A 57671-nucleotide genomic window follows, 5' to 3' on the forward strand; every position below is an offset into this window, starting at 1 on the left:
GCCAGTGCTCTGGTGCCGGATCTGGAGCTGGAATATGCTTCCGGCACCCTGAACCGGGAGCTGCAACTCAAACAGGTACACTGGCAGATGGATGGTATCAGTGTCGGTGCGGATGCCTTGACCCTTGCCTGGCAACCGGCCTGCCTTTTGCAAAAACAGCTATGTGTCGACACCCTGGAGTTAACAACAACCCGGGTCAACATAGACACCCAGGCCTTAGCCTCAGATTCAGAGGCAGAGGAAGAAACGCCAAGCTCGGAAGAGCTGATACTGCCCTTTGGCATCAGCCTGAAACAAGCAAGCCTCACGGATATTCAAGTGCGGGTCGATGAGATGCACTTTGATGCTGCGGCATTGAATACCGCAGCCAATTGGCAGGAAAGTGGATTACAAGTCATCCAGCTTGAGAGCCGCGGGCTCAGCGTGCTGCTCCCGGAGTCAAATTCGCCAGAAGCGCAAGCGGCAGACAAAGACAAATCAGCCGCCGCGGCTAAGCAACAAAAAGCGGCGCAAAAAACCGAGACTGAACAATGGGTGCTGGCGAACATGCCAAAGGTTGCCATGCCTTTCCCCATCTATTTAAAACATGCCGAATTGCTGAACTCGCGTCTGCAAATTATGGGTAGAGATGACAACTTCCAGGAGCTGCGTCTCAGCGCCAGCTACATAGACGCCGAGCTGCGAGTCAACGAGCTTTATGCCAAACACACTGATGCCAGTCTGTCGCTGGAAGGTGAACTGACTCTGGATAAGCACTGGCCCATGGCACTGACGGCGCAACTGGAGTTACAGCGTTTACCTGAACTACCGGGACTCGAGCAGCAACAGCTGGATCTCACCCTCAAAGGTGATTTCAGCGACTTGCAGCTTAAGGCCAAACTCAGTGGCAAGCAGAGCCTGGCGCTCAATGCCAGTGTCAACCTCACCAAACCGGAACTGCCCTATTCACTGAATATCTCAGAAGGAGAACTGCACTGGCCCTTTGACCTTGCTCAGTACAGTGTCAACGGACTAGAGCTGGAAAGTCGCGGCGACCTCAAGCAACAAAGCGCCAGCCTGGTTACACAACTAAGTACCCCCTTCTACCCCGAACTAAACCTCAATACCCGCCTGGTACATCGAGGCCAAAGACTCAAGATTGAAGAGTTCAGCGGTGACAGCAGTGCCGGTAAAGTAATGCTTCTGGGGACGCTGGATTATGCCCAAGCCATAGCCTGGGATGCAAAGCTCGAACTTTCACATTTCAACAGCGGCGCGATAACTCTGCCGACAGCGAAGGAAACTGCCAAAGAAAAAGAAGCAAATAGCCAAATCACCCAAAATAATAACACCAGCGACAGCGAAGCAGTCAGTGCACAAAGCCAAGCTGACGAAAGCAAATCTGATGAAAGTCAGGCTGAAGATACGCCGGTGATCCCATCCAGCGATATTAGCGGCCAGCTTGCCACTCGTGGCAGTTGGCAGGACGGCAAATGGCGAGTGAGTCTCAAACAGGCTCAACTTCATGGCTTATTGGACCGCCTGCCGTTTGAACTGACTGGCGATCTGGAGATAGATGATTCGCTTGAGCTCAGCAGCCAGGGATTATCGCTGCGGGCACTCAATACCCGCCTGGACCTTTCCGGCAGCGCCAAAGAGCAATGGGATCTCAGTGCCACATTGGACGTGCCCGATTTCAATCTCTGGCATCCCGATGCGTTTGGTGCGTTAACTGCCGATATCCAAGTGGTGGGAGATGCCAAACACCCACAGGTACAGCTAAGGGCCCAGACCCAGAGCATCAGATTTGGCGATCTCAACCTCAGTGGCAGCCAACTCAAGGCGCTCTATGCACCACTGGATCTGCATGAGTTTGCCTTGTCGCTGAAAACAGGTGAGTTTGACGGCGCAGGAATTCATCTTGATGGCATCACTCTCAGGGCCAAGGGCAATGAACAGCGGCAGAAACTGGGACTGGAAACCCGGGGCGATTTGCAACTGGATACTGCCATCCACAGTAAACTGGATCTCACCAAACAAAAGGCCAACATAGAACTTAGCAAATTCAACTTGGGATCCGTTCTGGGACTCTGGCAACTTGAACAAACTGCGTCACTGGACTGGGATCTCAAGCAAAGCCGAGGCGAGCTCAGCGCCTTTTGTTTAAGCCATCCATCCAGCCGACTCTGCCTGACCGATAATGTCAGCCTGGCCGACAAGGGTGAAGCCAAGTTGCACTATCAAGGGCAACCTGGGCAACTGCTGGCCAAGCTGTTACCCGAGCGCTTCACTTGGCAGGGCGATGCCTCGATGGATGCCGCCGTCGCCTGGAAACCCGGCGCGCGTCCACAGGGCCAGCTCAACTTCCAGCTGGCCCCCGGAACGGTAAGCCTTAAACGCAAACAGCAAGCCAGCGCCAGCATCGACTATCAGGCACTTACACTCAAGGCCACCTTGGACGATGATGCACTGAGAAGCCATATTCTGTTCAATTCCGATGCTCTAGCCCGCTGGGAAAGCCAGTTGGATATCAAGGTAACTCCGGATAGAAGCCTCAGTGGTTACGTCAATATTGACCAGGTCAACCTGCAACTGCTTGGTCAGTTTATGCCGCAGCTCGAAACCATTGAGGGTTTACTCGCAGCCAACTTAACATTGGCTGGCAGCCTCAACAACCCCGAACTCAGCGGCCAGCTCAGTCTGCGTGAAGGTGCCCTGGCTAGCACAGCCAACCCGACTAAACTGGAGCAAATCTCCCTGGACCTGGCTTTTGTCGGCCAAACCGCCGAGCTCCAGGGCCAATGGATGATGGGCAGCGGCCAAGCCAATCTCAGTGGTCAGTTGCGCTGGCCACAGGGTCAATTCAGTGGCGATATCCAGCTCAAGGGACAAGAACTCGGCGTTATTCAACCGCCGCTGGCCATTGTCAATATCAGTCCGGATATTCAACTCCATTTCAGCCCGGACGCGCTCGATATCTCGGGCGAGATAAAGGTACCTTCCGGCAACATCAAGGTGGTGCAACTGCCAGCCGGCGGAGTGAGCGTATCATCCGATGTGGTGTTCAGTGACTCCATTTCGGAGCAGGAAGTCAAAGCATCGCCCATGGCCCTGAGTGCCAATTTGAACATAGATGTCGGTGATAAGCTGGCTATCGATGGTATGGGTCTCAAAGGGATGTTGGTGGGTACCTTGCGCATGCAACAAGCGCCCCAAAAGCCGCCGCAACTCTTTGGTGATATCAAGGTGGTTAACGGCAGCTATAAATTCATGGGTCAGACGCTGAAAATTGCCACAGGTGCGGTACAGTTTGTAGGGCCTATGCAGATCCCCAACCTCAATATCGAAGCCATTCGGGAGATCCGCGATGAAGATATTACCGCCGGGGTACGGATCACGGGTACCCCCAAAAAGCCAATAGTGACCCTATTCTCCAACCCGGCCAAGGAGCAGGCGGAGATCATTTCCTATATCGTTCAGGGGAAAGGTTTTGGTGCAGGAAACGAACAGAACAACTCACTGATGATGGGCGCCGCGCTGTCGCTGAGCTCCCAGGTTGATGGTGGCGCCATTTCTACCTTGGGTGACACAGCTGCTGGGCTGGTGGAGATGTTTGGTTTCTCCAATGTGCAGTTGGATACCAATGATGATGGTAAAGTCGCCATCAGTGGCTATATAGGCAAAGATCTAATGATCAAATACGGTGTCGGTGTATTCAACCCAGGCTATGAGATGACAGTCCGTTACTATCTGTTGTCGCAGCTCTATCTGGAAAGTGTATCCGGCACTCTGGGCCAGTCTCTGGATATCTACTACAGCTTTGATCTTTAAGCGGTAAACAGCTCTCGGCAGCAGATACCAACCTTGCAGGCCGCGGCGACTTACCGGACATAAACATGCGATTCTGACTTAAAAGTTAGAATACAGACATAAAAAAAGCGCCCATGGGGCGCTTTTCAACATCCAATTATCGATTAAGCGTAAACGAAGTCTACGTGCTCAATCATTGGCTTGAATACGTGACGCTGCATAGCCTGGGCACGTACTTTAACTTCTTTACCGTCCAGAACTATAGTCAGATCGCTGGTATAGAAGTCTTCGTTGGTTTGGATGTTGATGATATCTTTGTGTTCAAACACGATAGCAACGGCTTCTTTGCCGGCGCCATAGATAACACCTGGAACTTTCCCGTCACGACGCAGGCGGCGGCTCGAACCTTTCCCAATCTCAGTGCGGGTTTGTGCTGGAATAGTGTAAGACATAATAATACTCTTTAAATAGTCAATAACTGGCAACTATTTTCGACCAATAGCTGCCTTCATATAAAGCGGGCGAATACTAGCACAAAGACAACAAAACAAACAAGTTGATTTGGCCTTTACAGGTAAAAGCAAAACCTACTTCCCCACTATCCTGCTGTTGCTCATCTGTAACATCTGTAATCATTACGAAAAGCCATTGCTTAGCAGAAGTTTTACCCTGATCGAGATCACAATTTTTCCATCCAGCTGCTGCTACCCTGCTTTCAGTAATCTGGTTTTATTACATGAAGCAGGCCGATGAACGCCAATCTGCAGCAACTGATACGGGATGATAGCCTGTGCTATAAACTAGCCGCGGAACTCCATTACCTGATCGAACATGCTCCCTTTCAACAAGAGAAGCTCGACCTGATTTTATTGGAGTTTCTCGCCTGTAATCAGCAGAAAAGCGGCCATCTGTTACACCTGATGCGTGCCTGCAGTTGTCCGGATCTTATCGAGCAATTGAGCTCAGATGCCCTTTTTTATGACAGACTCAACACCTTGGTCGCCGACTGGCAGCAAACTCGCGAACTGTTACGTCTCAGATTCCAATTCAGCGAGTTGATGGCACTGCTGGAAGACAGAAAACCCCGCGAACAGAGCTTTATCCGCAGGGCAGAAACCGATCTTTCTATGGTAGAAAAACCTACCAACTGCGCACCGGCCCGCAGTCAATGTGGACAAATCCCGACTTCGGATAATAACCGACTCCCCCTAGTTTTAATGACAGGGCAGCCTCACGCAAAGTCTGAAGTTTAACACCGGGGATCGCGATATCCATCGCCATACCCCGCATATGGTAACTCTTCTTGGCTACACCGTTACTCTTACCGGCCAACATGGCGTTGGTTTTAGGCGAACGATAACCTGAAATCACGTGGATCTCTTCAGAAATCGACAACGTCTGCTGCAAATTGAACAGAAGATCAAACAAACGTTTATCCATGGGAGCCGCCAGGTTCTGCCTATGATCCCTAAGCAGATGGCTGAACTGAGACAGAGTGCTACTCTGATAATGACCGTCTTTCCAATAAGTCCCATCACCACGCTCCCCTGTATGGCGATTATAAAAACTCAGGTATCGACTACCTTTGGTAGACCGACTCGCCATCGCTTTTGAAGGAAGCATAGAAACCATTGCCGCGCCACCAAGACCCATCAACAACTGCCTACGGGCAGGACATACTACTGACACTTATTCACCTTGCACAAAAAACAACCACAAGGCGGCAAATTATACGGGTTTAACGCCAAGGTCAAGCGCCGATTTGGACCCAGCGCAGGTAAACTTTTCTCGGGGAACAGGCGAAAAATGGGATAATTCCTTGTGCTATATTAAGTTAATGCGACAGGCTTAACGTTCGGTCAATGCGGCAAAAAAATCAGTTGATGATAATGCCGGTATACCTCAAGGGCCTAACAAATGCGCTTCACTCCCCGACCGCAGCTCTGGCTTGTTAGCCCATTCAGTATCCAATCTCGTCTGTGCCTCAGTAGCCACCTTAACCCCCGGGCTCAACTGATAGATGTCGCTGCGAAATTGCGCTCTTTCCCGCTCATCTATCCAGGCTGTCCAATAAACCAGATGAACAGGCAGTCGCTGTTCAAATGCAAACCATTGAGTGGTGTGATAATCACTCTGCATCCGTTGCCAGCTTCTCTTATCCCGCACCAGATTATTAGCCATCCAGGACGCCAACTCTTCCACCTTGTCGACCCGAATACAACCTGAAGATAGGGCGCGATTGGCCCTGGCAAACAGATGCTTGTCCGGTGTGTCATGCAGATAAACACTAAAGCCATTGCTGAAATGAAATTTGTAACGCCCCAGGGCATTATCGGCACCCGGTTGCTGCACCAACCGATAAGGGAAACGGCCTCTCGCCTCTTTTTGCCAGGCTTCAGCACTCTCTTCAACTTTATTGCCCTGATAATCATAGACATTGAAATGCCGCTGCTGCAGATATTCACCGTCTTTACGGATCTGCGGCAGTAAGTCGCGCCTCAATATGCCCCTTGGCACAGTCCAGGTTGGATTCAAAACAATGTTGGATATCTCACTGCTGAGCAGTGGGGTTTGACGATAAGGTTTACCGACTATGACTTTGGATCGTAGTTGCACCTGGTTGTCATCCACCAGAGTCAACTCAAACGCCGGGATATTCACCAACAGGTAACGCTTCCCCAACTGCTGTTTATAAACGGTGCGAGCGACGAAATTGCTGGCCAGCATGCGGGCACGTTGCAATGGTTCAGTATTGAGCCAACGCAGTGTATCTGGTCCTATGATGGCATCGGTTTTAAGCCCGTGGCGGGACTGAAACACTTCTACCGCCGAAGCCAACTGCGGTGAATAAACCTTGTTTTCTCCCGGAGTCTCCTCAAGATCGCCAAGCCAATATAAACGCCTGGCAATCGTCGGGATCAGCAGATGGCTATCACCTGGGCGTAACCAACCTCCGGGATCCAACCTAGGCCATTGATGCCGCTCTGCGAGCCAGATCAAATAGCGTATCCGGCTGCTGGTTGCCAGATAATCATCCCCCTGAGGTTCCAGCGCCAGCGCTCGGCTGAGCGAATCCGCATCAGAAGCTAGCGTGTTGAAGGCCAAAGGAACGCCGCGGCGCTTCCAGAAATACGCAATATCCTGTTCTATGCCCTCACGCAACTCCAGCTGTAGATTGAGATCACCACGGCTCATGGAACGTAAATCTTCGGCAAACTCTTGCCCTTCTGGCAGCAGAGCCAGCAACTGCAACTGATTATTCAGGGTCCTGAGCGCGGCATCATCGGCTTTCACTGTAAAGACCGCACTGCAGAGGAGCACAATGATCAGTAAAGGCATTAACACGCACTTTGTCATATCGGCCTCCCGGGACATAAACTCAATTATGGCAAATATGCGCTGTGATTCGATGATATTTTGCAAACAACGGGCTGAATAGCCGTTGATTAACATGGAGCATTAACAGGCAACTTATTATTAGCGATTGATAATTAACCAGTTATCAGCACAAGCCTGTGATCATAGAGCTTATTCTGATATAAAATCCTGCCAAAGTAGTAACAGGCAATATAATGAACAGACAAATGCTCATTCGGCAGATGGCCGAAAGACAACAGATCTCAAAGGCTCAGGCCAAAGTACAACTGCAACATATTCTCGCCAGCCTTACCCAGGCTCTCAGTGAAGGTGAAAAGGTTTATCTGCCGCAATTCGGCACTTTCGAACTCAGATACCACCTTCCCCGCAACGGTCGTAACCCACAAACAGGCGAACCCTTGGAGATTGCCGGCAGCAATCAGCCAAGCTTTAAAGCTTCCCCATCACTGAAACAGGCACTACAGCAAGATTAATCCGTTCTCGGGGCAGGATCTCTGCCCCTTCACAAAAGGCGATGCCTGTTTTCAGCCAAAGGTAACGATACTGACGCTTGTATCTGAAGTTTGGGCCGGGATTGGATCTGATATAAGTCAGCCGCCATTACGGACGTAAGCTTGGCTTGAAAACAAGTAATAAGTTTGCTTGGAGTGACTTTAAGGGAATTCAATGAGGAGGACTAAATTTGGAGGCGCGACCCGGAGTCGAACCGAGATCGACGGATTTGCAATCCGCAGCATAGCCATTCTGCCATCGCGCCTTCTTGGGATCACAGCATCTGAGTGCCATGTAAGATTGGAGCGACATATCGGGTTCGAACCGATGACCTGTACCTTGGCAAGGTACCGCTCTACCAACTGAGCTAATGTCGCATCACTTTTCTTGCTTTGTATTCAGAGCCAGCCCTGACTACGGATTGGCATTCTACGCTTTTAACCCCGACTGTCAACGAAGAATTAGTGCTTAACTGTTTGCTTGAACACTAAATAATCTTATCGAAACATTATTGTGCAACCAGGTACAAATTAGCGCCTTTTAACCGGCTATCAGATCCTTCCAGGCGGCCTTGATATAGCTGATCATCGACCAGAAGGTTAAGAAAGCCGCCACATACAGCAAGGCGTAAGCGGCATATATCATCCAATCACCCTGCTTCCAGATAAGGCCGATAATTGCCACCATCTGAGCAGCAGTCTTGTACTTGCCAATCCAGGATACCGCCACAGCACCGCGTTTACCTATCTCTGCCATCCACTCACGCAGTGCCGATATCACCAACTCACGTCCTATCATAAACATCGCCGGCAGGGTCAGCCAGATAGTGTTGTAATCTTCGACCAATAGCACCAAAGCCGTGGTCACCATTAGCTTATCGGCTACTGGGTCAAGGAAGGCGCCGAAACGAGTGGACTGCTCCAGTTTACGGGCCGCATACCCATCCAAGGCGTCAGTAATAGCTGCAAGCCAGAAAACAAATGCAGCAACAAACGGTGCCCAAGTGTACGGAAAGTAAAATACCAGAACAAAAACAGGCAGTAAGAACAACCTAAACCAGGTAAGGGCGATGGGTATATTAAACGGCATGATAAAACCAAATAATCAAAAGCAGCGCCAATCTTGCCTGATTTTTACTACCCCCGCAATGCATCGTGTATCGTTTGAGCCATTTCTGGACTGATCCCGGGCACTTTTGCCAGTTCTGCCACACTTGCCCCCTTCACTTGTTGTAATCCGCCCAGATATTGCAGCAAAGCCTTGCGTCTTTTCGGGCCAATCCCAGGAATAGACTCCAAGCTTGAGGTGTTGCGGGTCTTTTGACGTTTATTCCTATGACCGGTAATCGCAAACCTGTGGGATTCATCGCGAATATGTTGAATAAGATGCAGCGCCGGCGAATCATCCGGCAGTGAAAAGCTCTCTTCGGTATCACCGAAGATAAGGGTTTCCAACCCGGGTTTGCGGCTTTCACCTTTGGCGACCCCGATAAGCGTGGGTACGGCATCTATTCCAACAAACTTCTCGTTGACCACTTCCTGAGCCATTCTGAGTTGTCCAAGGCCACCATCGATAAAAACGATATCCGGGATCTTACCTTGGGCACTGACCTTATCAAACCGGCGAGTCAAGGCTTGCTTCATCGCCGCATAATCATCTCCGGGAGTTATGTCCTTGATGTTGTAGCGCCGATACTCGCTCTTGTCCGGCCCTTCGCGATTGAACACCACGCAGGAGGCCACAGTGCTCTCCCCCATGGTATGACTGATATCAAAGCACTCCATACGTTTAATCGGGGTGCTTTGTTCAAGCGCCTCTTCAAGAAGAAGAAATCTTTGCTCCACCGTATTGCGGTGAGCCAGCTTGGTATTGACCGCATTGGTCGCATTGGTCTTGGCCAGACGCAGATAACCGGCTCTGTCGCCCCTGACCCGAGTGCGGATGGCCACTTTCTTGTTCAGCGCTTCCATCAGCACCTGTTCCAACTCTTCCAACTCCTCGTAGCTGTCACTCAGGAGAATTTCCCGCGGGATAGTACGTTGAATATCGACGTTGAGATAAAACTGCAGCATAAAGGCTCTGAGTACCTCGGCCATTTCAGTTTGCGCCGGCACGCTAGGGTAATAACTGCGACTGCCAAAAATCTTGCCCTCGCGAATGAACAACAGGTGGAAACAAGCAACTCCTGAGGCGTAGTGCACCCCAATCACATCAAGGTCACCATGGCTGGATGATACTTCCTGCTGCTCGGCCACTCGTCTGAGCGCCATGATCTGATCCCGATAGCGTGCCGCCTGCTCGTAAGCCATGGACTCGGCCGCCAGTTCCATTTTCTTGACCAAGGCGCTGAGCACCTGCTGATCCTTGCCCTTGAGAAACAGGGTCGCCAGCTTGACCTGCTCCTGATATTCCTCATCAGAGACCTTGCCGACACAAGGGGCACTGCAACGCTTGAGCTGGTACTGCAAACAGGGACGCGAGCGCGACTTGTAATAGAGATCGTCACACTGACGAATAGGAAACAGCTTCTGCATCAAATGCAGACTTTCACGCACCGCGCCACCATTGGGATAAGGCCCGAAATACAGCCCTTTCTCCCGCTGTGGCCCCCTGTGATAGGCGAGCCTGGGATGCCGGTGCTGGCTCAATAAGATAAAGGGGTAAGACTTGTCATCTCTTAGCAGCACATTGTATTTCGGCAAGTACTGCTTGATGTAATCATTTTCCAGTATCAGTGCTTCGGTTTCACTGTGAGTCAGTGTCACATCGATATTGGCGATATGGGACACCAGCGCCTGAGTTTTCACATTAGGGAGATTCTTGCGAAAATAAGATGCGAGCCGTTTCTTGAGATCTTTGGCCTTGCCCACATAAATCACGCTACCGCCGCTGTCGTACATACGATAGACGCCCGGTGCTGAGGTCAGATTTTTAAGAAAAAGCTTGGGATTGAATTCCTGCGGCATGAACCCACTCTATAAATAACGGCTGAAGAGATAAAGATTTCAGGGACAGAAAACAACAAAGAAAGAGGGAGCCGTGGCTCCCTATGTAAATCAGAACTGCCCGGTGTCGAGCATTTTATACCGAATCGCCAATCGGGTCAGCTCCACATCGCCGCTGATCCCCAGTTTGGCGAACAAGCGATAGCGGTAGCTGTTAACCGTCTTGGGACTGAGGTTCAACTGCTCGGAGATATCATTGACCTTCTCACCATTGGTGATCATCATCATGATCTGCAGTTCCCGCTCTGACAGCGACTTGAAGGGGTTCTCATCAGTCTGATCAAACTGGCTCAAGGCCATCTGCTGAGCAATTTCCGGTGACAAATATCGCTGACCGTGAGCAACTTGCCGAATGGCTTGAATCACCTCAGGCGGCTTGGCTCCCTTGGTCAAATAACCGGAAGCACCGGCTTGCATCACCTTGGTCGGGAAAGGATCCTCTGAGTGGATAGTCAATACTATGATTCTGGCATGAGGCTGATAACGCAGAATTTTCCGGGTAGCTTCAAGCCCCCCTATTCCGGGCATATTCATATCCATCAAAATCACATCGGCTTCATTCTGCCTGCTCCACTGCACAGCAGCTTCACCATCACCGGCTTCTCCTACAACTTTAATGCCTTTTTCATCTTCAAGGATCCGGCGGATCCCGGTTCTGACCAACTCATGGTCATCCACCAAATATACGGATATCAACTTCAACCCACCTTATTATTGTCGGCCTTATCGTGTAGCTCTGTTTCTTCGAAGCCTTTGGGATAATTTAGCCGATCTGCCAACAATAGAAAAGCGCAAGTTAACTTTATGATTATAAAAGAAACTCATTCGTATATCGGTACCAATTGTCATCAGTGTGCAACAATCTTGTTTTTTGTTGCCGAAGAATTTGCTTGCAAAGGCGATGAAACACCACCCAAAACAGTGTCATATCCAGCTAAGCAAATGAAGTTCAATCCTCATCTATCAACATATGTAAGTTTCGGCCAACTCGTTTCAGATCTCTCAGGGCAGTTGCTTGTGTAGCCATACGCAGCGGCCTTTGCTGAACTTTGATGGTATTGTACAAAATATCCATGTCATCGCGCTTGGTATGGGTAAATTCGATAGTGCCATAAGGAGTCTTGAAGATACCCTTTCGCCCCGTAGTCATCACAGTAAGATAGCTGATGGGGATCTGCGAAATCACCCCGTATTCAGACAAAGCCGATTCCAGCGAAACATAGTTATACTCACCGCGCCGCAGTGCACAGGCGATATGCTCCACCGCATAACTATCTCGTCGACTCAGCGCAAACAGGTATACACCACGGCAGGGCCTTTCCAGGATCCCCTGCTTTATCAACCTCGACAGGCTTTGTTTGAATGCTTCCTGGGTATCATCGAAAAACACTCGCCTGAGATTCCCTTTGGTGTAAACATAGATACCTTGAAGGTCAAAACGATGTAGCCGTTGCAAAGCAGTACTGATATCCATAACGCCATCAAGTCAACTTAAAAGTTAATAATAGAATACCTAAGTGTCCACTTAATACCTATTGATAACTGACTTTGTCCGACTAAACGGCCCTATTTATCGCGCTGAACGTTGCAATCCTTTGCCCGGAACAGCCTAAATCAGCCTTTGAATAATGGCGCAGGAATCCCCCAGCGTAGATGCGCAGCAAAAACGATAGATATCCCAACCGACACCAGAAAGAATCCTGTTATTTGATGAGCAAGGCCCTATTGATGCTCACAAAGGCAAGAAAGCTATCCGCTATTAAATGGTTAAGAAAGGTGCAAACCAGTCTCAAAATAGCCCCAGGCTGAGGAGCATCATATTCAAATCTGCTTTCAGGACTTGTATCACAACCACTGTTACTCACTTTAAAGGCATTGATGCCTAATACATTTACGGCGTCATATCGAAGAAAACCACAAAATACGGTTGATTCGGCTACACTCAAAACTGAACTCACCACAGGTTTGATAAACCAGGTTTAATCGCTAAAAAAGCGCGATTTCAGCCTCTCTGCTTCAGGAGAACCTATCGATGAACTCCCCTTTTACCACCCATGGAGCCTTAAGCTGGCACGAGCTGACCGCCAGTGACTCCGAACAGGCGATGCGGTTTTACGGTGAGATTTTTGGATGGAGTTTCAAAAAAATGCAGTTACCACAAGGCCCCTACCACATTATAGAAAATGACGGCATCAGCATAGGTGGCATCACTGACAGCCCGGCGCCGGCCATGCCAAGCAACTGGACCGGCTATATTACCGTGAAAGATGTCGACGCCGTCGCCATCAAGGCCAAAGAGTTAGGAGGCGATATTCTTTATGGTCCGGAAGATATTCCCCAAGTAGGCCGATTTTGCTGGATCAAGGATCCCTGCGGCGCCATTATCGCTGCCATCACTTACAACAGCACCAAAGGATAGGTAACGAACAGCAGCTATGGTTTGAGGTTTGAGGTTTGAGGTTTGAGGTTTGAGGTTTACGATGTTGACCCGCAACATCCCGAATATTTCCAAACTTGAATATCGCCCTTTTACGAATGAAATGTTCAGGGAAAAATTCTTGATTATTGCAGCTTTAATTAGCAATGTTTTCTTTTTGTATCATGCATGTATAAGGCCGGACAACAGAGATTATAGATTCAGAAGTGACTTACAAAGCATGCCGAATACGCGTTAGAATAACGCCAACTTTTTGCTGTAAACCTGCTTCAAGGGATCTCACACCGTTATGCCCAATGTGCTGACTCAGCTCTTTTCCCGCTTTCGCCGGGCACCACTCGCCATCAAGACAAGCGTCTATCTGCTCCTCGGGTATAGCCTCTACGCTCTGCTGCTTGGTGGGCTTGCTCCCTGGGTAATAAAGTCGCAAACCCCAAAGCAATTGCAACAGCTGCTCGGCCGTCAGGCCAGCCTGGGCGATATCAGCATCAACCCTTTCCTTCTCAGAGTCCGCCTGGATAATTTCGCCCTGCAGGAGAGCGACCCACAGCAAGTATTTATGTCTTTCACGCAGCTTGAGTTGGAGCTGGCATTTTGGCGCTCGCTGACCCAAGGGGCCATAGCCATAGATCACATCCACCTCGCTTATCCACAAGTGAAGCTGCAAAGGCTTGCGTCAAAGAATGGCCAAGCTCAATTCAACTTCAGCGATATACTCGCCCACCTTGAAGCCAAGCAAACACCGCAAGCCGAGGCTACAGAAGACGCCTCTGAACTGCCCAGAGTCATTGCCCGGGATATCCGGGTGACAGAGGGTAAGTTCGCTTATATGGATAAGGTCGCCAATACAGAGCTCAGTTACGACGAGCTTAATTTCAGCCTGCAAGCTTTGGATACCAAGGCCTATAGCCTCAGCCTGCCGGAAGACGAAAACAAACCGGTACAGGCGAAAGATGCCAACCGCTATGCCCTGTCATTGACCGGCAGCGATAACGGACAATTGCAGACTCAAGGCCAGTTTCAGCTGCAGCCTCTCGAAATCACCGGCGAGCTGCAACTGGCCAAAATTTCCCTGCTGCCCTTCTGGCCGTTTGCCGATGGGCTTATTGCCGCCAAACTCAGTGACGGTGAACTCAGCTTCCAAAGCCAGTACCAGTTGAAACAGCAACAAGACCAACTGCATTACAGTACCCACAAGGGCAGGTTTATTCTGGAAAACCTGCTGTTCTCCGACCAACAGCAAGCCAGAGTCAAGCTGCCACTGTTGGCACTGGATAACATTCGGGTGGACGGCGACAACCAGAGTGTTAATGTCGATGAACTGGCGCTGCAAGGCCTGTGGGCCTATGCCCGCCTGGATAAGCAAGGCCTGGATCTGCAACAGCTCTTTATACCCGCCATGCCTGCCACAAATGCCAAGCCCGATAACACCGCGGCCAAGGCACGAGTGGAACCAACGGTAGCCCAACCAGAGGCGGCAGATGAAACCGAGGCGCTAAATAAAGCTACAGTGCAAGATAAGGCCACAGCGAAAGAAAAAGCCACAGTGCAAGATAAGGCCACAGCGCATACAGCCGAAGAGCCAAACAAAACTCTGGAGCAAGACAAACAATGGCTACTGAGTATTGGCAAAATCAGTCTCAAGGATACAGATCTCAATCTGTTTGAGCAGCAGCAAAGCAATGGTGTCCACTGGCGTGTTTACCCTTTGGATATCACCACAGGTCCTGTGCGTTCCGATCTCGAAGGAAACATAGACTACCAGGTGCAACTGGCACTGAGTTCTGATGCCCAAAAACAGCCAGAGACCAGCCAGGGCCAGTTCAGCTCCACCGGCGCAATAGATGCCAATGCACGTACTGTCAATGCCGAGCTGACGCTGACCGAGTTGGAGCTGCAACAGTTCCAGCCCTATCTGGCGCCCTACCTCAATATGCAACTTGAAAGCGGCAAGTTGAGCACTCAGGGCAAGTTCACTGCCAACGCCGAGGGTAAGGCCCATTTTCAAGGACAAGCCGCAATTGGCAAACTGCTTATCAAGGATGGATTGGCATTTGAGCCTCTGCTGAAATGGCAGAATATGACGATAGATGCGATGAACTTTGATTCCGAAGCAAACAGCCTGAAAATCAGCAATATATTGCTGGAACAGCCATACGCCAAGGTGATGATCACCGAAGATCAGCGCACTAATATCGGCGAGCTGATCCGCGCCGAACCACTTGGTGATAACTCAGCGGCTCAGTCGCAGACAAAACAAAGCCAGGCAAACGAAGCGCCGCAGCAAACCGCCGCCAAGGAAAAAAACACCGCCAAGACTGCTGCAGATAAGGCATTTAAACTGGATATCGGCAGCATTGCCATCAAAAGCGGCTCGGCCTATTTTGCCGATAACTCCCTCACCCCTAACTTTGCTTCCGGTATCGAAGGGCTGGAAGGCAAGATAAGCCACCTGTCCTCTACCCCGGGAACCAAGGCCAGTGTCGATATCAAGGGCAAGATAGACAAGTATGCTCCAGTCACCCTAAGGGGAGAGGTGAATCCGCTGCTGGAGAAACCCTATCTGGATCTGGATTTGGTATTCAAGAGTGTCGAGTTGACCTCGGTAAATCCCTATTCGGGCACCTATGCCGGTTACTACATAGACAAAGGCCAGCTGTCTTTAGCGCTCAACTATCAACTGGAAGACAACCAGCTGAAGGGAGACAATCATCTGGTGATAGATCAGCTCAAGCTGGGTAAACCCAGTGATTCCGATCTGGCCACCAGTTTGCCGATTACCTTGGCTATCGCCCTTTTGCAAGACAGACATGGGGTAATAGATCTTGGCTTACAGGTTTCAGGAGATCTCGACAGTCCAAGTTTCAGCTTCGGCAGCATAGTGATGACCGCCATCACCAACGTCATCACCAAGGCGGTCACCGCCCCCTTCTCTTTGCTGGCCGGTCTGGTTGGCAGCGATGAAGAGCTGAATCTGGTCGCTTTCCAACCCGGTATAGCCACGCTGGACGCTGACGCCGAAGATAAGCTGAGCAAGCTGGCCAAGGCGCTGGATGACCGACCCAAGCTACAATTGAGCATTGAAGGCGGCGTAGCATTGCGGGAAGACAGTGAGGCGCTGGCAGAACAAAAACTGCAGCAGCAACTGCTCAAGGCCAGCAAGCTTGCGGCCCTGCCGGACGAGCTGAGCGCCAGTCGCTTCCCTACCAAAGGTAAGCTTGCTGATACCCTGGTAGCGCTTTTTGAGCAGCAGCTCAAACAGGATGCCGATGCGGAAAAAGACAAAGTGAAGCAAAAGCTTGCCGAAAAAGCCGGCAGTGAAACAGTCGATGAAGACGCTCTGCTGACTGTATGGCATATGGGCCTTTACAACCAACTGCTCAGCGCCCAAGAGATAAGCAATAATGAGCTGGCCAATCTGGCTCAGGCCAGGGCCCAGGCCATCAAGGCCTTCCTGGTAGACAGTGCTGCCGTTGCCCCCGAAAGAGTCTTCCTGCTGGACAGCAAGACAGAGATGAAACAGGATGCTTCTCAGGCAATTTTGTCGCTGAATGCCGATTAACCAATAGCGATAACCCCGGAACCAGGCGCGCACGCGCGCCTTTTTACCCGGATCTGAGCTCAGACTTTCTTATCAGGGGATTACTTGTTGCGACACTTTTCCTGACGAGCCATCAGACTGGAAGTATCCCAGCGGTTACCGCCCATGGCCTGTACTTCACCGTAAAATTGATCGACCATGGCGGTCAGCGGCAGATGTGAGCCATTGCGTCTAGCTTCATTGAGGGCGATGCCTAAGTCTTTGCGCATCCAGTCCACCGCAAATCCAAAATCATACTCACCCTTCAGCATGGTCTTGTGACGATTTTCCATTTGCCAGCTCTGGGCCGCGCCTTTGCTGATCACCTCAACTACCTTCTCGCCATCTAGCCCGGCGCTCTTGGCAAAATGCATGGCTTCAGCCAAACCTTGTACCACCCCGGCGATGCAGATTTGATTGACCATCTTGGTCAACTGCCCAGCGCCAACATCTCCCAATAGTTCGGCGCAGCGGGCATAGGCAGCCATCACAGGTTTTACCCGCGAAAATACCGCCTCAGAGCCGCCGGCCATAATGGTCAACACTCCATTCTCGGCACCAGCCTGACCGCCGGAAACCGGCGCGTCCATAAAAGCGATGTCCTTCTCGGCCAGCAATGCGGCCAACTCCCGCGCCACATCGCATGAGGCAGTGGTGTGATCGACAAAGATACTGCCCACAGCCATACCATGCACAGCGCCCTCTTCACCCAGTACGATCTGGCGTAAGTCATCATCATTGCCGACACAGGCAAAAACAATATCCTGTCCCTCGGCGGCTTGGGCCGGAGTCGCGCAGCAGCGCCCGCCAAACTCTGCCGCCCAGGCTTCAGCCTTGGAGAAAGTACGGTTATAAACAGTGACCTGGTGCCCCTGTTTTTGTAGATGCCCAGCCATGGGATATCCCATAACACCTAGACCGAGAAATGCGACATTCGCCATGATATTTCCTTGATTATTTATGCGCGGGAACAGATTGGCCCAATTGCCGACCATGCTGCAAAGCCTTTGGCGTAAAGCCAAGAGTGACAATTCAAGCCGATGTTTAAGCCGCATTTTGCCATGAGGCAGCATAAAGGAGAAGTTGATACGGGCAAACTCAGCATCCCGCATACAGAAAAGAGCCACGAATGTGGCTCTTGAAATCATCACTCAAGGATGAACGTGCGCTTCCATTTCCGCGCCGATTTTCTTGCGCATCTCCATCAACTTGATTGCCGAGTCCCTAAGCTCTATGTCTCTTGCCGATGTCGGCTGCCATTCAGGTACAGGCGTTGGTTTACCTTCATCGTCTACCGCCACCATGATGACAATACAGTGAGTGGTCAACTGACGTTCTGAATCCTTGGGATCGCCGGCTCTGACATCCAAACCTATATGCATGGAGGTGCTGCCGGTATAGATCACCTTGGCGCTCACCTCCACTATATTGCCCACATGTATGGGTTTGACAAACCTGATCCCCCCGGCGTAAACCGTGATGCAGTATTTACCACTCCAACCGGCCGCACAGGCATAGGCAGCCAAGTCAATCCACTTCATTACGGCGCCGCCATGTACCTTGCCGCCAAAGTTGACGTCTGCGGGCTCGGCCAAAAACCTCAGGGTTATCTGTCTCTCTGTTCCTGCCATGGGATCCTCTCATCAGGCTTGGCGGTCTGCTGACCGCACTTGGCTGAGAGTGTACGCGAAAATTTCGCGATCACCCAAACTTAGATACCAGGAAACTTCCGCCAATCACCAGAGGTAAAGCCAGCCGATAGATCCAAAGCTGCAATTTGCTGCTGATAAAACGGGACAAATGAAACAGTGAGTAAATTCCCATCCCCACCAGGAAGGTGCCCAGCACCTCTACCCCGGCCATCACATCGGCATCGCCACCGGCATAAACCGCCGCTGTCAGTAAGGCAAACCAAAGCACGGTATAGGCGGCTATGGCCAAACTAAAAGTGCGAACACCAATCTCCATCGCTGGTTGCCACCGGCTGTTTTCACCCCGTACCAACTCGGTCAAATTGGCAGCAATCGCCCCAAGCATGGCCATAACAGGAAACATTGCAGGATTGAGCATAATGAAAACTCCAGAATTATTTGGCGGGATTCTGGCGCTATATTCAAAGAATGCCAATAGAGATGAACAAAGGTTAATTCTGGATTTAGCTTTAAAATATGACTAACTGATTTTAAAGATAAAAAAAGCGCCATCAGGCGCTTTTACAAGTGGTAACCTTAAACTCGCTTCAGTAGCAAGGAGCCATTGGTGCCACCGAACCCAAAAGAGTTACATAGCACATGCTCCACTTTGGCCTGACGCGCGGTATGGGCAACAAAGTCCAGATCGCAACCTTGGTCCGGGTTGTCCAAGTTGATGGTAGGCGGAACCACCTGATCTTTAAGAGCCAACGCGGAGAAAATGGTTTCCACTGCCCCGGCAGCACCGAGCAAATGCCCCGTCATTGATTTGGTGGAGCTCACCATCAGCTTGTAGGCATGATCGCCAAAGATAGACTTCACTGCCGCCGCTTCGGCCTTATCGCCTGCCGGCGTAGAAGTACCGTGAGCATTGATATAACCTATGCTTTCGGGGGCCAGGTTTGCATCTCTCAGCGCATTTTTCATGGCAGACGCAGCGCCGGCACCATCGGCTGGCGGCGAGGTCATATGGAAGGCATCGCCGCTCATACCAAAACCAACCAGCTCGGCATAAATCTTGGCACCGCGAGCCTTGGCGCGCTCATACTCTTCCAGGACTAACACCCCGGCGCCGTCACCGATAACAAAGCCGTCTCTGTCTTTATCCCATGGGCGACTAGCCGCCTGAGGGTCATCATTACGGGTAGACAAGGCCTTGGCCGCGGCAAAGCCACCGACGCCCAGAGGACAAGTGACATCTTCCGCGCCACCGGCCACCATCACATCGGCATCGCCATAAGCTATGGTACGGGCTGCGAAACCTATGTTGTGCACCCCAGTGGTACAGGCGGTTGTCACCGCAAAGTTAGGACCAGTCATGCCGTACATGATCGACAAATGACCGGCAATCATATTGATAATGGTGCTGGGCACAAAGAAGGGGGAAATTTTACGTGGGCCACCGGCCATCAAGGCGCTGTGGTTTTGTTCAATCAACCACATCCCCCCCATACCGGCGCCGATAGCGGTTCCGACTCGACTGGGATCTTCTTTATCCATCTCCAATCCGGAGTCACGCATGGCCTGAATGCCGGCAGCCATACCATACTGAATAAAGAGGTCCATCTTGCGGGCGTCTTTACGGGACAGATACTGCTCTACGTCAAAATCTTTGACTGAGCCTGAAAAACGGGTGCTGAATTCGCTGGCATCAAACTTGGTGATAGGCGCGATACCGCTCTGACCTGCCAGCAAGGCTTGCCAGGTGCTGTCCACTGTGTTGCCGACCGGGGTCACCAGACCCAGGCCAGTGATAACAACTCGACGTTTAGTCACTGTGTCCACCTTAGATTAACGGGTGAGTTACCATGATAGGCTAGGCTGTTGCAGCCTACCATTGCCTCCGGCCAGCAGCCGAATGGTCACAAGACACGATAATGCATCGGCTGATACTGGTACAACCAGAAACTGACGGGGCGAAAACAAAAACAGGCGGCAATTATGCCGCCTGTTTTCTGGAATTCTGGATTACTGATTCTTGGAAACGTAATCGATCGCTGCCTGAACGGTAGTGATTTTCTCAGCTTCCTCATCAGGGATCTCGGTATCAAACTCTTCTTCCAGAGCCATAACCAACTCAACAGTGTCCAGAGAATCTGCACCCAGATCGTCTACGAAAGAAGCTGCTGGCTTAACGTCTTCTTCTTTAACGCCCAGTTGCTCTACGATGATTTTCTTTACACGTTCTTCGATGTTGCTCATTAGTTTTCTTTCCTATTCAAATTACGCACTTGCGTAAGATTGCGAGTAGTTTATTAGATTTGACCAACATTGCAAGCCTAGAATTTGTGGTCTAACCACGATTTTAAGCCCTCAATTGCTGCAGATCACCACCCAATTGCGACAGTATCCCTGCCATTCGCCCTTAAACCATATACATCCCGCCATTTACATGCAAGGTTTCCCCTGTGATGTAAGCAGCAGCATCAGAGGCCAAAAAGAGCACGGCGTTGGCAATTTCCTGTGCCTGACCCAAGCGCTCCATTGGAACCTGGGACATGATGGCCTGTTGCTGATCTTCTGTCAGCTCATCCGTCATATCTGTCTGGATAAAACCAGGAGCAATAGCATTAACTGTAATTTGACGAGATGCAACCTCTCTGGCGAGAGATTTTGTAAATCCGATCAAACCCGCTTTGGCCGCAGAGTAATTTACTTGGCCTGCATTGCCCATGGTACCTACCACAGAACCAATATTGATGATACGGCCATGACGTTTCTTCATCATTGAGCGCATCACTGGCTTGGATAACCTGAAAAGAGATGTCAGGTTGGTGTCCAGGATATCCTGCCACTCATCCTCTTTCATCCGCATCAATAAATTGTCACGGGTGATGCCAGCGTTGTTCACCAGAATATCAACATCGCCGGCTTTTTCTTTGATCGAGGCAAATAAATTTTCAACAGATTGTGGATCTGTGACATTCAGCACCAAACCCTGGCCCTTATCGCCCAAATAAGCCGAGATGGCTTCGGCGCCGCGCTCACTGGTTGCAGTACCGAATACTGTGGCACCAGCTTCGGCCAGAGTCGTTGCAATCGACTTGCCAATACCACGGCTGGCGCCGGTAACCAGGGCAATCTTGCCGGTTAAGTCTAATGTTACGCTCATGAAAAGCTCCTTATTCGATCAATGCAGCTAAAGAAGCGGCATCGTTGACTGCCTTGGCAGTAAGGGATTTGTTAATGCGTTTGCAAAGCCCGGTCAAGACTTTACCCGGACCCACCTCATAGAGCTCGGTGACGCCCATGGCAGCCATGGCTTCCACGGTTTCGGTCCAGCGCACAGGGCTGTATAGCTGACGAACCAAGGCATCACGGATATCAGCAGCATCTTGAGGCTGGGCGACATCCGCATTGTTGATTACGGGGATTTGCGGCTGGCTAAATTCGATATCTCCCAGAGCAGTGGCCAATTTATCGGCAGCGGGCTTCATTAAAGCGCAATGGGAAGGCACGCTCACAGGCAAGGCAACCGCCATTTTGGCGCCTGCAGCCTTGCAGGCTGCGGCGGCGCGCTCAACTGCGTTTTTTTCACCGGCAATCACCACCTGGCCTGGGCTATTGTAGTTAACCGGGCTAACCACAGCGCCTTCAGCACTGTCTTCACAGGCCTTGGCAATAGCGTCGTTATCCAGGCCTATGATGGCAAACATGGCGCCGGTTCCGGCAGGAACGGCTTGTTGCATCAACTGACCACGCAGCTCAACCAACTTAACGGCATCGGTAAACTTGAGCACCCCGGCACATACCAGCGCCGAGTATTCACCTAGGCTATGACCCGCCATCACGCTGGGCGCGGCTTTGCCGGCTGCTTGCCAGGCGCGATACAGAGCGACACTGGCACTCAGCAAGGCAGGCTGGGTCTTGTCAGTCTCGTTAAGAGTTTCGGCCGGACCTTGCTGGACAAGCTGCCACAAGTCGTAACCCAGCACTTCACTGGCTTCACGAAAAGTCTCGGTCACGACCGGATAGCCTTCGGCAAGATCAGCAAGCATGCCTACAGCCTGAGAACCTTGTCCCGGGAACACGAAAGCAAAATTTTCCATATTCATTTACCTATGATTGCAGGCAGCAAAGCTGATGCCGCTGCCCGAGTCTACTGATCTGCCCGGCAGATCAACTAGTATGCATTGAGACGTCCTACTCACTTGTGCGAAGCAAGTAGGCACTGAGTATCAGAAGCGAACCAAAGCGCTACCCCAGGCAAAACCGGCACCAAAGGCCTCAAGCAGCAGGAGTTGCCCGCGCTTGATGCGGCCATCGCGCACCGCTTCATCCAGTGCAATCGGCACTGAGGCAGCTGAAGTATTGCCATGTTTGGCCAGCGTCAGCACCACTTTATCAAGACTCATGTCCAATTTCTTGGCTGTGGCATTAATAATGCGGAAATTGGCCTGGTGTGGCACCAACCAATCTATTTCTGACTTGTCGACATTATTCAATCTCAGGGTTTCTGTCACCACATGGGATAACTGAGTGACGGCGACCTTGAAGACATCGTTGCCCTTCATGGTCATAAAGCCTACAGCCTCGGAGGTTTCTCCGGCTCTGGGCGGAAAGGCGCATTTGAGCAGTTCACCATGACGACCGTCGGCATAGATGTGGGTAGAGATGATCCCCGGTTCTTCACTGGCGCCCACCACGGCGGCACCGGCACCATCACCAAAGAGAATAATGGTGGTTCTGTCTTCCGGCTCACAGAGCCTGGAAAGCACATCGGCGCCTATTACCAGCACTTTCTTGGCCGCACCGGTTTTCACGAACTGATCGGCAACCGACAGCGCGTAGACAAAGCCGGAACAAGCGGCCGCGACATCAAATGCGGGGATGGTATGAACCCCCAACATGGCCTGCACTTCACAGGCAGCAGCCGGAAAAGCGTTTGCCGCACTTGTGGTGCCGCAGATAATCATATCGAGTTCGCCGGCTTCGATGCCTGCCATTTCAATGGCCTTCAACGCCGCCTGATAACCCATAGTGGCAACCGTTTCACTGGCATCAGCGATCCGACGCTCAGAAATACCCGTGCGCTCAACAATCCACTGGTCACTGGTTTCCACCATTTTTTCCAGATCCTGATTGCTACGCACCTGCGCCGGCAGATAACTGCCAGTTCCAAGAATTTTTGTATGCATAAGGAGAAATCAGCTGTTTATATCTAAAAGTATCGACTCGAGACGCTGCTTGATCATCTCTGGGAGTCGACGTCTTGCTTCAGTGACTGCCAAGCTAATCGCTTGTAAATAGGCAGTTTCATCCGCATTCCCATGGCTCTTGACGACTATTCCGCGCAATCCTATCAGACTTGCTCCATTATAGTGGTCGGGGTTCATCTGTTTGAGCACGCTTTGAATACTGGGAGCCAATAATTTGGCCAACATGCGTACAAAAAAGCCTCGGGTCAGCCCTTCCTTAAGCTGATGGATCAACAGTCTGGCAATGCCTTCTGAAGTTTTCAGGGTAATATTACCGACAAAACCGTCGCAGACAATCACATCGACTTTGCCGCGGTAAATCTCATCCCCTTCGATAAAACCTTGATAATTGATTTGAGGAGTATGTTGCAACAACTGGGCAGCCTGCTGCACCTGGTCGTTGCCTTTGATCTCTTCGCTGCCGACATTGAGCAGCGCGACCTTGGGTCTGGGTTGTTTGGTCACGGCTTCGCAGAGCACTGAACCCATGACGGAAAACTGGAACAAAGTATCTGAATCACAAGACACATTGGCCCCGAGATCCAGTAGATAGACTGGCTTATGGTTGATGGTGGGAAGACAACTGACCAACGCGGGTCTGTCTATGCCCGGCAGCGTCTTTAGTACCACCTTGGCCATCGCCATCAGCGCGCCGGTGTTACCTGCGCTGACACACGCCTGAGCCTCACCTTTATGCACAGCATCCAGCGCCCGACGCATGGAACTGTCACGCCGACAACGCAAAGCATGCACTGGCCTGTCAGACATACTGACCACTTCAGTGGTATGTCTAAGTTCAATTCTATCGGTAATGTCTTGCCCGCATTGGGCCAGGTATGGTTGTATCTGGTCTTGATCACCAACCAGAATAAACCTGAGATCTGGATATAATTTAAGTGCCTGCAGGGCTGCAGGCACAGTCACGTGGGGGCCATGGTCGCCACCCATCGCATCTAACGCAAGCGTCAGACTCGTCATAAGACAATCAACAACTTACTTGTTGATTACCTTTTTGCCACGGTAGAAACCGTCAGCAGTCACATTGTGACGACGATGCAGTTCACCGCTGGTAGCGTCTACAGACAGCTGAGCAGTGCTCAGTGCATCGTGTGAACGGCGCATACCGCGCTTTGAACGAGATTTTTTATTCTGTTGTACAGCCATTGATCTGTCTCCTGGATTACTTGCTCTTCAGTTTTTCTAACACTGCAAACGGATTTGGACGCTCCTCTTGAGCGGCTTCAATCTCGCCTATGGCCACATCCTTGGAACCTGTATAACATTTATCTATGTCATGGGTCGGTATCAAGGGCATAGCCAGTATCAATTCATCTTCAATCAATTGATGCAGACGAACTTCGCCAATTTCATTGTACTCAATAGGGTCATACGCATCCGGGAGCTCATCGATTTCAGCTTCATTCCGGCAAGGACTGAAACTAAACTCGACCGTAACCTCTGTGGTAAATAGTGTCATGCAGCGTTGACATAGCAGAGTGAGCTCCGTCACAGCCTTCCCTTTCAGGTAGACTATCCCCTGTAAATCCACACCACACTCAATTGACACTGTCACATCGGAACAGTCGCCGGCACATAATTCATTCAATCGCTTCAGTTGCGTACCAGGAACAACACCTTGATAGCTAAGGCGACTGGTCGCAGCACGAATGGGATCAATTGAAACCGGTATCTTTACTGTTTGCATAAGGCGCGCATATTATAGTTTGAAACCGCCGGAGTCAAAGGAAAAATGATGATGTGGCTCGCAAAGGAAATAAAACCTGTGCAGTCCTCGCCATCATAGGCCTGTTCCAACGGGTTCGAAATTGACGGACGCCGAATTCTACCCAAGCACAGGACTCTTCACAAGCCGTTGCCGCGCAAAATAAAGCCAGTCATCTCATCTCAAAGCCACTCTTGCCAGGCATTGGCAAATTTGGCGACAATATCCGGCTCTCACAACGCTTTGGAACCCAAGATATGACCCACCAAGATGACAATACCAAGGCTGCGGTTTCCCCCACAGAACCTCAGTTGATTTTAGCCTCAACCTCAAGCTATCGAAAGGCACTATTGGCAAAATTAGGTTTGGCGTTTGAGTGTGTGGCTCCCGAAGTAGATGAAACGCCCCGGCCTGATGAAACCGCCTTTGATTTGGTCAGACGTCTGGCAGCAGTCAAAGCACAGGCCGGGGCAAAGCAGCTAAGCAACGCACTGGTGATAGGTTCAGATCAGGTTGCCGTGATTGATGGTCAAATCGTCGGCAAGCCACTGACTGAAGAGAAAGCCTGCCAGCAATTGCAGGCCGCCTCGGGGAAAAGTATTACCTTTTATACCGGGCTGGCACTCTATGACAGCCGCAGCGACCGAACTCAAGTGGAAGTCGAACCTTTCATTGTGCATTTCAGAAACCTGAGCCAAGATGAAATCGTCGATTATGTTCGCCGCGAGCAACCACTCTGGTGTGCCGGCAGCTTTAAGTGTGAAGGCTTGGGCATCGCCCTGTTCCGAGCCCTCGAAGGACGGGATCCCAATACACTAATAGGTTTACCCTTAATCCTGCTCATCGAAATGCTCTCCCGTCAGGGGATTAAAGTATTGGGAGATACTGCATCGTCCGGAAGCTAAAGCATTCAAACACTGAATTGCACTCTTGCTTCTCTTTGCTTGTAGCTCGCTCGCCAAGATACATGCGCCATATTGAAACAATATGATATAGATGTCGGATGCGTCTGAATCTTATCTCAACAAGGTAAATTTACGTGCGACCACGGGGCTTTCACTCTACTATAATAACAATTAATCAACATATTTCTTTTGATGACCCCCTGTAGAGTGAAAAGATGACAGATACCGAAGAAGCCTTGGCTCTACTGGCTGCTCCCTGTACAGATAAGCGTTTTTTTCAACGGGCACTGCGCGCACTCGCCTTGGTGACCCAATGTCGCTGGGCAGGTTTTGGCCGACTTAAAAACGCCGCACAAGGTGAGGTCATTGCCTTTTGTGACAACAAACAGTCCCTCCCTGGGTTTGATTATGAACTGGCGGGTTCTCCCTGTGAGTCTCTCTATCAACAACAGGAAATCTGCACTCATCTACTCCACGCCCGTGATCTGCAAAAACGTTTTCCCCACTTTACCCTGTTCCGCGAGATAGGCGCCCAGAGTTATCAGGCCGAGCTGATCCTCGGCAGCGATGGCAAACCGGTCGGCCATATTTTTGTGCTAGATACCCTGCCCCAGGCCGAAAGTGCAAAGTCAAAAGAGTTTTTTCGGATCTTGGCCCAACGTATCGGTCTCGAATATCACAGGATGTTGGTCAGTCGCGAGCTCACCATGCACAAGCAGATGATAGCCACCACAGATCATCTGCTGGCATTTATCGGTACAGACTACTGCTACCATATGGTCTCCAAAGGGTATGAGCAGCTTTTCAACCGCACCCAAGAGGAGATAATAGGTAAGCAGATAGCTGAGCTGCACGGTGTAAAGACATTTGAGAAGAAGATCCGACCACTACTTGAACGGGCCTTTAACGGCGAAACACCGGAAGCCAATCATTGGTTGCATCCACCGCATCTAACAGCGCCGCTGCTGATGAGTGTACGACACTCACCCTGCATCAATGATGCTGGCGAAATTTGCGGTGTCGTAGTCTCGTCCCACGACATCACCCGCCTGTCGGCGCTGGCATTATCCAGTCTGGGCACTGAAGCATTGAACCTTAATACCGGGAGCCTTAATACAAAGAACCTAAGCCCAGAGAACCTAAACGCAGAGAACCTAAACGCAGAGAGCCTGAGCCCAAAATTATGCCCGGAGTTAAAAACCGCCAATTCCTGAAATTGCACGCCACGTTTTTAACAGTATACAGCAAGCAAAAGGCCTGCATCTGCAGGCCTTTCAAGGATGTGTTTAGGGAAAGGTTCCAATGAAAATCACAGATGGTGCAACAGCCCCAATGGACTATCGATAATGGCCTTTGGCGCCGCTTCATGTAAGCGTTCGCGGCTATGGGCGCCATAACTGACCCCAATGGCATCCATACCGGCACCGGTAGCCATATTGAGATCGTGTACCGAATCACCCACCATCAAGGCTCTTTCAGGCGCTATCTTTAATTCAGCCAATAGCTGTTGCAGCATATCCGGGTGGGGTTTACTTCTCGCATCATCTGCGCTGCGACTGGCATCAAAGAAATGTCCAAGTCCGGTTTCCCGCAGTACACGTTCAAGACCTGCCCTTGCCTTACCTGTCGCCACCGCCAGCAGATACTTCTCACTGCGAAGCTGTGACAACAGTGCCGGAGTTTCACTGAAAAGCGGTGTCGGCGTGGTATCAAGCATCAGGAACTGCTGCTTATATTCCTCTCTGAGCGCCTGATATTCGTCAACACTTCCTGCTGGATAGAGGCATTGCAGAGCCTCTGTCATCGACAGACCAATAATGTCACGTACAGCCTGCTCAGACGGAATAGGCAATGCCATAGCCCTTGCCGTATTTTCCATACAGCGGACAATCTTGCCTATAGAGTCCATCAGGGTACCGTCCCAATCGAATATCAGTAGCTCATATGCCTTCATGGGCGGTTTCCTTATTTCTTTCTATACCCGAGTGAGTTTGTCCAACAACTCAAGCAGTACAGGATCCAGGGGGGCCTGCACTGTCATTTCAGTCTCTGTGTCAGGATGAGTGAACTTAAGTTGCGCCGCATGCAGAAACAGGCGGTTCAACCCAAGTGCCCGCATACTGTCATCAAACTTTTGCTCACTGTACTTTTCGTCACAGGCGATGGGGTGACCGGCATACTGGCAGTGCACCCGGATCTGATGAGTACGGCCGGTTACCGGACTCGCCTGCACCAGTGTCGCACCATCATAACGCTGCAAAATTTTGAAACGGGTTTCCGAGGCCTTGCCTTCGGTATTCACCCGTACAATGCGTTCACCCGACTTAAGTGTCAACTTCAGCAATGGCGCCTTAACCACCTTGTCGTGCTTTTGCCACTCACCGCGAACCAGCGCCTGATAGTCTTTTTGCATCTGCTTATGTCTGAGTTGGTCATGCAGGTGCTTTAGCGCGCTGCGCTTCTTGGCAACCAAAAGCACTCCTGAGGTGTCTTTATCCAAACGGTGCACCAACTCAAGAAACTTTTGCTGCGGTCGCAGCGATCTCAGCGCTTCAATCACGCCGTAATCGACACCACTGCCACCGTGTACGGCGATGCCGGCAGGTTTGTTCAGTACCAGAATATGCTTGTCTTCAAACAGAATTCTGTCTTCTAAGCGCGACACCCGCTCCAGATTGGCAGAAGGCGCAGTGCGATAGTTATCTTCACTGACCCGAACCGGTGGAATGCGTACCTGGTCCCCTTCGGCCAACTTATATTCGGGCTTTATCCGCTTCTTGTTGACCCTGACTTCGCCCTTGCGCACTATGCGATAGATCATGCTCTTGGGCACGCCCTTGAGTTTGCTGAGCAAAAAATTGTCAATGCGCTGGCCAACATTGTCTTCATCAATGGTCACCAGGCGAACTTGCTGATTGGGTGATGGCGTCTCGGTATTCATAACACTTATGTTGCGGTTCGGGGCGCGCTATTGTACAACATGTTGAGGCTTTTGATTGCCGATTTTTTTGAATTCGGCTATATTTCAGCGGCGAACCCTGCGTATTGATGAGCCTTTGCTCAATCTATGAACGGTTCGAACGGTGGAAAGCGCTTGAGCGATGTCTGACCTCCGAGGTCGCAAATAATTGATTTGCAAACTGTATATAAAAGAACACTACTGAAAAAATTGTTTTTACGGTTAAACCTGGACGGAAACACGAAATTCAGACCACTTTCAAGCCGCCACTATGCTGTTTTCGAAAGTTAATGTTAACTCGTCATCAAACGACAAGGCTCGACTTCGGCATTACCGGATTATTATTGAAGAATTTATGGGGTTGGTTGATGTTTTACAACGAATTCCTTGTTTTTGTAATCATTGAAAAATAAGCCATAAATAGGATGCGACACGCAGCGAATGCGTCTAACAGCAATGCGCACCTCCCTGCCTGGAGGAACGCCGAGAGGCGTCGCCCGAATGAGACCAGGCCCGTAATGCAGCGACCTGTACGTTTGATGACCTCTTATTAAGAAGAATTACGTCATCATGAAACGGATGTTAATCAATGCGACTCAATCCGAGGAGTTGCGCGTTGCCCTGGTTGATGGGCAACAGCTTTATGATCTGGATATCGAAAGCCCAGGCCATGAGCAGAAAAAAGCCAATATTTATAAAGGTAAAATCACCCGCGTAGAACCCTCTCTGGAAGCGGCATTTGTTGACTATGGCGCCGAGCGTCATGGTTTTCTACCACTGAAAGAGATCGCCCGTGAATACTTCCCTAAAGGTTATTCCTTCCAGGGGCGTCCCAGTATTAAAGAAGTGGTCAGCGAAGGCCAGGAAGTCATAGTTCAGATAGATAAAGAGGAACGTGGCAACAAAGGCGCTGCCTTGACCACCTTTATCAGTCTGGCCGGGTCGTACCTGGTACTCATGCCCAATAACCCTCGCGCCGGTGGTATCTCCCGCCGGATTGAAGGTGATGAGCGCACCGAGCTGAAAGCGGCCATGGAAAACCTGGAAGTGCCCAACGGTATGGGGCTGATTGTTCGCACCGCCGGTGTTGGCAAGGCTGCCGCCGATCTGCAGTGGGACTTGAAGGTATTGCTGCACCATTGGACAGCGATTCAGGAAGCGGCCGAGAGTCGCCCGGCTCCTTTCCTTATTCATCAGGAAAGCAATGTTATCGTTCGCGCCATCCGTGATTACCTGCGCCGTGATGTAGGCGAAATTCTAATCGATCACCCACAAATTTATGCCGATGCCAAGCAGCATATCGCCCTGGTACGTCCTGATTTTGTCGACAGAGTCAAACCCTACTCATCTGAAGTGCCGCTCTTTACCCACTATCAGATTGAGTCACAGATAGAATCTGCATTCCAGCGCGAAGTCAGACTGCCTTCCGGCGGTTCTATCGTTATCGACCCCACCGAAGCGCTGACCTCTATCGATATCAACTCAGCCAGAGCCACCAAGGGCGGCGATATCGAAGAAACCGCACTGAATACCAATCTGGAAGCCGCCGACGAGATTGCCCGTCAGCTGCGTCTGCGCGACTTGGGCGGCCTGGTGGTTATCGACTTCATCGATATGACTCCGGTCAGACACCAACGCGAAGTGGAAAACCGTCTGCGTGATGCCGTTCACCATGACCGTGCCCGAGTGCAATTGGGCCGTATTTCCCGCTTCGGTCTGATGGAAATGTCCCGTCAGCGTCTGCGTCCGTCTCTGGAAGAGTCAGCCGCTCACATCTGCCCTCGTTGTAACGGTCAGGGCACCATTCGTGGTACCGAGTCACTGGCACTGTCGATTCTGCGCCTGATGGAAGAAGAAGCCATCAAGGAAAACACCTCTCAGATTGAGGCCATAGTGCCCGTGGATGTCGCAGCTTACCTGCTGAACGAAAAGCGCAAGGCCATACGCATCACAGAGCAGCGCCATGAAGTTGAAGTCTATGTGATCCCGGATCCACATATGATGACCCCGAACTACCGTGTGGTGCGTCATCGCAAGGACGACCAGATCTCTGAAGTCAGCTACCAGCGTGTGGAAGAGCCGGAGAACAAACTGTATGAACCACGTAAACTGGAACGTGCTGCTGCACCCAAGCCAGCACTGAGTGGTTTTGCTACACCTCTCAAGCAGGAAACTGCCGAAGCACCGCAGACAGCCAAACCAGCGGTCAAAGCCGCAGCGACTGAAGCGGCCAAGCCCGGGATAATTTCCCGTTTCTTTGCCGCCTTGGGTGCCCTCTTCTCCTCTTCCGAGCCACAAGCCGACAAGAAGCAGGAAAAGAGCACTAAAGACAATCAGGAAAGCAACGGCCAGAACAACCGCCGTAACCGTCGCAATGACCGCAACGACAGACGTCGCAAGAGTGGTGATGACAAAGACGCTAACCGCGATTCACGCAGCCGCAACCGCAAATCGGCCGCTAACGAGCGCCCTGCCCGTGATAAGGACGAACAAGGCAACAAGCGCCAGGCAAACGACTCCGGTAAACCAACCCGTAATGACCGTAGCGACAAGGCTCCCAAGTCTGAAGCTTTGGATGAACGCAAGAGCCGCAGCAAGGCCCGTGACGAAAGCGAGCAGGAACCAAAACAGGAAGCCGCCCGTGAGCGTCGCCAACGTCGCAACCTGCGTCGTAAAGTGCGCATTGAGGCCAACGATGCACAGGAAGCCGTTGATAACACAGCAGAGGCAACCAGCGCCGAAGTGAAAGCCAGCGCCCAGGCCAAACCTGAAGTAAAGGTCGAGACAAAAACCGAGACCAAGCCGACTCGCGCCAAAGAGACAGGTAACAAGGATAACGCCGAGCAAGCCGACAAACCACGCCGCAGCCGCCGTAAGCCTGCCGCAGCTCAGGCTGAGTCCAAGGAAATGGAAGTTCAGGCCAAAGTTGAAGCCAAGTCAGAAGCCAAGAGCGAAACCACTACCGAGCTGAAGGGTGAAGAGTCAACTCAGGTTGCCACTAAAGCCCAAGGTACAGAGGTTTCACAAGACATTCAGGCAAGCGCCGAAGTCAGCCCTGTTGTCAATGCTGAGCAAATCGCTGAAACCAGTGTTCAAGATAGTGGTGTTCAAAGTAATGCCGAAGCCATCGAGAGCGCTGAAGAAGACGATAAGCCCAAGCGCGAAGGACAACGCCGTAGCCGCCGCAGCCCTCGTCATTTGCGTGCTGCCGGTCAGCGTCGCCGCCGTACCGAACAGGAAGGCGAAGAGTCCGAAAGCCCTGAAAAGGTAAGCACTGAAAAAGCAGCCACTGAAGCAGCAAATAACGCTAAAGAAGTGGTTGTTACCGAGGCATCAGCGCCGGCTGCTGCCGTTGAAGTCGATGCTGAGCGAGCAAAGCCTGCCGACAAAGCTCAAGAGCCAGCACAAGCTGAACCTCAAGTTGTTGCCAAGCCGACTCCTCAGGTTGAAGCCAAAGCGGAAACCAAAGCCGAAGCTCAGGTTGAGACAAAGCCTCAAGCCGAGGTCGCTGCCAAGGTAGAAGCCGTTGCCGATGCAAAAGCCGCCGAAGTAGAGGTAAAGGCTGAGCCCAAAACAGCAGAAGCCGAACCAGCGCCTGAAGCCAAAGCTGAAAAAGCTGAAGTTGCGAAAGCTGAGCCAGTCGAAGCTGCGCCATCAAAGGCAGTAGAGAAAGCGAGCGAAGCACCCAAGGCTAAAACTGTTGAAGTCGCAGCAGCCAAGCCCAAGGCAGAAACTGCATCGGCAAGCGTCGCCGCCTCAGCCCCTATGGCCAAGCCGGCTGCTATCAGCCGCCCTGCGCGTCAGGCAAGCAATCAAGCCAAGGAAAGCCCGGCAGCAGCACCTGCAACAACCCAGGCAAGCGCCGCACCAAGAGTCAGTCGCTTCAGCACCATGGTTGGCTCAGATACAACCAAGCCACAGGTGGATCAACGTGCTCACGTTGAAGTGCCCAAAGGCCGAGAGTATCTGGCCAATGGCGAAACCGCGCCACGCAAGAGCCATGGTAACAGCGCCGAGTCAGATATGGCCCGTCCCTGAACCTAAGTGTTGCTGAGAAAAAACCATGCCCTCGGGCATGGTTTTTTTATTTTGATCTGCTTCACACTTCTGTCACAACAGAAATTTTGCTAGTATGCGCAACTTTGTTTTTAACCCTCAAGATGGGATCCCAAGCTGAATGTTTGAACTGATACGCCATAAAACCAGCAGTCACAAGGCGGATATACTCTCCGGCCTAACGGTTGCTATGGCGCTGGTGCCCGAAGCGGTAGCCTTTGCCTTCGTTGCTAAAGTAGAACCTATGGTGGGCCTTTATGCCGCCTTTATCATGGGACTGATCACGGCCCTCATCGGCGGCCGTCCCGGCATGATCTCAGGCGCCACCGGCGCCATGGCCGTGGTCATGACCAGCCTGGTGGTGTCTCACGGCGTCAGCTATCTGTTTGCTGCCGTGGTGCTGGCCGGGGTAATTCAAATTACCGCCGGAGCACTGCGTCTTGGCAAGTTCATCCGCATAGTGCCTTATCCTGTGATGATAGGCTTCGTCAACGGCCTGGCCATAGTGATATTCCTGGCGCAACTGGGGCAATTCCAGGTCAAAGTCGGCGAAGAGGAGATGGCCTGGTTGCCCGGTGCAGATATCTGGCTGATGCTGGCGCTGATAGCTATGACGATGGCCATCATACATTTTCTGCCTAAACTGACCACAGCCGTGCCTTCATCCCTGGTGGCCATACTGGCAGTAACCGCTCTGGTGGTAGGCCTGGATTTGGATACCCGCAACGTGCTCGATTATTTGCGCAATATGAGCGGTAATCCTGAGGCAACTATCGCCGGCACACTGCCAAGCTTTGCCATTCCGGCCGTGCCCTTCAACCTGGAAACCCTTTATATCATAGCGCCCTATGCGGTTATCCTGGCAGCTGTTGGCCTGATTGAATCTCTGCTGACTCTGACAGTGGTCGATGAGATGACCCAGACCCGCGGCCGTGGCAACAAGGAATGTGTCGGCCAAGGCGTGGGTAACGTCACCAGTGGCTTTTTCGGTGCCATGGGTGGCTGCGCCATGATTGGTCAGTCGATGATTAACATCAACTCAGGGGGCCGCGGTCGTCTTTCCGGGATCACCGCCGCCCTCACCTTACTGTGCTTTATTCTGTTTGCCGCCGCCTTTATCGAGATGATCCCGCTGGCCGCCTTGGTCGGGGTCATGTTTATGGTGGTGCTGGGAACCTTTGAGTGGGCCAGCTTTAAAGTGATGCGTAAGGTGCCCAAGCACGATGCCTTTGTTATTGTGCTGGTGACTGTGGTGACGGTATTTACCGATCTGGCGATTGCGGTATTTGTCGGGGTGATAGTATCTGCCTTGGTATTTGCCTGGGAGCATGCCAAACAAATCAGTGCTCAAAAGAGCATAGATGCCAACGGTTGGGCGGTTTACCGTCTCAATGGCCCACTGTTTTTCGGCTCAGCGGCTTCGTTCCTTGAGTTGTTCGATGCCAACAACGACCCCAAGGATGTCGTGGTCGACTTCCAGTCATCCCGGGTCTGTGACCACTCGGCTCTGGATGCCATAGACACCTTGGCCGAGCGCTATGTGAATCAAGGCAAACGCCTGCATCTTCGTCACCTTTCCAACGACTGCAAACAGTTGCTGCACAAGGCCGGCGATCTGGTGGAAGTCAATCTGATTGAAGATCCCAGATACAAGATTGCCGACGACAAGTTGGACTCGTAAATTAACACTGTCCAGACCTTAAAAAAACGGCAAGTTGAGGCTTGCCGTTTTTTTATTCTACTTCAGCTTGGCCCTGAAACGCCGCCTCACCTTATCCAGCTTGGGTTTGATCACCAAGGCACAATAAGGCTGCTCCCCATGAAGCGCAAAATAGTCGTTATGATAGTCCTCCGCCGGATAGAAACCATCATAGGCGGTCAACTCTGTCACTATAGGTGCGCTAAAGACACCTTCCTCATCCAGCGCCTTAATCATGGAGGACGCCGTCTCAAGCTGCTTATCCGAGTGCACGAAAATCACCGAACGATACTGAGGCCCCACGTCGTTGCCCTGGCGATTCAAGGTGGTGGGGTCATGACTGGCAAAGAACACCTCCAACAGCTCGGCATAGCTGATGACAGTGGGGTCAAAAACTATCTGCACCACTTCGGCATGGCCGGTTGCGCCGCTGCATACCGCCTTGTAGTTGGCATCTTTTGCCGCGCCGCCGGCATAGCCGGAAGTCACTTGCGTAACCCCGGCCAAGCTTAAAAATACCGCCTCTGAGCACCAGAAACAGCCGCCGCCCAGGGTGGCTGTCTCCAAACGCTTTTCAGTTGCCGGCTGCAAAGCCTCGGCATCATCTACGGCCTCAAAGACCATGGAGACAGAATTGACGCAATGTCGCAAGTTCTTGGCCGTTAACCCCTCTCCTTCAAACACATGTCCCAGATGACCACCACATTGACTGCAGACAATTTCGGTTCTGCGACCATCGGCGTCGGGTATCCGGGTGACGGCACCGGAGATTTCATCATCAAAGGCGGGCCAGCCACAATGGGCATTGAATTTATGCTCGGACAAATACAATGGGGCGCCGCATTTGCGGCAAAGATATCGCCCCTTGGCATTGTGTTGATACAGCTCTCCACTGAAAGGGCGCTCTGTGCCTTTTTCCTCGATGACATAACGCTCAAACTCGTTCAGGGGTTTCATTTAACGCTCCTCGATTACTCTGCGTAACCCATAAGACCCAAATTGCAGCGGTTACCCTTCACTCTAGTTACACAGAGCCATAAAAGTGACTTGGATCACTTTACGTTGCCCCTATAAAGACATCAAGGTAGACTTGCGCCCGGGTCACCCGACTGCCAACAAAATGTCCATAGAGACACAAGTATCGGGTCAATAAAAAATAACCAAGAAAGATGATGATGAAACTGGAAACCATAGACTATCGCGCCGCAGATGCTGCCGAGCGCTTTGTAGAATCCCTGCGCAGCACCGGCTTTGGCGTGTTGAGCAACCACCCTATTTCACAACACTTGGTGCAGGATATCTACCGCGACTGGCAGGAGTTCTTCAACAGTGAAGAGAAGCAGGCCTTCATGTTCAAGCCGGAAACCCAGGATGGTTTCTTTCCGGCGAGCATTTCAGAAACCGCCAAAGGCCATACGGTCAAAGACATCAAAGAGTACTTTCACGTCTACCCCTGGGGCCGCATTCCTGAGCAATTGCAGGACAATATCCTCACCTACTACCAAGAAGCCAATGCGCTGGCCGCCGAGCTTCTGGACTGGGTCGAGGTGCACTCGCCTGCCGAGGTGGCAGCCAACTACCGCACAGCGCTGTCGCAAATGATAGCCAATAGCCACAAGACGCTGCTGCGGGTACTGCATTATCCGCCGATGACTGGCGATGAGACCCCAGGCGCCATTCGTGCCGCTGCCCATGAGGATATCAACCTGCTCACCGTATTGCCCGCCGCCAACGAGCCCGGGCTGCAAGTGAAGAGCCTCGACGGAGAATGGTTGGATGTTCCCAGCGATTTTGGCAACCTTATCATAAACATAGGCGATATGCTCCAGGAGGCTTCCGCCGGTTACTTCCCATCGACCACTCATAGGGTGATCAACCCGGAAGGCGCCGATATGAGCAAGTCGCGGATCTCACTGCCGCTGTTCCTGCATCCTCGTCCCGACGTTGTGCTGTCAGAGCGCTATACCGCCGACAGCTACCTGATGGAGCGCCTGTGCGAACTTGGGGTTATCTAGCGCCTGCGGGCGCTTTTTTCAGTTCGGAATGCTACAATAGCGCTCTTTTTTCAGTTTTCAGCAGGATAAGCAATAGATGGCGATTCAATGGTATCCGGGACACATGCACAAGGCCCGCAAAGAGATAGAAGAGGTGATGCCTCAGATAGATCTGGTGATCGAAGTGCTGGACGCCCGAATACCTTACAGCAGTGAAAACCCCATGGTGGCCAAGCTGCGCCAGGACAAGCCTTGTATCAAGTTGCTGAATAAGTCTGATCTGGCCGATCCCGAGATAACCAATCGTTGGATTGAGTACCTGGAGCAGGAACAAGGAGTGCGGGCACAAGCCATCACTACCCTGCAACCTGCCATGGTCAGAAAGATCCCCGAGCTATGCCGCAAACTGGTTCCCGTGAGCGAAGGTGCGCTCAAGGATATTCGCACCATGATCATGGGCATCCCCAATGTGGGCAAGTCCACCATCATCAACACCCTGGCCGGCCGGGTGATTGCCAAAACAGGTAATGAACCTGCGGTGACCAAGGCGCAGCAAAGGATCAACCTCAAAAACGGCATAGTGCTGTCCGACACGCCGGGGATCCTTTGGCCCAAGGTGGACAATGAAGCCTCGGGTTATCGTCTGGCGGTCACAGGTGCCATCAAGGACACCGCCATGGAATATGAGGATGTGGCCCTGTTTGCTGCAGCTTATTTCCTGCATGCTTACCCGGAGGCGATGATGGAGCGTTATAAGCTGACCTCCCTGCCCGCCACCGATATCGAATTGCTCGAAGAGATAGGCCGCAGGCGCGGCGCCCTCAGAAGCGGCGGTCATATCGATTTGCACAAGGCCTCGGAACTGCTGCTGCATGAATTCCGCTCTGGGAAAATCGGCCAGCTGTCACTGGAAACGCCGGAAATGGCCCAGGCAGAAGAGGCGGAAGTGGCCAAGCTGCTGGCAGAGAAAGAAGCCCTGAAGCAGGCAAAGAAAGAAGCCGACAAGCTGAAGCGCGCCGGCAAACGCCATCAGGGTTAAGCTTCCCTCAAGAAGCAAGCTTAACGGAAACAGGCCACAAATCGTGGCCTGTTTTTGTTTGTCACTTATCCGACCAATTATCCAACTAAGTTCCGTATAAGCTTAATGTTAGTCCTTTGCAGAACCGCTCAACGCACTGGCGGGATACTCCTGGGCCTGGCGGCCTGGATCCGGGCAAACAGCCCGGCAATACTCAACTCCAACAGATCCAAAACCTGCTCAAATCCGCTGTCGCCACCATAGTAAGGATCCGGGACTTCCCTGATGGGGGTATCGGCAAAGTCCAGCATCAAGGCCAGCTTGTGTTTGTAAATCTGCGGACAAGCCTCATATAGGGCCTGAAGATTCTCACGGTCGGCCGCCAGAATAAGATCGAAATGAGCAAAGTCCTGCGCGCACACCTGCCTGGCTTTGATCCCTGAAAAGTCCAGCCCGCGCCGCTCACCGGCGGCGCGGGCGCGCCTGTCCGGTGATTCCCCAGCGTGATAGCCTATGGTACCGGCAGAATCCAACTCCAGTGTCAGCCCCATGGCCTGAGCCTTGGCCCGGGCCACAGCTTCAGCGCTTGGTGAACGGCAAATATTGCCCATACAAACCATTAAGATACGGTTGATTTCACCCTCATTGACACTTGGCACGTTTTGAAATTCCACCTTAAGGTTCCTTATTGGCTGACTCGGCAGGATTGCGTTCCGCAGCCGGGTCGGCGACAGAGACTTTTGCCTCAATAACCTCTGCCGGGAAACTGAGTCGATAGTCGGATCTTACCCTAAGGAAGCGGGCAAACCTAGGCTTGCCGCCCGAGGTCAGCCCGGAGAAAGCAAAAGTCACCCAGGTTCCGGGAAGTGGCGGTGAAGCCCTCTCGGCATCGGTGAAACCTGTTCCCAAGCGAAAGCTTACCCCAGCCTCGGTTTCCACCAGCAAGGCGCCCATCATGCCTTGATACTTGCCCTTTCCCGGAAGTATCGCCAGCACTTTCGCCTCGGCATCTTCCACAGGTTTGAGCTTTAACAAGGCGTCACTGCGTCCCTCCAGATACATGGCATCGATGCGGTGCGCCATCAGGCCTTCGCCCCCTTTGGCCACCACCTGTTGTAACCACAGATGTAACTCTTGCGTGCTGCTCAGACGCCGCTGCTCAATGACATAGAGATAAGGGGTCAGTTGGTGATACTGCTTGAACGCCTGATAACGTTCGGCAAACGCCATTGTCAGCCCGGGGGCATCGAACAGATAAAAGCCCAGCTGGCGCCAGGAGTCTGCTTCGCCTAAACCTCTGGCCAGCAATGATGCAGTATCAAAGCTGTGATAGCCGCCCCAAAGTTCTCCTTCGAGTGCCACTGCAGGAAAGTCTTTCACAAACCAAATTGGTGCAGGAATCACTCTGCCCGAGCGGCTCAACAAACGCCTGCCATCCCATCTGGCGCGGACACCATCAAGTTTTTCACTGACAAGAAAATCCTTGATTTCGGCCTTCTGTTGTTGCCAACGACCGGCCAGCTCCGGGGCCGGCAATTCTCTATCGGCGCCCGCCGGAAACGAGAGCAAAAAAGATAAGGCCAGCAGAAAAGTTTGCAGCAGTAATAGCATGGCCGAAAAACGCTTAAGGTATGCTGTTGTCGGTAAAGATTGCGAATATTGCATAAGCCCTCCCTGGCTGTCGGCCAATTGCCTGCTACAGCCTATAGCAGAGACCATAACTACAAGGATCAAAACTATAAAGACCAAAACTATAAAGAGTATAGAAAGTCTTGGCAGTTATGGTGACAACAGGTGTAACGATTATCGAAACGACCCTACCCGCTTTGCCAAACCTTCCGCCATGCCATAATAACGGTCAAACACCCTTGGTGGGTGAAGTAACTGTTATATCAGCGGCAAGATGAGCTGCTATAATGCCGCCGCACCTTGGAAACCTCAGCGCCACTGCACTAATAGCCAAACTAGTCACGAGTGACCAACGTGAGGTCAATAAAGGAAGCGACAAGTTGCAACCCCATTAACCCAGGAACCTTTCACGGTTCAGCGGGTCTTTATACAGCAACCGGCCATAGCCACAGATCAAGAATTGAGAGAATATGAAACCCGCCAACAACCACGGACTGAAACGCATTTTCCGCGCCACCGGCTTTTCCATGAAAGGACTGAACTCAGCCTGGAAACATGAAGCCGCCTTTCGTCAGGAAGCCGTACTGGCATTGTTAATGATCCCGCTGGCGGTATATCTGGATGTGGCCAAGACAGAAAAATTACTGCTGATAGCAACGGTATTTATCGTCATTATTACCGAACTGTTGAATTCTGCCATTGAAGCCGTAGTCGACAGAGTGGGCGATGAAATTCATCCCTTGAGCGGCCAGGCCAAAGATATTGCCTCGGCAGCGGTCTTTATCAGCTTGTGTTTATGCGGCCTGACCTGGGCCGTGGTTATCTGGCCTCTGGTGTTCTAAAGCGCTTTGCTATGTTGATGCACGCTTTGGTATTTTGAGTGCTTCAGTAAGGAAACCGGGCATCAAGGCAAAACGCTCAATGCCCGGTCAAGTTTAGAACTGACTTCTGAGGTAGTTGACCGCTTGCAGTATCTGCTCCAGGCGGTCATTGCCCGGCAAGTAGGCTACATAGACATTACGTCTGAGCGGTGTTTTATCATCAATCACAAACAGCTCCCCTTTCGCCAGATAAGGTTCTATCATGTTTTGCGGTAAAAATGCACTGCCGCCATTATTGAGCAGAAAATCCAGCGCAATACGGGCCGAGCCGGTATGCAGCACGGGAATGGGTAACTCGGCATAGTCTCTGGCATGTTGAATATTAAACGCCGTGCCCCAATCGACCTTGATGTAATGCCTGCCTGCCAACTCAGTCAATGAGGACGCCGCAGCAGTGCTCACCAGATGCAGTGACACCTCCCCTATCTGCAACAGTTCAAACTCGTCCAGCTTAGGGGGATCAAAGGCAATGGCCAGATCCAGCGTCCGGTCCATCAGCTGTTTGGTCATCGCCGCCGGCGCCAGAATTTCGGTGCGCAGCGCCACTCCGGCAAGCCCCTGATGTAAACCCTGCATATATCCCTGTAGATATGCGTCCCAAATATTGGGCGCCGCGCCGATAACCAATTGTACCGACTGGTGCTCACTCAAGGAGATATCCTGTTTGGCCCGCTCCCAGGCGGTCAGTACCGCTTCGGCATGCGCCAGCATCCGCACCCCGGCCGGGGTCGGTTGTATGTTGTTTCGCTGCCGCTCAAACAGCTCAACGCCGAGAATACTCTCCAACTGCTTTACCCTGAAAGATACTGCACTGCGGGTCAGATAGAGGTTCTCGGCGGCCTTCCCAAAATGGCGGGTATGGGAAACTTCCAGAAATGTTTTGAGTAAATCCGTGTCCATAAAAAATTCTTTATCGTCATAGACAAATTTTTTTGATTTATAAATCAATCATACTAGCCAATACTCTGCTTGCAAATCTCCTCAAGAACCATTTTGTAAGGAATATCGCCATGTTGACCACGACTCCTTCACCATCGGCACTGCAGAGTGCATCTATGCAACAAGCCGCCAATGAGAGTTTCGTCAGCGAACGCCGTTTCTATGACGACAAGAACTTCCCCAAAGGCTTTCGCCGCAGCGGGGATTTTACTTACAACGAAGCAGAATTACTCGAAAAACATGGCGTTGCCATGCAGGCTCTGGCGGAAGGACGCCAAGCCCCCCGAAATCCGGAGGAGAGTCATTTTGTTGAAGTTGTCCGCGGAAATTCCGCTCCCGGTAGCTTGTTGGAAAAGATCTGGGTAAAGTATGTCAAGTTGGCTTCTGGGAAGCCTTTCTACGCAGTTGTCGGCACCAATTTGGTGAAAAAGGCCGATGCTGAGTATCTTGACGATATGATAGATGACGATGTTCAGGATGAGCCTGAACTAGAGGATGACCAATGAAAATTAGGGTTTGCGACTAAATGCGTGGTTGGATTTTATATAAAGAGACCGCGACTCAGCTAAAACCTGAATTGTATGAAATTAACCGATTGTTGGAGGCTGCCAAGGCCGACAATATCGAACTTGAGGTCTATGCTCCCGATGAGTTTGACCTCACAGTGACCCGAGAGGACAACAAGAGTATTTTACTGAACGGGCAACCAGTGGAGTTGCCCGATTTTATTATTCCCCGTATGGGCTCGGGTACCACCTATTTTGCCTTGGCGATTATCCGCCACCTGGAACGTCTTGGCGTTTATTGCCTTAACTCTTCCAAGGCGATAGAAACCGTTAAAGACAAGCTATTTTCCCAGCAACTATTGGCCGAAAAGAATCTGCCAACTCCCAAGACCATGCTGGTGAAATTCCCGGTGGATGTTGACCTGGTTGAACGTCACTTGGGTTTTCCTGTAGTGATCAAGACACTGTCCGGCTCGCAAGGCAGCGGTGTGTTTCTGTCGCACAAGGCGCGCGAGTTCGATGATCTGATGCAGCTTATCGAGGCCACCAACAAGAATGCCAACATTATTCTGCAGGAGTTTATCTCCAACAGTCACGGTCGGGACTTGCGAGTCTTTACCATAGGTGGCCGGGTAGCGGGATGCTATGAGAGACGCGGCCAAGAGGACAGTTTCAAAGCCAATGTCAGCGCCGGTGGCTCAGCCAGCCCCTTTGCGGTGACGCCTGAAATAGAGTGGCTGGCAACCCAGACCGCCAATATTTTGGATCTGGATGTCGCCGGAATCGATCTGCTATTCGATAATGGTCACTACAAGATTTGCGAGGCCAACTCCTCGCCGGGCTTTGAAGGACTGGAATCCTGCCTCAATCTGGATATCGCGGCACAAGTACTGCACTTTATCCGTATCCGTTTGGGCATGTTCAACAAGGACTCCAAGAAAAGCGACAGCAGCGAGTCCAAGGGCTGATCCGAACACGAGCTTTAATATCAGACTGAAGCGCTCCATTAACGGAGCGCTTTTTTGTTGCGGATCATAAAAATCGATAACTTTACAAACATTTTATTCACACAAAGCACTATTCTGGTTTAGACTCTCTGCAACCGCGCGGATTTTCAGCATCCGAAAATACAAGAAGTGTCGCCCCAAGAGCGAACCCAAAAGCACTCAAACCGCGCATGTGCCGAATTACCCCGGATAAGGAATCTCTGAGAAGGCACTTGGATTATCTGAGTAATAAAAAGAGATCACCCCATTGTTGATAACACATTCAATTAACATTTCGGGTTCAAGACTGGTGTTGACACTACTCCTGCTCTGCTGCGCGGCCAACTCTGCTCAGGCCGGCGAGTGGAGTCTGAATATAGGTGGTTTCTATTCCCAGTCCGACACCAATATGCAAGTCACAGATCCCTTGTTAGGCAACGATTTCGAACTGGATTTCGAATCGGATCTGCAGTTGGCGGAAAATGAGTTTCTGCCCTTGTTTGAATTGGGATATCGCTTCAACGACAGACACCATATCTATATCGACTGGAAACAACTGCATCGCAGCGCCGAAACTCAAGCAGTCAGCAGGCCATTTCAAATCCAGATTGATGACACTGTTTATGACGTCAAGGCCGGGGGCCAATTAGGCACAAGCCTTAATATTGATATCGTTCGTATTGGCTATGGCTATGATCTGTTTCAGGGCAACGGTTATAACATAGGGGTCAGTGTCGGCTTGCACACTATGTTGATTGACAGCAGTTTTGAGGGTTCCATTGGCGCCTGTGCAACTTCAGAACTCAGCGGCAATATCTGCAGCGCTCAACCTATTCCCAGAGTGGTAGATGAAAGTGTGACTGCACCTTTGCCGAATATCGGCCTCTTTGGTGACTATGAACTGGCGCCAGGTTGGCAACTTAATCTACATGCCCAATATTTTTCCGTGCGTCTGGATGACCTTGAAGGCTCATTGGTCGATATCAGAGCCGGTATGAAAACAGCGCTGAGTGACAACTGGGACATCAGTGTGGCGTACAACTATTACAAGGTAGATGTGGATGTGCGTCAGAGCACATCCAATGCCGAGGTAAAAGTGGCCGACTACAATATTTACTATAGTTTTATCGGCCCCATGTTATCTGTCAGCTATCGCTTCTAAGACCAATGTAAAAAACCGGGGACAGAACCCCGGTTTACGCTTTAAAGCATCCTTCTCAGCGCAGATCCTGAGCCCGACGTTTCTTGAAATCCGAATCTTCAAGCCATTGGGGCCAGTCATTGTTGTTGGCCAACCGTGCCAGAATATCGCTTATCAAGGCCAAGTCCTGCTGAACCCCATCCAGACTCCAGCTGGGGTCATAATCATCGGCTGCCTTATGATATTTGTGGGCAATATAATCCGGGTCTGTATCTCCCAAACTCATAAACAGCAAGCCGGGTACCCCTTCCTTGGCCAGAGCGAAATGGTCCGAGCGGAACATTAAGCCATTTTGCGGCCGCGGATCGGCCTTGACACTGCGTCCCTGCCCTTTGGCGGCATCATTCAGATACTGCTCCAACTCTGACACGCCCTCACCATAACGCAGGATATAATCCACGCCTTTGCCCATATTCATGCCGTCTATATTGAGAAATGCCACCAGTTGCTTGGTGGGAACCGGAGGATTTTCAGCAAAGTACTGGGCGCCAATGAGTCCGGTTTCCTCGGCAGTAAAGGCGCTGAACAGAATCGAGCGTTTCGGGGCTTCAATGCCCTTTTGCTGTTTGAAATGCTTTGCCAGTGCCAGAACACCGGCCACACCGGAGGCATTATCCACAGCGCCGTTGAGCACCACTTCCTTGCCATCTTCAATGGTCTTTCCCAGGTGATCCCAGTGAGCATGCATCACCAAGTATTCATTTTTACGCTCGGTTCCAGGCAACAGGGCCGCCACATTGTGGGATTGCGCCAGTTCTATCTTGTTGTTCAAGGTCAGATTGGCCTTGAGTTTCAACGGCACCGCCTTGAAGCCTTTATTGACCGCCTGTTGCTTCAAGGTGTCAAAGTCCAGACCCGCCTGGCTGAACAGCTTCTTGGCACTATCGTGCTGGATCCACCCCATCACGCCAAGCGATGATGCGTTGTTGTCTTTATCCACCAGGGTGTACTTGGTATTGGTGTTACTGTTACGCACCACTCCCCAACCGTAAGCGGCGGGCGCAGTTTCATGCACAATAAACACGGCCTCGGCGCCCTGACGGGCCGCTTCTTCATATTTATAGGTCCAGCGACCGTAATAGGTCATGGCATTGCCCTTGAATACCTGGGGATCCTGAGTGGCAAAGCCGGGATCATTGACCAGCACAATCAGGGTCTTACCACGAACATCCAGGCCTTCAAAGTCATTCCAGCCGTATTCCGGGGCATTGATACCGTAGCCGACAAATACCACTTCGCTGTCTTGCAGCTCCACCTTGGGCGTCACTCTTTGAGTGCGGGCGGTAAACTCCTCGCCATTGCTGAAACTCATTGAACCCAGCTTAAGCTGCATATTCTGATCTGCGCTGATCCTGGCCATGGGAACGGCTTGCAGGTAACTGTTGCCAAACCCGGGCTCAAGCCCTATCTCCTTGAAAGCCTCGGTAAGGTAATCCAAGGTCAGCTGTTCACCTGTCGACAAAGGCGCACGGCCTCCAAAAGCATCGCTGGCAAGGGTTTTCACATCCTGGCGATAGCGGGATTCATCCAGTTCAAAGGGAGCTGCCAACGCCAGAGCAGGCGTTAACAGTGTGGCCAACAGGCTACACACAGAGGTAAATTTCACGACTTCATTCCTTGCTATTATCTATTTTGTTCAGCCATTGTAACAGCGGCGCAGCATTCGGCAATCGGCGCAACAAGGTGACATTCCGTGAGCCTTTGGATCCACAAGCGGCCTGATTTATGTCAAGCTGAATAGGTAATTGCATTGACAATGAGTTCCCCTATGGCCATGACTCTGCTTCAACAAGCCGCCCAATACCTGAAAAAAGCCTTGCCGTTGATGTTAAAACATCAGATACCGACAACGCCGGTCAACTATGCGCTCTGGTATGCCTATGTCAGCGAGCGCAACCCGGCACTCAATGCCAGCCTGGATGAAGCCGTCAGCCAGTACAACACCTGTCCGCCCTCCACGGCGGAACTCCTCTACCGTCATCATCTGGCCCCGGAAGATGAACTGGATGTCAGAGATATGCGCCAGAGTATTGAGGCGATAGCGACCGAGCTGTCGCAGTCACTCAAGGATACCAGCTGCGATGCCGACAGTTTTCGCGCCAAAATTGAGCGTAACTTTGGCCGTATCAGCCGCTTGGATCAGGACGCCATGGATCTTGAGCAGGTGATGGGCATGGTCCGAGCCTTGGTGAAAGACTCGGATGATATTCGCAGCAGCACGGATTATTTGAGCTCGCAACTGAGCAAGGCCCAGCAGGAGATAGACAGTCTGCGGCTACAGCTGCAAAACACCGAAAAAGACATATTGTTTGATGCCCTCACCGGCTGCCTTAACCGCCGTGCCTTCGATGCCGACTTCGATAGCTTGTTGAGTCAGTCGCCGAAGGGCTGCTGCCTTATTCTGGTGGATGTGGATCACTTCAAGCGTTTCAACGATGAATATGGGCATCTTTTGGGGGATCAGGTGCTCAAGGCGGTGGCCAAGCGTCTGCAGGATAGTTGCCGTGACGGCACCAAGTTGTATCGTTTCGGTGGTGAAGAGTTCGCTATTCTGGTGCCGACCAGTCAGCTGAGAGTGGCCCGCCAACTGGCCGAAGCCATGAGACGGGCACTGGAGAAGGTTAGCGTAAGAGACAGGCGCAAGGGCCAGCTCATCAGCAATATCAGCGCCTCCTTCGGGGTTGCCGAGTGGCAGCAACTGGATACCCGCCAATCCCTTACCGAACGCGCCGACACCTTGCTCTATGAAGCCAAGCGTTTGGGCCGCAATCGGGTGATGCCGATATCAGGCTGAAACCGCCAGCGTCTGCAAGGCTTCTGCCTGCACCACAAATCTAAGCTCGGCGCCACCGCTCAGGCTGTCGAAGGGATAACAGGTGATCAGCGTCAATAGCCGCTCATCACTGCCCATCAACCAAGGTGTCTCAGATTCATGCACTACTGCGGTAGCCCGTATTCGATAAAAATGGATCTGGCCATCCATGCCCTGCAAGCGGATCTCCTGCCCCACCCTGGCCCCGGCCAGAATCGCGAAATGGGTATCCCTGTGACCGGCAATCACGGTATTGCCTGTCTCTCCGGCACCGGCTCCCGAGAGCATCTGCGCCGGTCCAAAGGCCAGGTTACGGCCACTGGCCCCGGCCAGCACATAGAGTGGCTCATGCTTGCCTATCCACAATTTGGCCGTAGGGTGGGTATCGGCCCAGGACCAGGGTTTGTGTGCCTGACCGTCAGTCAGACTCTTGGCCCAGGCCTTTTCAATCAAAAACTGGGCGAACATGGCTTTGGCTTGCATATATCCTCCTTTAACCAGCATGGCCGAACCCGCCACGACCAGAACAACTATCACTATTGAGCAGATATCGCTAAAGCGCCCCCTATTGACCGAGGGCATAGCGCCTGCTGTCAGGGCCTGATGAGCCTGGCTCATCGCCCCGCCTCCTCACAAGCACGGCCGCCAAAGGCCCTGGGGAAAGCCGCCAGCATCAGCGCCGCCAGCAAACTTGCCAACCCCAGCAGCAACATCAGCCGGCTGTCGGTGGCGGTCTGCGGCAACTTACCCTGCCAGCCCTTGGGCGCATGACTGGCCACTTGCCCTTCCCGGGTCGCCGCAGCGTCCGGATTGACCGGGGTGACATCCACTGCCACCAGGCTGGTGTACGGACTGACCAAGTGATACTTAAGCGACAGCGCTGTGACCTGGCGTTCAATGCGTTCACTGTTGGCTGCACCTTTGGCCAGCTCCAGCGCGGCTATCTGTTTTCTGGCCCAGATAAGATCCAGCCCTTTGGGCTCAGTCTTGGCATTGAGCGCCAGCTCCTGCTGCCAGAATTGGCCATCGATAAGACCGGATACGATAACTGCCTTTTGGGCATTACTACGCTGTTTGATGCTCACCAATACCGGCTCACCCTGATAGAGATCCGGAATTTGTACCGGCCAGTAATCCGGCACTGTGCCGTCAGGGTAGCGCAGCGACACATCTGTGATCCTGGGAGCGGAGATTTTTTCCAGCAAGGCAACCACCTTTTGCTCCACCTCCTGCATCTTGCCAATATAGGTAAAGCTGCCCCGCCCCAGCTCGGCGGCGCGCTGCATAAAGTGGGAGTTGGGGGCACTGCCTATGCCTACGGTAAACAGGCGGTTTTCGCCGAGCCTGTCTTTAATCAGTTCAAATAGCGCCTGTTCATTGCCTACGGCGCCATCTGTCATGAAAATCACTTGCCTGAGCGCCTTAATCTCACCTTGCGTGCCGACTTTATTTTGAGCGGCAAAATCATTGTTCAATGCCAGCTCAAGCGCCTTGGCCATCTCGGTACCACCGTTGGCTTCCAGGGCGCGAATAAACTGCTGCGCCCGACCTATATTGTGGGCCGTAGCCGGCAAAGAGTTGGCCGCCATGGTTTGCACTGCAGAGTTGAATTCAACGACATTGAAACTGTCCTCAGGTTTGAGACTGCTTAAGGCATACAGCAGTGCCTGTTTGGCCTGAACAATTGCATCTCCCCCCATGGAGCCCGAAGTATCTATCACCAGAATAAGCTCCCTGGGCAAGGGCTTGGCCACCTCTTTGCTCTGTGGAGGCATCAACATCAATAGACTGTATTCATCCCTGGCAGCTTGGCCTTCGGCCTGCGCTAAAGAAGGTGCTGGGGTATGGGTCTGGCCTTGCTGGCTGAACAGCGCCGCTGCGGGCTTGGCGCCCGGATCCGCTTGCCATTGCAACACAAAGTCGCTGTCGGCCTTGGTATTGTCTTGTTGCAGCTGCACCCGAATACGGCCATCACTCAGGGTTTGTTGAGAAATAGCATGATAAGGGGATTCCAGCGATAGCAAGGGAAAACCGGCATCCAGGATAATATCCAAACTGAGACGATTCTCCTGGCCACCGCTGTGCGCTTGGGTGCCTATAGGCTCAGAGCTTTCGCCATCATCGCCGGTGAACATCTTTTCAAGGCTCGCGGCTTCAATCACAGGGCTCAACAACCGCGCCGCCTCTTCCACGCCCTTGAAGCTTTGCAGCATGCTTTGAGGCAGATAACGGGGCGTGTGGGTCATGGGAAAGCGCAGGCTGAACTGACCATCACGGTAATCCAATGCTTGCTGGTAGCTGAAGCTGACTTTAAGGGTTTCCCCCGGGGCCAAATTAGCCACCTGAGTGGTGAACAGGTTGGGCCGCTCCTGACTCAGTAAACTGGCGCGCTTGCCCTGAGCCTTGGCCTGCTCAAAAGTGCGCTTGGCCTCTTCCTTTGGTTGAATAACCCCCTCGATGATCCGCTCACCTATTCTCAGCTGCATGCTGTCCACCGCCGCCTCATTGGGCAGCGGGAACAGGTAACGGCCGTGGATCCACTCCTGGGTATCATTGGTGAATGACTGGGTGACGCTGACTCTGTTACTCCAGCCACTGATGCTCATACTGACTTCGGTTGCCAGTGCCGGGGCCTGAGTGTCGCCAAAGGCGAGTACCCCGGCACCGGGCCACTGCGGATTATCTATCAGTTGAAGGGTACCTTCCTGAGCCTGGGCACTTGCAGGCTCTTCGGCAAGTTGGGGGCCATTCTCGGCCCAGGCTTCAACCGAGCTCACCAGGTTGAACACCAGCAGTGCCAGCAGGGCAAAGCCTGAAAATTGCAGGGCGTTAACGGCCCGGCATAAATAAGTATCCGAATCGCTGTGACTGGCAGCAGGCATTCTCTGAAACTGCTCGTTTTCCTGCCGAGGGATATCCATATTCATTTTATCGTTCCCTCTCAATTGCCGCTTTGTTGATTGGCTGCCAGGGCAGCGCCCTGAGTCTGCAATTTCAGCGTGACCCGACGGTCAAAGAAGTCGCTCTCGCGGCTCTGTTTGGCACTGAGGGGTGAACTGGCGCCAAAAGCCTGGGTTTGCAAACGCTCTTCGGCAACGCCTTGGCTAATCAAATAACTTTTCACCGCCTCAACTCGCTGCTCGGACAGCGTCTGGTTGTAATCAGAATTACCGCGGCGATCGGCATAGCCGGTCAGATCCAACATCAGCTCAGGCGACAGGCTCATGGCAAAAGCCAAATCGTCCAACTGGCGGGCAAAGTGGGGTTCGATTTCGGCGGTGCCGGTACGAAACTGCACATTCATACCCACTATCAACTCTTCGAGCTGGGCAGCCCGGTCGCGGGAAAGCGCATTAAGACGGCTCTGGGCATCGGCGTATTGCAACGATACCTCCTTCAGCGCTCGCTGCTTCTCACTGAGACTCGCCAGTTGTTCGGTTTGCTCGGCAAGCTGTTGCTGCTGACTCTTGAGCTGCTCGTCATCGCCCACAGACTTACCCACTATGCCACCGGTGAAGGCACCGATAACCGCCCCCACAGGCCCCCCAACCACGGCGCCCAGCAGTGCGCCTGTGCCAAAACCAACCAACTCTTCGTTGTGGTCTCTCTCCTGAGTGGGTAAGTTTGGCTGGCTGTCGGCGTGCGCCAGAGAAGAAGTCAGCAACAGTGATGCCATGATCAGGGAGGCTATGGGGGTCTTTTTCATCATCTCGATTCCTTTTGTCTTGTAGAGCTTGCTGCCAAGTTGGCAGCGTTCCTCGTCGTTGAGATGATTAAACCCCATTGAAATGGCAAGTCTGGGGAGCAAAAATGGCACTTTGGCTATCAATTGTGGCAACAAAATGGCAATTGGAAGCGATCGCTTTTTTCACGGCTAAAATCCTGTATAGTCACGGCTATTCACGGCTCGGCAGGAACAAGAGGCAGATGAAACGCATTGCCATAGTGGAAGATGAAGCTGCAATAAGAGAAAACTACAAAGATGTGCTGCAATCACAGGGTTACTCGGTGCAGACTTACGCCAACCGCCCCGAGGCGATGCAGGCCTTCAACACCCGCTTACCGGATCTGGCCATTATTGACATAGGTCTGGAGCATGAAATCGATGGTGGCTTTACCTTGTGCCAGTCGCTGCGGGCGATGTCGGGCACCCTGCCGATTATTTTTCTCACCGCCAGAGACAGCGACTTCGATACGGTTTGTGGCCTGCGTCTGGGTGCCGATGACTACCTGAGCAAAGATGTCAGTTTTCCCCATTTGCTGGCGCGGTTGGCGGCGCTGTTTCGCCGCTGCGAACTCGCCGGCAGCAGCGCTCCGGCCGACACCCTGATGGAGCGCGGCGCCCTTACCATAGATGCCAACCGAATTCAGGTATATTGGCAACAGCAGCCGATTGAACTGACAGTGACCGAATTCTGGATGGTGTACGCCCTGGCCAAACATCCCGGCCATGTGCGCAGCCGCACCGAATTGATGCAGGAAGCCAAGATTTATGTTGATGACAGCACCATTACCTCCCATGTAAAGCGGATCCGGCGCAAGTTTATCGCCGCCGATCCAGCCTTTGACTGTATAGATACCGTCTATGGCATGGGTTATCGCTGGGATCCCGAATCTTGAAGTTTCCCTCCTATCACCCGCCAATAGGCCTCAGAACCAAGACTCTGGTACTGTCGCTGTTTTTGCTGTGCCTGCCCTGGCTTGGCTATCAGTATGTGTGGGAGATGGAGAAATATCTGCGTCACGGCCAGGAGAAAACCCTGGAAGGAACCACTCAGGCCCTCGCTACGGCGCTGCATGAAAGACCCAGACTGTTCGACAGCCAGGCCAGTTTCCTCAATCAAGTGGAAAAGGGCCGCGATCTCTACGCCTATCCGCTCAACGGCCCCATTCAGCTGGATGGCCGCCTCAATGATTGGGAGGCCTACCGCCATCGCGCCATGACCTATGGCGAAGAGCATACCCTGATGCGCTTGAGTGACAGCCAGTCAACGCTGAGCTTTACCCATATGGTCGGTAAATATGGCGGCTACCTTTACGGCTTTTTCGAGGTAACGGATCCAAACGTGATTTACCGCGGCCGCAACAGCCTGAGTGTGGATCGCAACGACTATCTGGCTATCGCCACCCTGGCCCCGGATGGCCGTTTTCGCCGCTACACCATAGCCAACAAGCACGATGGCTGGCTCAGCGCCTTCGAGTTGCCTGAAAATCCGGCGCTCAGCGCCCCGGTGACACCAGAGGTCCGCATTCAGGGCCAGTGGTTGAAAACCGATAAGGGTTACAATATTGAACTCAGAATGCCGCTGGAGATGGTGGGCAGTAAACTCAGTTTTGCCATTCATGATGTCAACGACAAAAAGAGCCGCAGGCTCGAAGCCATAGTTGGTACCTCGGCCACTGACCGCGCCGACAAGCTGGGGACGGTTCTGGTACCATCACCGGAAATTGAAAGTATTATCAAAGGCATGGGGCATAACAGCTCGCGGATCTGGGTGGTGGATGTCCATGGCCGGGTGCTGGCCAAGTCGGGCGATATTCGCGCCGATTCCAGTGTCTGGACCCGCTCGGTCGAGGAGGAGCGGCAACCGGAAAGCTTCTTTGGCAAACTGGAACACGACTATCTACACCCCATCTACTACACAGTGCTGACCAAGCCACCTATGGATTTTATCGACTCACTGCAGGATTCGACCGAACTTGGCGGTAGCCATATTCGCCGGGCGCTGAATGGCCAGATGGCCTCCACCTGGCGCCTGACACCGGATAACAAGGCGGTGGTGTTGGCGGCGGCCAGCCCCATCTGGATTGACGATAAGGTGATGGGCGCCGTGGTTGCCGAGGAAACCACCCATGGTATCCGTACCCTGCGTAACCGGGCACTGGAGAAGCTGTTCAATGTGATCCTGACCGTGATGGCCATGGGAACCCTGGCACTGTTTGTGTTTGCCTCCGGGATCTCCAGCCGTATTCGCAAACTCAGGGATCAGGCCGAGCGCGCCATCGACAGCCAGGGTCGGGTTCGCGACACCATTCCACCTTCAAAAGTGCGCGATGAAATCGGCGATCTGTCGCGCAGTTTTGCCAATATCGTCAGCCGGTTGGGGCAATATACCCACTATCTGGAAAACATGTCCTCACGGCTATCCCACGAATTGAGAACCCCGGTGGCCGTGGTGCGCAGCTCATTGGAACACTTGAGTCTGCAGCAACTGGACAAGGACGCGGCCAAGTATGTCGACCGCGCCCAGGAAGGGGTCAACCGCTTATGGCTGATCCTCGCCAACATGAGCGAAGCCACCCGGCTCGAGGAGTCCCTGTCCCAGGCCGAGATAGATGAATTCCCGCTGACCAAGGTAGTGGCAGGCTGCGTCGCCGGGTATCAGATGACTTACAAGGAACAAGGTTTCGTGCTGGTGTTACCGGATGAACCTTTGACCATGCGCGGCGTACCTGAATATATCGCCCAGCTGATGGATAAGCTGGTCAGCAACGCCATTGAGTTCAGCAAAGCCGATACCGATATCCGCATCAGCCTCAAGGTGCAGGGCAAACAGGCCCTGCTCAGGGTGGAAAACCAAGGGCCACTGTTGCCGGAAAACATGGCCGAGCAGATCTTCGAGTCCATGGTCTCAGTGCGGCCGCAAACGATGCAGTCCAAACCTCATCTGGGACTGGGACTTTATATCGCCAGGCTTATCACCGCCTTCCATGGCGGCCATATCAGTGCCAGCAACCTGAGCGATGGCTCGGGTGTCGAAATTCGGGTCAGCCTGCCGCTACTTTAAGCCGCGGCCAACTTGAACAAGTCTCAAGCCCACCGCACTGGCAATGACAAGATTCAATGTTAAGATGCCTCAAAGGGGCGCCCGCCCCGCCATCACAAACAAGAGTTGCATCCATGAAGAAAGCCACCAAGCTGGTCTCACTCGGCCGGGACAAAAAGTGGAGCAAGGGAGTGATCAATCCTCCCGTGTTTCGAGCATCAACCGTTGTATTTGACAGCATGGAACAGATGCGCCACGCCACGGCCAATCGCGCCAAAGGGGAGATGTTCTATGGCCGCCGCGGCACTCCGACTCACTTTGCCTTTCAGGCGGCCATTGCCGAACTCGAAGGCGGTGTTGGCACTGCGCTCTACCCTTCAGGCTCTGCGGCCATCAGTGGTGCCCTGCTGTCTTTTCTGAAGGCCGGCGATCACTTGCTGATGGTAGACAGTGTCTACGAGCCCACCCGGGATCTGTGCGACAAGCTGCTCAAGGGGCTGGGGATTGAAACCAGTTACTATGACCCCTTGATTGGTGCCGGTATCCGCGATCTTATCCGCCCCAATACCAAAGTGCTGTTTCTGGAGTCTCCCGGCTCCATCACCATGGAAGTCCAGGATGTGCCGACCCTATGCCGCATCGCCCATGAACATCAATTGGTCACCATGCTGGACAACACCTGGGCCTCCCCCATCAATTGTCGCCCGTTTGAGATGGGCGTCGATATCTCGATTCAGGCCGCCACCAAGTACATAGTGGGTCACTCGGATGTGATGCTGGGTACGGCGACCGCCAATGAAGCACACTGGGATACCCTGAGGGAGAACAGCTATCTCATGGGCCAATGCACCTCTGCAGACGATATCTTTCTGGCGGCCAGGGGGCTGAGAACCCTGGGGGTGAGAATGGCGCAACATGAAAAAAATGCTCTCAAAGTGGCCAATTTCCTGGCGCAGCGCCCGGAAGTGGATCACCTGCGCCACCCGGCGTTTGCCAGTTGCCCGGGTCACGAGTTTTTCCTGCGTGACTTCAGCGCGGCCAACGGCTTGTTTTCCTTCGTGCTCAAAGAGGGTAACCGCAAGGCGATGACTGCCTTCGTCGAAGGGATGGAGCACTTCAAGATGGGATTTTCATGGGGTGGCTTCGAAAGCCTTATTCTGGCGATATCCGGCATAGAGAAATTGCGCACGGCAACCCAGTGGGACAGCAGCAAGCCCCTGGTGAGACTGCATATAGGTTTGGAAGATCCGGACGATTTGATTGCCGACCTCGAACGGGCCTTTGAGCGTTATCACGCCGCAATCCAGGCTTAATCAGCAAAAGCCCGCTTGAATGCGGGCTTTCCAAGGACAGTAATAGCTTGGCTGTCAGTCAAAGTCCAGATCATCTGCCGACACTCCCACTCCCAGTTCACGGGACAGGGCCATCTGTTCTCGAATATCCTCTATTCGCCTGCGAGCCGCGCTTATCCGCATATCTTTTTTACTGACACGGTTATTGGATGTCAGAGTTCCCTCTTGGGCCGCTTCGCTCTTGCCTCTACTCAAAGATTGATTAAATGACATGGTCTTCCCTTAACCTCACGCCGGTTCTTTACCGTCTCCTCAAGAGCACTTCCAGCACACTTGGAGCAGAGCCGGTAATCCGGAATTTAAACGATACATCCGGTGTTAAATATACCGGAGCCCCTCACATCATGCCTTATTAAAGAGCCTGTTCCTATCGGAAAGTTCCCATATTTTAATTCCGTTCAGCAAAAACTCAGGCGTATGAAAAACAAACAAAATGCACATACTCAATTAATTAACGCACGACACACCTTACTAAGGGCATAGAAACATTTGCTTACTATTATCACTGATGCAAATTTGTTTAAATTAAAACATCTGCGCAACACAATATTTTTGTACAGCAATAGTATTTAATATAATTAATTGATTTTAATCGATTAACTCACCCAGCTCACCTTGTTTTTAAATTGTTAAAAATAAATTAATTATAAATTAATAAACATGATCATGTGTTGCTAAATCTAGGTTTAAATTGAATCATATCTTTGTCATTGAAACATTTGACAAACAAAATAAAAACACAGCCAAGCATGGCGATTTACAATAATAATCAAGGAGAGAGATATGACATCCATATCTACAACAGCCAAAGCCGTTCGCTTCGGCCTTATGGCTGCTGCTACCAGTATCGCTTTTACAGGTTTCAGTTATGCTGAAGATAAACCTGAAACATTTGAACGTATTGAAGTCACAGGTTCAAAAATCAAGCGTATAGGGGAGATAGCACCAACACCGGTCACTGTGATCACAGGCGATGGCCTTATTGAAGCAGGTGTTACCAACGTAGCAGATCTGCTGCACAAGATGCCTAATACCCTGGTTGGTCTGTCACCGGAAACCACCAACAACACTGTTTTTGCCAGTGGTCTGAATAACACTGACCTGAGAGGATTGGGTTCCAACCGCACTCTGGTGCTGGTTAACGGCCGCCGCTTTGTAGCCGGTTCGCCAGGCTCAGGCGCCGTGGATTTAAACAACATCCCTACCGCCATGGTTGAGCGCATCGAAATCACTACGGGTGGCGCGTCTGCTGTTTATGGCTCTGACGCCATTGCCGGGGTGGTCAACATAGTGACCAAAACCAGTTTTGATGGCTTGGCTATCGATGCTTCTACAACACGCCCCACCGAAGATGGGGGTGAAGAAGAATATGCCTCGCTGACTTTTGGCTCTGACTTGGGTAAAGCCAACTTTGTGACCAACATCAGTTGGTCACGTCAGGGGCAGATTTCATACATGGACAGAGAATTCCTGCGTGAAGCGCCGATTGTGGTGCGAAATCCCAATGCCAATGGCCCGAATGATCCGCAAGCAATAATGTGGGGCCATGGTCAACAGGTACTGGCTTCATACAGCAAGACAGGCACTTTTGAATCCAATGGCACCCGCTATACCTTCAGCGATGACGGTCAAATTCGGCCAATGGATCTGGGTCAGCCACTGCCGCCGCTAACCAGCGGCCGGGTGGACTATCTCGGTGGTGAAGGCTACAACTTTGCTGAGAACTCTTTCATCAAGACGCCACTGGACAGGATCAATTTCTTTACTGTGATGAACTATGACATCAATGATGATCATAAATTTACCATGGAGGCCAGCTACACCAAGTCCGAAGCCTATGGTGAAAGCTCTCCTGCCTTCCTTAATTTCAAGCTCTATGATGATAATGCCCTGCTCTCTCCTGAAGCGGCGGCTTTGGTGACGGCCGGTGAAGAAAAACCAGGTGGAGGGGTAAAATTAGGCTATCTGGCATCTGATTTCGGCAACCGTAAATACAGTCAGGACAGAACTACAGCAAGATTGGCACTGGGTGTTGACGGTGCACTGTCCGATACCTGGTCCTACGATGTTTACGCCACTGTCGGCCATGTTCAAGCCGACACCGAATGGTATGGTGAAATATTCGAGCAGCGCTTCTATGACTCTGTCGATGTGATCAAAGATGCCGACGGTAATCTGGTATGTCGTGACGAATACGCCAGAGCCAATGGCTGTAAACCTTTGAATATATTTGGCCGCGGCCAATATGATGAGGCCGCCTATAACTGGGTCAGCACAGATGCCATTCGCCGTTCATCAATCGATCAATACGTTGCCGGCGCCTCTGTCAGCGGCGATCTATTTGAACTGCCTGCCGGCTTTATCGCTGCTGCATTCAGCGTTGAATATCGTAAGGAAACGGCTGAAACCCTGCCGGATCCGGCAATGCGTGATGGTTTATTATTTGGAAACCAGTCTCAACCACTTTATGGTGAGTTCGATGTGACCGAGGCATCAGCCGAATTATCCGTCCCGCTGCTGCAGGATGTGATGTTGGTGCAGGATCTGACACTGGAAACCGCGTTCCGTTATATGGACTACTCCTCCTCCGGCTCTGATACTGCATGGAAAGTCGGCATCAACTGGGCGCTCAATGACGATTTACGGATCCGGGCCAACCGCTCCAAGTCTGTAC

The 57671-nt window shown here is 52.0% G+C and carries 48 protein-coding genes, 2 tRNA genes and 1 pseudogene (2 of these 51 only partly in view); 20 read left to right on the forward strand and 31 right to left on the reverse strand.

Features of this window, described 5'->3' with window-relative positions; all coding sequences use genetic code 11:
- Window positions 1-3810: the 3' portion of a translocation/assembly module TamB domain-containing protein gene (locus tag SIL79_RS17585; RefSeq protein ID WP_162206546.1), read on the forward strand. 141 nt of this gene lie to the left of the window's left edge; 3810 of the gene's 3951 nt are visible here — the last part of the coding sequence; its start codon lies beyond the left edge, outside the window; its stop codon occupies window positions 3808-3810.
- A gap of 143 nt (window positions 3811-3953) precedes the next feature.
- On the opposite strand, the gene rplY is transcribed toward SIL79_RS17585, so the two are convergent.
- Entirely contained in the window at window positions 3954-4241 is a 288-nt protein-coding gene (gene rplY / locus SIL79_RS17590) for a 50S ribosomal protein L25 (RefSeq protein ID WP_039033277.1), read from the reverse strand.
- A 297-nt stretch (window positions 4242-4538) separates the two neighbouring features.
- On the opposite strand from rplY, the gene SIL79_RS17595 reads away from it, so the two are divergent.
- Window positions 4539-5042 carry a hypothetical protein gene (locus SIL79_RS17595; RefSeq protein ID WP_039033278.1) on the forward strand — a complete coding sequence of 168 codons (504 nt, stop codon included), beginning with the start codon at window positions 4539-4541 and terminating at the stop codon, window positions 5040-5042.
- Here SIL79_RS17595 and SIL79_RS17600 read toward each other — a convergent pair.
- Both SIL79_RS17600 and SIL79_RS17605 read right to left on the reverse strand, forming a co-directional pair.
- Window positions 4930-5478, reverse strand: coding sequence for a DUF882 domain-containing protein (locus tag SIL79_RS17600; protein WP_083399778.1), 549 nt, complete (start codon window positions 5476-5478; stop codon window positions 4930-4932). The genes SIL79_RS17595 and SIL79_RS17600 overlap by 113 nt on opposite strands.
- A 213-nt stretch (window positions 5479-5691) precedes the next feature.
- A complete protein-coding gene (locus SIL79_RS17605; protein ID WP_082014235.1) occupies window positions 5692-7146 on the reverse strand; it encodes a L,D-transpeptidase family protein in 1455 nt (484 codons plus the stop codon).
- Window positions 7147-7349: 203 nt separating this feature from the next.
- Here SIL79_RS17605 and SIL79_RS17610 point away from each other — a divergent pair.
- Window positions 7350-7640: pseudogene (locus SIL79_RS17610) on the forward strand (HU family DNA-binding protein); the annotation flags it as partial.
- Window positions 7641-7850: 210 nt separating this feature from the next.
- On the opposite strand, the gene SIL79_RS17615 reads toward SIL79_RS17610, so the two are convergent.
- From SIL79_RS17615 to abiEi, 6 genes are all read right to left on the reverse strand, one after another.
- Window positions 7851-7924: transfer RNA gene (locus SIL79_RS17615), tRNA-Cys, on the reverse strand.
- A gap of 36 nt (window positions 7925-7960) precedes the next feature.
- Window positions 7961-8036 (reverse strand) — tRNA-Gly (locus SIL79_RS17620).
- Between the two features lie 163 nt (window positions 8037-8199).
- Complete coding sequence (pgsA, locus tag SIL79_RS17625; RefSeq protein WP_039033280.1) at window positions 8200-8748, reverse strand: CDP-diacylglycerol--glycerol-3-phosphate 3-phosphatidyltransferase; 549 nt, start codon at window positions 8746-8748, stop codon at window positions 8200-8202.
- 47 nt (window positions 8749-8795) lie between these two features.
- Entirely contained in the window at window positions 8796-10625 is a 1830-nt protein-coding gene (gene uvrC, locus SIL79_RS17630; protein ID WP_162206545.1) for an excinuclease ABC subunit UvrC, read from the reverse strand.
- Window positions 10626-10715: 90 nt separating this feature from the next.
- Entirely contained in the window at window positions 10716-11360 is a 645-nt protein-coding gene (gene uvrY, locus SIL79_RS17635) for a UvrY/SirA/GacA family response regulator transcription factor (protein ID WP_025009635.1), read from the reverse strand.
- A gap of 253 nt (window positions 11361-11613) precedes the next feature.
- Window positions 11614-12138 (reverse strand): type IV toxin-antitoxin system AbiEi family antitoxin, encoded by a 525-nt coding sequence (abiEi, locus tag SIL79_RS17640; protein WP_039033282.1) that lies wholly within the window; start codon window positions 12136-12138, stop codon window positions 11614-11616.
- Between the two features lie 558 nt (window positions 12139-12696).
- On the opposite strand from abiEi, the gene SIL79_RS17645 reads away from it, so the two are divergent.
- Window positions 12697-13083 carry a VOC family protein gene (locus SIL79_RS17645; RefSeq protein ID WP_039033283.1) on the forward strand — a complete coding sequence of 129 codons (387 nt, stop codon included), beginning with the start codon at window positions 12697-12699 and terminating at the stop codon, window positions 13081-13083.
- 307 nt (window positions 13084-13390) lie between these two features.
- Window positions 13391-16663 carry a DUF748 domain-containing protein gene (locus tag SIL79_RS17650; protein ID WP_319619733.1) on the forward strand — a complete coding sequence of 1091 codons (3273 nt, stop codon included), beginning with the start codon at window positions 13391-13393 and terminating at the stop codon, window positions 16661-16663.
- An 80-nt stretch (window positions 16664-16743) separates the two neighbouring features.
- Here the strand turns inward: SIL79_RS17650 and SIL79_RS17655 are convergent, their stop codons facing one another.
- From SIL79_RS17655 to yceD, 11 genes are all read right to left on the reverse strand, one after another.
- Entirely contained in the window at window positions 16744-17622 is an 879-nt protein-coding gene (locus SIL79_RS17655) for an NAD(P)-dependent oxidoreductase (RefSeq protein WP_162206543.1), read from the reverse strand.
- A 210-nt stretch (window positions 17623-17832) separates the two neighbouring features.
- Entirely contained in the window at window positions 17833-18312 is a 480-nt protein-coding gene (locus tag SIL79_RS17660) for an acyl-CoA thioesterase (RefSeq protein WP_039033284.1), read from the reverse strand.
- Between the two features lie 70 nt (window positions 18313-18382).
- Window positions 18383-18751 (reverse strand): hypothetical protein, encoded by a 369-nt coding sequence (locus SIL79_RS17665; protein WP_071476174.1) that lies wholly within the window; start codon window positions 18749-18751, stop codon window positions 18383-18385.
- Between the two features lie 158 nt (window positions 18752-18909).
- Complete coding sequence (gene fabF / locus SIL79_RS17670) at window positions 18910-20148, reverse strand: beta-ketoacyl-ACP synthase II (RefSeq protein ID WP_039033286.1); 1239 nt, start codon at window positions 20146-20148, stop codon at window positions 18910-18912.
- Between the two features lie 192 nt (window positions 20149-20340).
- Complete coding sequence (gene acpP, locus SIL79_RS17675; protein ID WP_006081231.1) at window positions 20341-20574, reverse strand: acyl carrier protein; 234 nt, start codon at window positions 20572-20574, stop codon at window positions 20341-20343.
- A 163-nt stretch (window positions 20575-20737) separates the two neighbouring features.
- Complete coding sequence (gene fabG, locus SIL79_RS17680; protein ID WP_039033287.1) at window positions 20738-21484, reverse strand: 3-oxoacyl-ACP reductase FabG; 747 nt, start codon at window positions 21482-21484, stop codon at window positions 20738-20740.
- Between the two features lie 10 nt (window positions 21485-21494).
- Window positions 21495-22421 carry an ACP S-malonyltransferase gene (gene fabD / locus SIL79_RS17685; protein ID WP_071476175.1) on the reverse strand — a complete coding sequence of 309 codons (927 nt, stop codon included), beginning with the start codon at window positions 22419-22421 and terminating at the stop codon, window positions 21495-21497.
- Between the two features lie 129 nt (window positions 22422-22550).
- On the reverse strand, window positions 22551-23510 hold the full coding sequence (locus SIL79_RS17690; protein WP_039033288.1) for a beta-ketoacyl-ACP synthase III: 960 nt from the start codon (window positions 23508-23510) through the stop codon (window positions 22551-22553).
- A gap of 9 nt (window positions 23511-23519) precedes the next feature.
- Window positions 23520-24548, reverse strand: a complete 1029-nt coding sequence (gene plsX, locus SIL79_RS17695; RefSeq protein ID WP_039033289.1) for a phosphate acyltransferase PlsX — start codon at window positions 24546-24548, stop codon at window positions 23520-23522.
- 15 nt (window positions 24549-24563) lie between these two features.
- Window positions 24564-24734, reverse strand: a complete 171-nt coding sequence (gene rpmF / locus SIL79_RS17700; RefSeq protein WP_025009546.1) for a 50S ribosomal protein L32 — start codon at window positions 24732-24734, stop codon at window positions 24564-24566.
- 16 nt (window positions 24735-24750) lie between these two features.
- Window positions 24751-25275, reverse strand: a complete 525-nt coding sequence (gene yceD, locus SIL79_RS17705) for a 23S rRNA accumulation protein YceD (protein ID WP_039033290.1) — start codon at window positions 25273-25275, stop codon at window positions 24751-24753.
- 275 nt (window positions 25276-25550) lie between these two features.
- On the opposite strand from yceD, the gene SIL79_RS17710 reads away from it, so the two are divergent.
- Complete coding sequence (locus SIL79_RS17710; protein WP_052247969.1) at window positions 25551-26198, forward strand: Maf family protein; 648 nt, start codon at window positions 25551-25553, stop codon at window positions 26196-26198.
- A 215-nt stretch (window positions 26199-26413) separates the two neighbouring features.
- Window positions 26414-27412, forward strand: a complete 999-nt coding sequence (locus tag SIL79_RS17715; RefSeq protein ID WP_319619837.1) for a PAS domain-containing protein — start codon at window positions 26414-26416, stop codon at window positions 27410-27412.
- A 95-nt stretch (window positions 27413-27507) separates the two neighbouring features.
- On the opposite strand, the gene SIL79_RS17720 is transcribed toward SIL79_RS17715, so the two are convergent.
- Together SIL79_RS17720 and rluC are read right to left on the reverse strand one after the other, a co-directional pair.
- Window positions 27508-28152 carry an HAD-IA family hydrolase gene (locus SIL79_RS17720; protein ID WP_319619839.1) on the reverse strand — a complete coding sequence of 215 codons (645 nt, stop codon included), beginning with the start codon at window positions 28150-28152 and terminating at the stop codon, window positions 27508-27510.
- A gap of 21 nt (window positions 28153-28173) precedes the next feature.
- On the reverse strand, window positions 28174-29139 hold the full coding sequence (gene rluC / locus SIL79_RS17725; protein ID WP_039033292.1) for a 23S rRNA pseudouridine(955/2504/2580) synthase RluC: 966 nt from the start codon (window positions 29137-29139) through the stop codon (window positions 28174-28176).
- Window positions 29140-29727: 588 nt separating this feature from the next.
- Here rluC and rne point away from each other — a divergent pair.
- Both rne and SIL79_RS17735 read left to right on the forward strand, forming a co-directional pair.
- Window positions 29728-33195, forward strand: a complete 3468-nt coding sequence (gene rne / locus SIL79_RS17730; protein ID WP_319619841.1) for a ribonuclease E — start codon at window positions 29728-29730, stop codon at window positions 33193-33195.
- 139 nt (window positions 33196-33334) lie between these two features.
- The gene (locus SIL79_RS17735; RefSeq protein ID WP_039033294.1) at window positions 33335-34894 is read left to right on the forward strand and encodes a SulP family inorganic anion transporter; all 1560 of its coding nucleotides are present in this window, start codon (window positions 33335-33337) and stop codon (window positions 34892-34894) included.
- A 57-nt stretch (window positions 34895-34951) separates the two neighbouring features.
- Here the strand turns inward: SIL79_RS17735 and SIL79_RS17740 are convergent, their stop codons facing one another.
- Window positions 34952-35869 carry a bifunctional methionine sulfoxide reductase B/A protein gene (locus SIL79_RS17740; protein ID WP_162206541.1) on the reverse strand — a complete coding sequence of 306 codons (918 nt, stop codon included), beginning with the start codon at window positions 35867-35869 and terminating at the stop codon, window positions 34952-34954.
- A 218-nt stretch (window positions 35870-36087) separates the two neighbouring features.
- On the opposite strand from SIL79_RS17740, the gene SIL79_RS17745 reads away from it, so the two are divergent.
- Both SIL79_RS17745 and ylqF read left to right on the forward strand, forming a co-directional pair.
- On the forward strand, window positions 36088-36927 hold the full coding sequence (locus SIL79_RS17745) for an isopenicillin N synthase family dioxygenase (RefSeq protein WP_162206578.1): 840 nt from the start codon (window positions 36088-36090) through the stop codon (window positions 36925-36927).
- 76 nt (window positions 36928-37003) lie between these two features.
- On the forward strand, window positions 37004-37945 hold the full coding sequence (gene ylqF, locus SIL79_RS17750) for a ribosome biogenesis GTPase YlqF (RefSeq protein ID WP_071476180.1): 942 nt from the start codon (window positions 37004-37006) through the stop codon (window positions 37943-37945).
- Window positions 37946-38073: 128 nt separating this feature from the next.
- Here ylqF and SIL79_RS17755 read toward each other — a convergent pair whose 3' ends face one another.
- Together SIL79_RS17755 and SIL79_RS17760 are read right to left on the reverse strand one after the other, a co-directional pair.
- Window positions 38074-38544 carry a low molecular weight protein-tyrosine-phosphatase gene (locus SIL79_RS17755; RefSeq protein WP_162206577.1) on the reverse strand — a complete coding sequence of 157 codons (471 nt, stop codon included), beginning with the start codon at window positions 38542-38544 and terminating at the stop codon, window positions 38074-38076.
- Between the two features lie 55 nt (window positions 38545-38599).
- Window positions 38600-39589, reverse strand: coding sequence for a DNA ligase (locus SIL79_RS17760; protein WP_071476181.1), 990 nt, complete (start codon window positions 39587-39589; stop codon window positions 38600-38602).
- 434 nt (window positions 39590-40023) lie between these two features.
- Between SIL79_RS17760 and SIL79_RS17765 the strand changes: the two genes are divergently transcribed.
- On the forward strand, window positions 40024-40395 hold the full coding sequence (locus SIL79_RS17765; protein ID WP_071476182.1) for a diacylglycerol kinase: 372 nt from the start codon (window positions 40024-40026) through the stop codon (window positions 40393-40395).
- A 93-nt stretch (window positions 40396-40488) separates the two neighbouring features.
- Here the strand turns inward: SIL79_RS17765 and hdfR are convergent, their stop codons facing one another.
- Window positions 40489-41334, reverse strand: a complete 846-nt coding sequence (gene hdfR / locus SIL79_RS17770; protein ID WP_071476202.1) for an HTH-type transcriptional regulator HdfR — start codon at window positions 41332-41334, stop codon at window positions 40489-40491.
- Window positions 41335-41444: 110 nt separating this feature from the next.
- Here hdfR and SIL79_RS17775 point away from each other — a divergent pair, with 110 nt between their 5' ends.
- From SIL79_RS17775 to SIL79_RS17785, 3 genes are all read left to right on the forward strand, one after another.
- Entirely contained in the window at window positions 41445-41879 is a 435-nt protein-coding gene (locus SIL79_RS17775; RefSeq protein ID WP_039033298.1) for a DUF413 domain-containing protein, read from the forward strand.
- A gap of 20 nt (window positions 41880-41899) precedes the next feature.
- Window positions 41900-42847, forward strand: coding sequence for an ATP-grasp domain-containing protein (locus SIL79_RS17780; RefSeq protein ID WP_071476183.1), 948 nt, complete (start codon window positions 41900-41902; stop codon window positions 42845-42847).
- Between the two features lie 328 nt (window positions 42848-43175).
- Complete coding sequence (locus tag SIL79_RS17785; protein ID WP_233962340.1) at window positions 43176-44027, forward strand: outer membrane beta-barrel protein; 852 nt, start codon at window positions 43176-43178, stop codon at window positions 44025-44027.
- Between the two features lie 55 nt (window positions 44028-44082).
- Here SIL79_RS17785 and SIL79_RS17790 read toward each other — a convergent pair whose 3' ends face one another.
- Window positions 44083-45672, reverse strand: coding sequence for a M28 family metallopeptidase (locus SIL79_RS17790; protein WP_319619845.1), 1590 nt, complete (start codon window positions 45670-45672; stop codon window positions 44083-44085).
- A gap of 162 nt (window positions 45673-45834) precedes the next feature.
- Here SIL79_RS17790 and SIL79_RS17795 point away from each other — a divergent pair, with 162 nt between their 5' ends.
- Window positions 45835-46860, forward strand: coding sequence for a GGDEF domain-containing protein (locus SIL79_RS17795; protein WP_319619846.1), 1026 nt, complete (start codon window positions 45835-45837; stop codon window positions 46858-46860).
- Here SIL79_RS17795 and SIL79_RS17800 read toward each other — a convergent pair.
- From SIL79_RS17800 to pdsO, 3 genes are read right to left on the reverse strand one after another with little or no spacing between them, the layout of a single operon-like run.
- Window positions 46852-47460, reverse strand: a complete 609-nt coding sequence (locus tag SIL79_RS17800) for a class GN sortase (RefSeq protein WP_052247971.1) — start codon at window positions 47458-47460, stop codon at window positions 46852-46854. The genes SIL79_RS17795 and SIL79_RS17800 overlap by 9 nt on opposite strands.
- A gap of 32 nt (window positions 47461-47492) precedes the next feature.
- Window positions 47493-49805, reverse strand: coding sequence for a marine proteobacterial sortase target protein (locus SIL79_RS17805; RefSeq protein ID WP_319619847.1), 2313 nt, complete (start codon window positions 49803-49805; stop codon window positions 47493-47495).
- Window positions 49806-49819: 14 nt separating this feature from the next.
- The gene (pdsO, locus tag SIL79_RS17810) at window positions 49820-50587 is read right to left on the reverse strand and encodes a sortase-associated OmpA-like protein PdsO (RefSeq protein ID WP_319619848.1); all 768 of its coding nucleotides are present in this window, start codon (window positions 50585-50587) and stop codon (window positions 49820-49822) included.
- Between the two features lie 218 nt (window positions 50588-50805).
- On the opposite strand from pdsO, the gene pdsR reads away from it, so the two are divergent.
- The 3 genes from pdsR to SIL79_RS17825 all read left to right on the forward strand — a co-directional run bounded on the left by pdsR (window position 50806) and on the right by SIL79_RS17825 (window position 54958).
- Window positions 50806-51498 carry a proteobacterial dedicated sortase system response regulator gene (gene pdsR, locus SIL79_RS17815; protein ID WP_025009526.1) on the forward strand — a complete coding sequence of 231 codons (693 nt, stop codon included), beginning with the start codon at window positions 50806-50808 and terminating at the stop codon, window positions 51496-51498.
- Window positions 51495-53666 carry a proteobacterial dedicated sortase system histidine kinase gene (gene pdsS / locus SIL79_RS17820; protein ID WP_319619849.1) on the forward strand — a complete coding sequence of 724 codons (2172 nt, stop codon included), beginning with the start codon at window positions 51495-51497 and terminating at the stop codon, window positions 53664-53666. The genes pdsR and pdsS overlap by 4 nt, the downstream gene beginning before the upstream one ends.
- A 113-nt stretch (window positions 53667-53779) precedes the next feature.
- Entirely contained in the window at window positions 53780-54958 is a 1179-nt protein-coding gene (locus SIL79_RS17825) for a cystathionine beta-lyase (RefSeq protein ID WP_144361302.1), read from the forward strand.
- 54 nt (window positions 54959-55012) lie between these two features.
- Here SIL79_RS17825 and SIL79_RS17830 read toward each other — a convergent pair whose 3' ends face one another.
- Window positions 55013-55210, reverse strand: a complete 198-nt coding sequence (locus tag SIL79_RS17830) for a hypothetical protein (RefSeq protein ID WP_039033344.1) — start codon at window positions 55208-55210, stop codon at window positions 55013-55015.
- Window positions 55211-55780: 570 nt separating this feature from the next.
- Between SIL79_RS17830 and SIL79_RS17835 the strand changes: the two genes are divergently transcribed.
- Window positions 55781-57671: the 5' portion of a TonB-dependent receptor domain-containing protein gene (locus SIL79_RS17835; RefSeq protein WP_071476187.1), read on the forward strand. Its footprint extends 944 nt past the window's final position; the window shows 1891 of its 2835 coding nt (coding positions 1-1891); its start codon is at window positions 55781-55783; its stop codon lies off the right edge, out of view.

The sequence above is a fragment of the Shewanella indica genome (genome assembly GCF_033842865.1).
GTDB lineage: Bacteria > Pseudomonadota > Gammaproteobacteria > Enterobacterales > Shewanellaceae > Shewanella > Shewanella indica.

Excerpts from the sequence above, each read along its gene's own strand:
- SIL79_RS17765 (WP_071476182.1), top strand. The coding sequence starts at position 40,024 with ATGAAACCCGCCAACAACCACGGACTGAAACGCATTTTCCGCGCCACC.
- rluC (WP_039033292.1), bottom strand. The coding sequence starts at position 29,139 with ATGAATACCGAGACGCCATCACCCAATCAGCAAGTTCGCCTGGTGACC.
- pdsO (WP_319619848.1), bottom strand. The coding sequence starts at position 50,587 with ATGATGAAAAAGACCCCCATAGCCTCCCTGATCATGGCATCACTGTTG.
- SIL79_RS17655 (WP_162206543.1), bottom strand. The coding sequence starts at position 17,622 with ATGGCGAATGTCGCATTTCTCGGTCTAGGTGTTATGGGATATCCCATG.
- plsX (WP_039033289.1), bottom strand. The coding sequence starts at position 24,548 with ATGACGAGTCTGACGCTTGCGTTAGATGCGATGGGTGGCGACCATGGC.
- SIL79_RS17710 (WP_052247969.1), top strand. The coding sequence starts at position 25,551 with ATGACCCACCAAGATGACAATACCAAGGCTGCGGTTTCCCCCACAGAA.
- SIL79_RS17735 (WP_039033294.1), top strand. The coding sequence starts at position 33,335 with ATGTTTGAACTGATACGCCATAAAACCAGCAGTCACAAGGCGGATATA.
- hdfR (WP_071476202.1), bottom strand. The coding sequence starts at position 41,334 with ATGGACACGGATTTACTCAAAACATTTCTGGAAGTTTCCCATACCCGC.
- SIL79_RS17720 (WP_319619839.1), bottom strand. The coding sequence starts at position 28,152 with ATGAAGGCATATGAGCTACTGATATTCGATTGGGACGGTACCCTGATG.
- rne (WP_319619841.1), top strand. The coding sequence starts at position 29,728 with ATGAAACGGATGTTAATCAATGCGACTCAATCCGAGGAGTTGCGCGTT.
- fabG (WP_039033287.1), bottom strand. The coding sequence starts at position 21,484 with ATGAGCGTAACATTAGACTTAACCGGCAAGATTGCCCTGGTTACCGGC.
- SIL79_RS17805 (WP_319619847.1), bottom strand. The coding sequence starts at position 49,805 with ATGAATATGGATATCCCTCGGCAGGAAAACGAGCAGTTTCAGAGAATG.
- ylqF (WP_071476180.1), top strand. The coding sequence starts at position 37,004 with ATGGCGATTCAATGGTATCCGGGACACATGCACAAGGCCCGCAAAGAG.
- SIL79_RS17825 (WP_144361302.1), top strand. The coding sequence starts at position 53,780 with ATGAAGAAAGCCACCAAGCTGGTCTCACTCGGCCGGGACAAAAAGTGG.
- SIL79_RS17690 (WP_039033288.1), bottom strand. The coding sequence starts at position 23,510 with ATGCATACAAAAATTCTTGGAACTGGCAGTTATCTGCCGGCGCAGGTG.
- SIL79_RS17745 (WP_162206578.1), top strand. The coding sequence starts at position 36,088 with ATGAAACTGGAAACCATAGACTATCGCGCCGCAGATGCTGCCGAGCGC.
- SIL79_RS17645 (WP_039033283.1), top strand. The coding sequence starts at position 12,697 with ATGAACTCCCCTTTTACCACCCATGGAGCCTTAAGCTGGCACGAGCTG.
- SIL79_RS17605 (WP_082014235.1), bottom strand. The coding sequence starts at position 7,146 with ATGACAAAGTGCGTGTTAATGCCTTTACTGATCATTGTGCTCCTCTGC.
- SIL79_RS17595 (WP_039033278.1), top strand. The coding sequence starts at position 4,539 with ATGAACGCCAATCTGCAGCAACTGATACGGGATGATAGCCTGTGCTAT.
- yceD (WP_039033290.1), bottom strand. The coding sequence starts at position 25,275 with ATGCAAACAGTAAAGATACCGGTTTCAATTGATCCCATTCGTGCTGCG.
- rpmF (WP_025009546.1), bottom strand. The coding sequence starts at position 24,734 with ATGGCTGTACAACAGAATAAAAAATCTCGTTCAAAGCGCGGTATGCGC.
- acpP (WP_006081231.1), bottom strand. The coding sequence starts at position 20,574 with ATGAGCAACATCGAAGAACGTGTAAAGAAAATCATCGTAGAGCAACTG.
- SIL79_RS17660 (WP_039033284.1), bottom strand. The coding sequence starts at position 18,312 with ATGGCAGGAACAGAGAGACAGATAACCCTGAGGTTTTTGGCCGAGCCC.
- rplY (WP_039033277.1), bottom strand. The coding sequence starts at position 4,241 with ATGTCTTACACTATTCCAGCACAAACCCGCACTGAGATTGGGAAAGGT.
- abiEi (WP_039033282.1), bottom strand. The coding sequence starts at position 12,138 with ATGGATATCAGTACTGCTTTGCAACGGCTACATCGTTTTGACCTTCAA.
- pdsR (WP_025009526.1), top strand. The coding sequence starts at position 50,806 with ATGAAACGCATTGCCATAGTGGAAGATGAAGCTGCAATAAGAGAAAAC.
- SIL79_RS17775 (WP_039033298.1), top strand. The coding sequence starts at position 41,445 with ATGTTGACCACGACTCCTTCACCATCGGCACTGCAGAGTGCATCTATG.
- uvrC (WP_162206545.1), bottom strand. The coding sequence starts at position 10,625 with ATGCCGCAGGAATTCAATCCCAAGCTTTTTCTTAAAAATCTGACCTCA.
- fabD (WP_071476175.1), bottom strand. The coding sequence starts at position 22,421 with ATGGAAAATTTTGCTTTCGTGTTCCCGGGACAAGGTTCTCAGGCTGTA.
- SIL79_RS17715 (WP_319619837.1), top strand. The coding sequence starts at position 26,414 with ATGACAGATACCGAAGAAGCCTTGGCTCTACTGGCTGCTCCCTGTACA.
- SIL79_RS17650 (WP_319619733.1), top strand. The coding sequence starts at position 13,391 with ATGCCCAATGTGCTGACTCAGCTCTTTTCCCGCTTTCGCCGGGCACCA.
- SIL79_RS17795 (WP_319619846.1), top strand. The coding sequence starts at position 45,835 with ATGGCCATGACTCTGCTTCAACAAGCCGCCCAATACCTGAAAAAAGCC.
- SIL79_RS17780 (WP_071476183.1), top strand. The coding sequence starts at position 41,900 with ATGCGTGGTTGGATTTTATATAAAGAGACCGCGACTCAGCTAAAACCT.
- SIL79_RS17755 (WP_162206577.1), bottom strand. The coding sequence starts at position 38,544 with ATGGTTTGTATGGGCAATATTTGCCGTTCACCAAGCGCTGAAGCTGTG.
- SIL79_RS17760 (WP_071476181.1), bottom strand. The coding sequence starts at position 39,589 with ATGCAATATTCGCAATCTTTACCGACAACAGCATACCTTAAGCGTTTT.
- SIL79_RS17830 (WP_039033344.1), bottom strand. The coding sequence starts at position 55,210 with ATGTCATTTAATCAATCTTTGAGTAGAGGCAAGAGCGAAGCGGCCCAA.
- SIL79_RS17740 (WP_162206541.1), bottom strand. The coding sequence starts at position 35,869 with ATGAAACCCCTGAACGAGTTTGAGCGTTATGTCATCGAGGAAAAAGGC.
- pgsA (WP_039033280.1), bottom strand. The coding sequence starts at position 8,748 with ATGCCGTTTAATATACCCATCGCCCTTACCTGGTTTAGGTTGTTCTTA.
- SIL79_RS17800 (WP_052247971.1), bottom strand. The coding sequence starts at position 47,460 with ATGCCCTCGGTCAATAGGGGGCGCTTTAGCGATATCTGCTCAATAGTG.
- SIL79_RS17665 (WP_071476174.1), bottom strand. The coding sequence starts at position 18,751 with ATGCTCAATCCTGCAATGTTTCCTGTTATGGCCATGCTTGGGGCGATT.